The organism is Prevotella sp. oral taxon 376, assembly GCF_003043945.1.
Lineage (GTDB): Bacteria > Bacteroidota > Bacteroidia > Bacteroidales > Bacteroidaceae > Prevotella.
On sequence record NZ_PYXG01000001.1, the window covers coordinates 1,410,172 to 1,467,842 of the forward strand.

The following is a 57,671-nucleotide window of genomic DNA, read 5'->3' on the forward strand; positions in this document are numbered from 1 at the left end:
TCCGGCATGGGCTACTGCGGTGCCGCTACCATAGAACGGCTTCACGAGGCAAAGTTTACGCGCATCACCAATGCGGGCATCTTGGAGAGCCATCCACACGACATTTCCATTACGAGCGAGGCGCCGAACTACAGCCGCCCAGAATAAACAGAATCGAAGAAGAAATGAAGTCAAACCTGTTGCTTACAGCCTTACTCTTGTGGAGCGGCATGGCTTTTGCCCAGCATGATCCGACGATTATGACCATCAACGGGAAACCGGTGAGTCGGTCGGAATTTGAGTATTCTTATAACAAGAACAATACCGAGGGGGTGATCGACAAGAAGAGCGTTGAGGAATATGTAGACCTGTTCGTCAACTATAAGCTCAAGGTCGAGGCAGCCCTTGATGCCAAGCTCGATACGGCGCAGTCGTTCCAGAAGGAATTTGCCATTTATCGCGACCAGCAGGTACGCCCGTCGGTCATTACGGATGCCGATGTAGAGGGCATGGCCCGCAACATCTATAACGAGACTCGGCAGCGTGTGGACGGCGGGGGCGGACTTGTCAGGCCGGCTCACATTCTCGTGCAGATGAGGCAGAAAGCTTCCCAGACGGAGATGGCCGCGGCAAAGCAACGGATTGACTCTGTATACGACGCGCTCCAGAAGGGAGCCGACTTCGCGGAACTGGCAAGAAAAGTCTCTGACGACAAAGGCTCTGCCGTGAACGGCGGGGAATTGCCATGGCTGGAACGAGGCCAGACTTTGAAAGAGTTTGAAGACCAAGCCTATGCCCTGAAGAAAGGTGAAATGAGCAGGCCTTTTGAGTCTCCGGCCGGTTGGCATATCCTCTTGCTGAAAGATAAGCGTAATTTCTTTCCTTACGACTCGGTGCGTGCGGATATCGTGAAGTTTATCGATCAGCGGGGGCTTCGCGAGGCCATCATTGACAAGAGGCTCGACTCTCTGGCAAAGACCGCGAGGCCTGAGACGACCCCTGCCGACATACTTGCCCAAAGGCAGGCGGAGCTGGAAGCGGGCGATCCTGCCGTGAAATATTTGATTCAGGAATATCACGACGGCCTGTTGCTCTATGAAATCAGCAATCGTACCGTCTGGGACAAGGCCTCGAAAGACGAGGACGGGCTAAAGGCTTATTTCGCCAAGAACAAGGAAAGGTATAAGTGGACCGAGCCCCGCTTCAAGGGCATAGCCTATCATGTGAAGGACAAGAAAGATGTCAAGAATGTCAAGAACGCTGTCAAGGGACTTCCTTTCGGACAATGGACGGAGAAGCTCCGCGAGACTTTCAACAATGACAGTATCTTGCGTATCCGTGTAGAAAAAGGCATCTTCAAGAAAGGAGACAACTCACTGGTCGACAATAGGGTGTTCAAGACCGGCGCAGAGGTAAAGTCCCTCAAGGATTTCCCGATTGATGCCATTTTCGGCAAGAAACTCAAGACACCACAGGAAGTAGACGATGTCCGCTCGCAGGTTCTTGCGGATTATCAGGAGTCGCTGGAGAGAAAATGGGTTGAGGAATTGCGCCGGAAGTATCCGGTAGAGATAGATCAGAAAGTATTGAAAACGGTAAATAAACATTAGGAAGATGAAAAAAGGATATCATATATTTACGGGTTTCCTGGCCCTGCTCTTGCTTATAGGGAGTCAGGCCAAGGCGTTTCGGGCCAAGGCAATGCCCAACTCAGCCGACACGACGAAGGTGGCTCAGGCGACAGAGGTTCCCGAGTCTTCAATCGTCGACGAGGTGATATGGGTCGTGGGAGATGAACCGATTCTGAAGTCTGATGTCGAGGCACTGCGTTTGCAGTCTGAGGCCGAGGGCGTGAAGTGGGAAGGCAATCCAGACTATGCCATTCCCGAGCGGATTGCCGTTCAGAAGTTGTATCTCCATCAGGCTGCCATCGATTCGGTCGAGGTATCTGAGTCTGATGTGGCGGCAACCATTGACCAGCAGATAAACAACTGGATTTCAATAGCAGGATCGAGGGAGAAGCTGGAAGAATATCGTGGACAGACCATCTCGCAGATGCGCCAGCAAATGCACGATGAGTTTAAGAATCAGCAGATCTCCCAGAAGATGCGTCAGGAACTGGTAAAGGACATCTCCGTTACGCCCAGTGATGTGCGTAAGTATTTCGACAAGCTTCCCGCAGACAGCCTCCCCTTCGTGCCAACGGAGGTAGAAGTGGAGATTATCACCCGGCAGCCAAAGATTTCACAGGAGGAGATCAATCGCGTGAAGGATGAACTTCGGGGATATACAGACCGGGTGATGAATGGCAGCGCTTCGTTCGCTACCTTGGCCCGCCTTTATTCAGAGGATCCTGGCTCCGCACGGCAGGGTGGCGAGATGGACTATGTGGGGCGTGGCATGCTTGACCCTGCATTTGCCAATGTGGCATTCAATCTTACAGACCCTAAGAAAATCTCCAAGATCGTGGAGACGGAGTTTGGCTTCCATATCATTCAGCTGATAGACAAGCGGGGCGATCGTATCAAGGTCCGCCACATCCTTCGCAAACCTCATGTCTCGGACGAGGCCATAGCAGAGACAAAGCTCCGTCTGGATAGTATTGCCGGCGATATTCGTGCCAAGAAGTTCTCTTTCGAAGAAGCTGCCACCTATGTCTCTGACGACAAAGAGACGCGGAATAACCATGGATTGATGGCGTTTACCGATCAGGAAAACGGTGCCCGTACTTCTCGTTTCGAGATGAAAAATCTGCCCCCTGAGGTTGCCCGCCAAGTGGAAAAAATGCAGGTGGGCGATATTTCGGAGCCGTTCCAGATGGTGAACGATAAGGGGAAGACCGTCGTTGCCATTGTGAAACTGAAGAATAGGGTAGAAGGCCATAGGGCAACAATCACCGAGGATTTCCAGGTGATGAAGAATGTGGTGCTCAATAAGGAACGCGAAAAGGTGCTCCATGACTGGGTCGTAGAGAAAATTAAGCATACCTATGTATGGATGAGTCCTCGATATAGGAATGGAGAGTATCAATATGAAGGCTGGGTTAAATGACGCCAATAAAAGTGATAACCAAACATATCAGCGGGCATAGGATTACTTTCATAGCGATTCTATGCCTTTTTGGCCTGTATGTACAGTCAAGCCAACCTGCCAAGAATACGCGCAAGAAGAGTGATGAGCGGATATACTTGGTTCACTCAGATGAGTTGAAGTACGACCATTTTGGCAATAATCCCGATGCGCAGGTCGTAAAGGGGAATGTCCACTTCACTCATCAGGGCGCACAGCTTTGGTGCGACAGTGCCTATTTCTTTCAGGAAGCAAATTCGGTAAAAGCTTTCGGACATGTCCGTTTCAAGCAGGGCGATACGCTTTCGCTGAATTGCCGATATGCGGAATATGACGGCCTGGGGCAGATGATGCGTGCCCGCTATGATGTAGTGCTAAAGCACAGGAAACAGACGCTTACCACGGACAGCCTGGACTATGACCGCCTGTATAACTATGCCTATTTCTTTGAAGGTGGAAAGCTTGTCGACGGGAAAGACCAGCTGGTGGCCGACTGGGGAGAATACTATCTGGATTCCCGTCAGGCGGTATTCAAGTTTAATGTGAGGATGCGTAGTGAGGATCGCCTGATAAAGACAGACACTCTGTATTATGACACTCGCAAGTCGCTGGCCCATATCGTTGGACCGAATTCCGAGATTACTTCCAAGGAAAGCATCGTGAACACTTCAGATGCCTATTACGACACGCGGACGGGGCAGGCACAACTGTACGGTCGATCCAAAATGGTGGATAAGCAGAAAGAGATAACGGGCGACAGCCTTTTTTATGTCAAGGAGGGGGAGAGTCATGGTTATGGAAATGTCGTATATATAGACCATGAGAATAAGAATTCCCTGGTCTGTGATGAACTTCATTATAACGAGAAGACCGGAAAGGGGTTTGCGACCAAGCGGGCTGTATTAAAGGATTTCTCACAAGGCCCTGACACTTTGTTCGCACATGCGGATTCCATCAAGCTATACACTTTCAATATCAATACGGATTCGGTTTACCGGTTGGTACATTGTTATAATAAGGTACGCGCATACAAGACGGATGTTCAGGCAGTATGCGATTCCTTGGTAGTCAGTTCGTTGGACTCCTGTATGACGATGTATCGCGATCCGATTGTGTGGAATGGGAGTCGGCAATTGCTGGGAGAGGTGATTAAAGTATATATGAATGACTCCACGATCCGAAAGGCCGAAATCATAGGTCAGGCGCTCTCCGTAGAGCAGATGGCGGACAGCATGTATTATAACCAGGTGTCCTCGAAACAGATGAATGCATACTTCATAGATGGAAAGATACGCGAGGCGGAATCTTTTGGGAATGTGCGGTCGATATATTATCCAACTGATGACAAGGATAGCTCGCTCATTGGGTTGAACTATCTTGAAACCGATACGATGCGGATGTATATGACTCCCGAGCGGAAGCTGGATCGTATCTGGACTAATAAGTTTACATCGGTTTTATATCCGATGACGCAGATTCCCCCAACGCGCGATAAACTGGATGTTTTTGGGTGGTTTGATGAAATTCGTCCGAAGGATAAGCACGACATCTTTAACTGGAGAGGAAAGAAAGAGGGTGAGACTCTTAAGACCATCAAACGCCATGAGGCTCCTTTACAGAATTTGAAAAAGTCATGAGATATTTTAACAGCAGACGGCCACAGGGTTTCCATCATGGATTTATATATTCTGACGGAAAGGAAAAAGCGGAAGACTTAAGGGATAAGTTTTCCGAGTCTTTACTGAAAGGCAGGGAGAAGCGCAGGGTGTTTTCATCCCGCTGGGTGAATATCGTCTTCCCCCTGATACTTGTTTTGTTGCTGATTTTCGTCTGTTATATTATGATTTAGGGAGGAAAGATGAGCGATATCATTCAATTGTTGCCAGATTCGGTGGCCAATCAGATTGCTGCAGGAGAGGTCATTCAGCGTCCCGCGAGTGTTATCAAGGAGTTGGTTGAGAATTCCGTTGATGCAGGCGCGGAGCATATAGATATCCTTGTAGTGGATGCCGGCCGAACATCTATTCAGGTGATTGATGACGGAAAAGGCATGTCGGAAACTGATGCGCGATTGTCTTTCGAGCGTCATGCCACTTCCAAGATTCGTAAGGCAGATGATCTGTTTGCCCTTCACACCATGGGATTCCGCGGAGAGGCTCTGGCATCGATAGCAGCCGTTGCCCAGGTTGAATTGAAGACGCGGCAGGACGGGGAGGAGCTAGGGACGCATCTTTCGATCTCCGGTTCGAAATTTGTTGGTCAAGAGCCTTGCTCTTGTCCTGTAGGAAGTAATTTTAAAGTAGAGAACTTGTTCTTCAATGTTCCCGCCCGCAGGAAATTCTTGAAGTCAAACTCGACGGAGCTTAACAATATCCTTGCGGCTTTTGAGCGCATCGTGTTGGTCTATCCGGAAGTTGCCTTTACCTTTCACGGTAACGGGGTGGAGATGTATAATCTGAAGGCATGCGGCTTGCGACAGCGTATCGTTGATGTTTTCGGGAAAAAGCTCAATCAAGAGCTGATTCCTGTAGATGTCGATACCACGATTTGCAAGATAACGGGCTTTATCGGTAAGCCGGAGTCTTCTCGCAGGAAAGGGGCGCATCAATATTTTTTCGTGAACGGCAGGTATATGAAGCACCCTTATTTCCACAAGGCCGTCATGTCGGCCTTTGAGCGCCTTGTGCCTATGGGGGAGCAGGTGTCCTATTTCCTCTATTTCGAGATTGCTCCGGGCGATATAGATGTAAATATCCATCCTACGAAGACGGAAATCAAGTTCGAGAACGAGCAGGCAATCTGGCAAATCCTTTCTGCGGCCGTGAAAGAGTCGATAGGCATATTCAATGATGTGCCTTCGATAGACTTTGATGTGCAGGGAAAACCGGACATTCCGGTGTTTCATACGGATACGGACTCTGTGCCTTCTGCTCCAAAGGTACGGGTGAATCCGCAGTATAATCCATTTAACGAGAAGTCTGCGACCCAACGGAAAGCGCCCGCGAACTGGGAAGAACTTTATCAGGGGCTAAAACAGCCCCATTCCGATGAGGCCGAGATTTTCGAATCAGAGGCCGAGACTGTTTCCGGGCGGAAGATCATAGAGGAGAAATCGCCCACGCATTATCAGTATAAAGGCAAGTATATCATGACAGCGGTGAAGTCGGGCCTCATGATCATCGATCAGCATCGGGCACATGTAAGAATTCTTTATGAGAAATACCTTGCCCAGCAGAGGAATCATAAGGGACAACCGCAGAAGCTTCTTTTCCCGGAAATGCTTTATCTGAGCACCTCCGGCGTCGTTCAATTAGAGAAAATGAAAGCCGAGCTGGAGGATTTGGGGTTTGAAATCATTGATGTGGGCAGAAATACATTTGCCGTCAATAGTGCTCCTGCAGGCCTTGATGGGCTGGACTATGTAACTCTCATCAATGAAATGTTATCGGATTCAGTGGAAAGGGGCACTTCCTCAAAAGAAGAGATGAACCGCTCCTTGGCCCTGAGCCTGGCCAGAAATGCCGCTATTCCTCAAGGAGAAGTTCTGAACAACGAAGAGATGGAGAGTGTTGTCAATAGTCTGTTTGCCTGTGAGAATGTGAATTATACTCCTGATGGTAAAAGCATATTCTGTATTTTGAGACAACAAGATATAGAACATTTGCTGGGATAAGGCATGATGCAGTACGGAAAAGGCTAAAAAATGTCTTTTTTGTTCATCTTTTTTTAAAAATACGGAGATTTTCTCAAGAAAAAATGATTATATTTAAAAAATATTACTATCTTTGTGCCCAAATAGAGGTGTAAGTATATATAGTAAAATTATTTTTTGATTGTTAAATATAAATAGTTATGAGAAAATTATTGATTGTATTAGCATTTGCTAGTGTGTCTATGTGCTCTTTCGCACAGGATGCAGATCCTACACTCAAATATAGTGTAGCAACTAATTCTTTCTGGAGCAACTGGTTCATCCAGGTGGGTGGTCAGTGGAATGCTTGGTATTCAGGTCAGGAGCATGGTCAGAACCTTGCAGCCAGCCCGCTTAAGAGCTTCCGTTCTAACCCAGGTGCTGCAGTAGCGATTGGTAAGTGGTTCACTCCGGGTCTTGGACTTCGCACGAAGCTCCAGGGTATCTGGGGTAAGCGTGTGTGGACTAATGCTCAAGGCCCAGAAAGTACAAGCAATCGTTATTGGTTCCTGAATGAGCACATCCTGTTTAACTTGAGCAATATGCTTTGTGGCTACAACCCCAATCGTGTTTGGAATTTCATTCCATTCGCCGGTGGTGGCATTGGCCGTTCCATGACTGCTAACTATTACAGCATGGATCTCTCTGCAGGTATCTTGAACACATTCCGCCTCGGCAAGCATGTAGGCCTCCATCTCGAGTTGGGTTGGATTCGCGCCGAGGGCGATATTGACGGCTACGATCAGGTTGTTGGCGACCGTGGATGGGTTTCTCACGACAACAATCTCTATGCAGAACTTGGTTTAACCTTCAACCTTGGCAAGGCTACTTGGGACAAGACTCCTGATGTAGACGCTATCAAGGCCCTTTCTCAGTCTCAGATTGACGCTCTCAACGCTCAGCTCAACGATGCTAACGCGGAGAACGCACGCCTGAAGGAGATGCTTGCTAACCAGAAGCCAGCTGAGACCGTGAAGGAATTCGTTACAACTCCAGTATCTGTATTCTTCAACCTCAACAAGACAAACATCGCTTCCCAGAAGGATCTCGTAAATGTAGAGGCTGTCGCAAAGTATGCTAAGGAGAACAATTCTAAGCTGATGGTCAACGGTTATGCCGACAGCGCAACCGGTAAGCCTGCCCACAACCAGTGGTTGTCTGAGCAGCGTGCCGCTACTGTTGCCGACGAGCTCGTTAAGATGGGTGTAAGCCGCGACAACATTACTACTAAGGGTAATGGCGGTGTAGACGAACTGTCTCCTATCTCATTCAACCGTCGTGCTACCGTAACTGTTGCTGAGTAATCTATTCAATCGACACGACAAGATACAAGGGGGTGTTCCTGCGGGAGCATCCCTTTTCGTTTTTGGAGACCGGGCATGGAAATGATGACACTTCCCGTTCGCATGAGCAGTAGGATGTCAGGGGCAGGCCTGCCGCACCCGGTCGTGCCAAGGACCGCTTTTACCTCTGTGGTTTGTAGCCGTTCGGAATCATTCAATCGCATTACTGATTTTTTGCAGACCGCAGAGGAAGGTCTTACAAACAGCGTGTAATGCGATTACAAACAGTGTGTAATGCGATTACAAACGGCGTGTAATGCCCTTACACGCAGCAAGTAACCTCTCTGTCAGCCGTTAGCCGAAAAGCCTCTGCTTGCCTCGGCAGGCATGGCATGGCGCCTTCTTTGGCATGTATTCCTGTCGGAATCCCACTGCAAAGACACCTTTAGCTTCGACATTTCCAAGAAAAAGTGCTGCATTCCCTCTGTCCGTGCGGCATTTCAAGGCCTCCCGTAAATTGGCAGAATGAGTAAAAAAGACAGCTCGGGAACCGCCCAGAGAAGTTTTTTTCTTTAAATATAGAAAAAACTTTGGAAAATATTTGGCAGTTCGGAAATAATGCCTTATCTTTGCACTCGCTTTTCAGATGAAGCCAAGGGCGTTTAGCTCAGCTGGTTTAGAGCATCTGCCTTACAAGCAGAGGGTCTGCGGTTCGAATCCGTAAACGCCCACACAAGAGTCCTGCAAATCAAAACGATTGCAGGGCTTTCTTGTTTTTAACAAATCTTTTCCCTGTTATTTGCAGGTATATCGATTTAAATTCGTACTTTTGCAAGCGGATAAATTCAAGTAAGAATGGAGTTGGACAGGTTGACCGCCATTTCTCCGATTGATGGCAGATATAGGAGTAAGGCAGAGCCTTTGGCAGATTATTTTTCGGAATATGCCCTTATTAGGTATCGGGTGCGGGTAGAGATAGAATACTTTATCAGCTTATGTGAGCTGCCACTGCCGCAGTTGGCCTCGTTGGATACCGCCTGTTTCGACCGTCTCCGGGCCCTCTATCGGGATTTCACGGAGCAGGATGCCTGTCGTGTCAAGGAAATAGAGGCGACGACGAATCATGATGTGAAGGCCGTGGAATATTTCATCAAGGAGCAATTCGACGCCATCGGCCATCTGGAAGCCTATAAGGAGTTTATCCACTTCGGCCTTACCTCGCAAGATATCAACAACACCAGTGTCCCGCTCTCCATCAAGGAAGCCCTGGAACAAGTGTTCTATCCTTTAGTGGAAGAGCTCATCGGTCAGCTGCGGGAGTATGCGGAAGCATGGGCGGATGTGCCCATGCTCGCCAAGACCCATGGCCAGCCGGCATCTCCGACGCGGTTGGGCAAGGAGGTGATGGTCTTTGTCTATCGTCTTACGGAACAGCTTGACAGCCTGAAGGCCTGTAGGATGAGCGCGAAATTCGGCGGTGCTACGGGCAACTTCAATGCCCACCATGTGGCCTATCCGTCCGTCGACTGGCGGGCTTTCGGCGACCGGTTTGTGGGTGAGAAGCTTGGTTTGCGGCGCGAGCAATATACCACGCAGATCAGCAATTACGACCATCTCGGCGCGGTGTTTGATGCCATTCGCCGTATCAACACCATTATTATAGACCTCGACCGCGATTTTTGGATGTATATATCCATGGAGTATTTCAAGCAGAAAATCAACCCCGGGGAGGTGGGATCGAGTGCAATGCCCCACAAGGTGAACCCTATTGACTATGAGAATAGCGAGGGGAATCTGGGCATGGCGAATGCCATCTTGCAGTTTCTGGCACGGAAACTGCCCGTAAGCCGCCTGCAGCGCGACCTGACAGACTCAACGGTCCTGCGCAACATAGGCGTTCCCATCGGGCACAGCATCATTGCCATTCAGAGCACGCTGAAAGGACTTCGCAAGCTGATCCTCAATGAAGATAAGCTCCGTGAGGACCTTGACAGCGCCTGGGCGGTGGTGGCAGAGGCCATTCAGACCATCCTCCGCCGTGAGGGCTATCCCCATCCGTATGAGGCTTTGAAGGCACTTACGCGAACCAACGGGAAGATGAGCGAGGAAACCATACGCGAATTCATACGAAATCTGGATGTAAGCGAGCATGTGAAAGCCGAATTGATGGCCATCGCGCCCAGCAACTATACGGGAATTTAATAAAAACAATCTAAATATTCAGTATTAAGTAACAGTAGTATTAATCAAGCCGTGAGGCTACAAAAGAAAAAAGAAATGGAAGATTTGGAAAACAAGACACAGGAGTCTTCTGTAGAACAGAATGACAACAGCCGTGAAGGCTATCAGCCATCTGCAGAAAGTAATCAGGAAGAGTATCGCGGCACGCCAAGGCCACAGCGTCCCCGTATCCACACTCAGCGTGCATATAGCTCTGACCGTGGCAATTCGGTCAACAACGAAGATGGCGGTTTCCGTCCTGAAGGCTTTGGGGCCGGTCTCCAGAACTCGGCTTCGCAGCGTCCCCGCGGGAGCTATCATTCCCGTCCGCAGCAAGGCGGCTATCGTCCTCGTTATTATAATAATGATGGCGAGGGTGGTTATCAGTCTCGTCCGCAAGGCGGCTACCGTCCCCGCTATAACAACAATGGTGAGGGTGGAGGCTATCAGCCCCGTCCGCAGCAAGGCGGCTATCGTCCTCGCTATAACAATGACGGCGAGGGCGGCTATCAGCCCCGTCCTCAGCAAGGCGGCTATCGTCCTCGCTATAACAACAATGGCGAGGGTGGTGGCTATCAGCCCCGTCCGCAGCAAGGCGGCTATCGTCCTCGCTATAACAATGATGGCGAGGGTGGCTATCAGCCTCGTCAGCAAGGCGGGGGTTATCCTTCTCGTGGCGGTTACCAGCCTCGTGGTGGTTATCAGCCTCGTCCACAAGGCGGCTATCAGCCACGCGGCGGTTACCAGCAGGGTGGTTATCAGCCCCGGGGCTACCGTCCGCATACGGCCGACTATGACCCGAATGCGAAGTACAGCATGAAGAAGCGCATCGAGTACAAGGAGGAGCATATTGACCCCAATGAGCCGATTCGCCTGAACAAGTATCTCGCCAATGCCGGCGTCTGCTCTCGCCGTGAGGCCGATGAGTTCATCCAGGCTGGTGCTGTAACCGTGAACGGTGAGGTCGTAAAGGAATTGGGAACGAAGGTCCTGCGTTCAGACGAGGTTAAGTTCCACGATCAACCGGTCTCTTTAGAGAAGAAAGTCTATGTCCTCCTGAACAAGCCGAAGGACTATGTTACTACGAGCGACGATCCCCAGCAGCGTAAGACCGTGATGGATCTCGTGAAGAGCGCTTGTCCGGAGCGTATTTATCCCGTTGGCCGGCTCGACCGCAATACGACGGGTGTGTTGCTGCTCACCAACGACGGCGACCTTGCCAGCAAGCTCACTCACCCCAAATTCTTGAAGAAGAAGGTCTATCATGTCTTCCTTGACAAGAATGTTACCGCTCATGACATCCAGCAGATTGCGGAAGGCGTGGAGCTGGAAGACGGTGAGGTGCATGCGGACGCTATAGAGTATGCCGATGAGAGCGACAAGAGTCAGGTAGGCGTAGAGATTCACAGTGGCAAGAACCGTATCGTCCGCCGTATCTTCGAGCATCTTGGCTATCGGGTAGTCCGGCTCGACCGTGTACAGTTTGCCGGTCTTACGAAGAAGAACCTTCGTCGTGGCGACTGGCGTTTCCTCACGGAGAAAGAGGTTGATATGCTCCGCATGGGTGCTTTCGAGTAATTTCATAAATCATTAGCGAAAATGAAAAGAACTAAAGTTGTTGATGCTCTTCGTAGCACCGACTTTGGAAAAGATATAACGGTAAAAGGATGGGTTCGTACTCATCGCAGTAGTAAGGTCGTAGACTTCATTGCTCTCAATGATGGTTCTACCATCAAGAACATACAGATCGTGGCAGATCCGGCGAAGTTTGATGCCGAAATACTGAAGAGTATCACCACCGGGGCATGTATCAGTGTCATGGGTGTGCTCGTTGAAAGCCAGGGCGGAGAACAGGCTGTCGAGGTGCAATGCAAGGATATCGAGGTCTACGGCCTTTGTCCCGGCGACTACCCGATGCAAAAAAAAGGGCAGAGCTTTGAGTACATGCGCCAGTATGCACACTTGCGTCTGCGCACCAATACCTTTGGTGCCGTGATGCGGATACGCCATAACATGGCCATCGCCATTCACAAGTACTTCCACGAGCATGGGTTTTATTACTTCCACACACCCCTTATCACAGCCAGTGATGCTGAGGGTGCGGGCGAGATGTTTCAAGTAACGACGCTCGATCTTGACCGTGTCGCGAAGACCGGGGAAGTGGTTTACGACCGCGATTTCTTTGGAAAAAGGACGAGCTTGACGGTTAGCGGACAGCTTGAAGGCGAGCTGGGTGCTACGGCCCTGGGTGCTATCTATACCTTCGGACCCACCTTCCGTGCCGAGAACAGCAATACTCCCCGCCATCTTGCGGAGTTCTGGATGATTGAGCCAGAGGTCGCCTTCATTGATAAGGACGATCTGATGGATCTTGAGGAAGACTTCATCAAGTATTGCGTACGCTGGGCTTTGGACAACTGTAAGGACGATCTGGAGTTCTTGAACAAGATGATTGACAAGACGCTCCTTCAGACTCTTGAGTCTGTCGTCAGCAAGGACTTCGTCCGCCTGCCCTATACCGAGGGAATCAACATCCTTCAGGAGGCTGCGAGAAACGGGCGTCAGTTTGAGTTTCCGCTTACGGGATGGGGCATGGACCTCAGTAGTGAGCACGAGCGTTTCCTCGTGGAGGAGCACTTCAAGCGGCCGGTTATCATGACCGACTATCCCCGTGAGATCAAGGCTTTCTATATGAAGAAGAATCCCGACGGGCGAACCATGCAGGGAACGGATGTCCTCTTTCCACGCATCGGCGAGATTATCGGAGGCTCTGTGCGTGAGGAGAATGGTGAGAAGCTGATTGCGGAAATCCGTGCCCGTGGCATGGAGGAGTCTACCTACAGCTGGTATCTCGATACCCGCAAGTACGGAAGCTGTCCTCACGGCGGTTTCGGTCTGGGCTTCGAGCGCCTGATCCTCTTCATCACGGGCATGCAGAACATCCGTGATGTGATCCCATTCCCGCGCACGCCGAAGAATGCGGAGTTCTGAAAAATCGTTTATTGACAATACTTTGTTGATGTGTCCGACCACTAAAGATTTATTCTGTGTTGTGGAATTATGTGGTTGGACACATTAGCTTTCTTCCTTCTATAGTAAATCTCTCTAAGAATGGTAACGCGATGAAGATTTCGCAAACAGAGAATCTCTCGTCCTGAAAAAGGTTTAAGTCATAGTTTGAGATGGTCAGGGGATAGTTTAATCTTTATTAATTCTATCGTTTTTAATGAAAATTGCTTGCTTTTAACCAAGAAAAAATCTATATTTGCGAGGAAGATAAGTTTAACCTAATTATTAGAACAACAGTGAAAGCTGATGTAAAAACTTTGGCCGCATTAAGCGGAATGGTGTTGGCAGCAGTTGTAGCTGTAAACACAAGTAATGCAATGAGAAGCTCCAAGAGTAATTCTATTTTAAAGGACATGGCAAACCAAACAACCGTTAGGGCAGATAGTATGGGCTGTGTCGGTGATGGCTTTTGTGGATATTCTACAAGTGGAACGGCCTTAAGTGGTAAATGGAGAGAATGGTAATACTCTAATGCGCAGTATTTTCGATTATGGATAGGCTTGTCATATTGTTGATTCTTTGCTTTACGGGCATTGCGGGAAATGCGCAAGACGACATCAAATCCATTCAGATAGTAGACTCGCAAGGAAAACCTGTGAAGGGAATCGTTGTCTCGGTAAATGCGTGTGGCAAGGATTTCAAGCTGAAAACGAAAGAAGACGGAACCGTAAAGCTCAATAGCGCAAACTGTGCAAGCATCAATATTCATGTCGGAAATAAGTTCTACGAGGATGTTGACACGCTCATAGACTCTGCAGGGGGCGATGTCAAGATTGCCCTGAAAGATAAGGTCATAGGCCTGGAAGATGTGGAAGTCAAAGCTTTCAGGCCTATGCTAAAAGGCGATGCAGAGAAAACTATCTACTCGATAGATACCCGTGGGTTGCTGAAAAACGCCAAGGCCAACGAGGCTTTGCGCTTCCTTCCCGGGGTGGTAGCCGAAAATGATACATACAAGATACTGGGGAAGGCGAACAATGCACGACTGAAAATCGACGGGGTTGCGGCATCTGCTGAAGATTTGAAGATGCTTAAGGCCACGGACATCAAGCAGGTCGAGGTACACAACATCAGTTCTGATGACACGGCAGGGTCTTCGGGCGAAATAAACATCATTCGCAGAAGGCACGAACGGCCGCGAATCTACGGGACGGCACAGGTATGGACCAACCTGCTTCATCCTTTTTTCGGAAACTTCGACTCCTTTATGTTTCAGAACAAGAAGTGGGATCTGGGTGCAAGGATGAACTATGTTACCAACAAGCAGCGTATGGAGAACGGAGTGGAGAGGCAATATCCAGCCACCCACAGAATCGAGTCGCTGTATGAAGACCGTCGTTTTGATGTTACGCAGTTTTCCCCGGCTCTGAAGGTGGGCTATTATCCGAATTCCAATGCTTCCATTACGGCCAAGCTCTCACACGATAAGTATTCCAGCGACATCACCCATGATACTCGGGGTTTTGAAGGTGAACGGACTAACACGAGCGCAAAAGAGAACATCGAGCACTACCTCGCGTTGCTGAATGGGTTTCTCAAGATTGGGGAAAAGAATATCCTGTTGTTGAAAGGAAATTATCATAAATATAGATATACGACCCGATATATTACGGGATACGATGACTTTTACCGGTCAGCCATGGACGAATTCACCGCCGAACTGGTCTCTGAAAACAACAAGATAGGCTGGCTTTGGGACGACAATGTGCGCATCGGACTGAAAAGCGTGTGGCGTAAGAATGATTCATATGCCGCAGAAGAAACCAACTATAGCATTCAGCAGCTGCACGCCTCCCTGTCTCACGACTTCAGCAAGAAGCTTTCCATGCTCTTGATACTCAAGGGTGAAACCGACAATCTGAACCATAAGCGCTCCTATGAGTTCCTTCCGTCGGTAAGGCTGAACTATAATATGGGAAAAGCCGGCAGCATTTCGGCAAATTACCAGCGTAATGTCGTCCGCCCAAGTATCGACTACATGAACTCCGACACCTTGCGGGTAAGTGAGTTCCAGCTATGGGTAGGCAACCCGAATCTTGCCTCACAGCACAATGATGCCTTCGAACTGTCTTACCGCAAGCAGATAAAGTCGGCCTATCTTACGATTGCCGCAAGCTATAATCGCCAGAAGGGTATCATCAATCCGGCATATTTTGATCCTCAAGACTACAATACTTACACCTATGAGAACATCGGAAGCAAGGACGAGGCTTCATTCTCTGCCAACTGGACACAGCGTCTGTGCAAGGGAAGGCTTAATCTCTCTTTTACCTTGGCGGGGCTGTATACAAATTACGATGTGGCAAGGAACTTTACCGATGCTGTGCTGATGGTTCCTGAAAAAGGATTCGGATGGTCGACAAACCTAAGCTTCAGCTACCTCACTACCCTGCAGTGGCAATACTCTCTCTTGTGTTCCTATCGTCCGCAGACCTATTCCTTCAATACCATAAACTATCAGAGGCCGCTCTTGACGGGGAGCGTCACGAAGGCGTTCTTTGATGACAAGCTCGAGGTCGGCGTAAACTTCCATAACCCATTGCTCTTTTTGAACCGCACCCATGGCACCAGCAAGTTCCGTGAGATGCGGCTGCGTTCTTGGCGGAGAATGTATATGAATGGCATAGAACTAAGTCTCACTTGGAATTTCGGAAAACGATTCCGTGGGCGCAGAGGTGCTGAAGATGTAGGCAACAATGACATCGAGTTGAGGAAATAATGTATTATCCCTGCCGATAATTGTCTTCTCAACGGGTTGTCTTGAATCTAAATGACAAGCCGGGCCTTCTATTTAGAATTCTTTTCGCGTTTGTCTATGATCCTCGCATTCGGATATTTCGAGGGATAGAAGCTGAAGTTGACATCCGAATAATTGGCTGGCGTAACATTCCAAAGCCAGATATTGGCCCATATAAGGCCGAGCTTTACGCGCAGACGGGTCGGCTTGTTGGTTGCTTTGTCTATCCATATCTCCGCATGCTTTATCTTTGCGTCCTTGTCCAGAGCCCTTACCGTGATCTTCCAGTCATCCCCGTCGCTGACCATGGAGTATAGGCAGTTGTCCTTGACCTTATTGATTTGCTCCGTCAGCGACGCGTTTTCATCCTCGTCCTTATGCCTGTTGCGCTTTGGGTTTGATATCTTCACCACTTGGGTCTGCCTGTTCATCGTCCAATAGGTGTTGCCGTCAAACCAGTCGATGGTTCGCTTGCTCCTCCGCTGGAATTTGTTTCCCTTGAAGATGACATATCCCTGCCAGTGGAATAATGCCACATCAATCTTGTAGTTCAGGCTTGCGCCACCTGGGTTCTGAAGCATGTCGAGTGCCTTGATCAGTACGGCGGGAGGCTGTTGTTCCTTGTTCCGTGCGCTTACGGTAACCGCCAATGCGGCGAACAGCCAAATCAGTAAACTCTTAAATCTCATTCTGCCAGTTTGATTCCTTCTTCTCCTAATATAATAATAAGGTGTCGCTTGTAAAGGTCGCCGATGGCCTTCTTGTATGTTTTCTTGCTTACCTGGAAGCGGCGTTTGATTTCCTCAGCGTCGCTCTTGTCGCCCAAATCACACTTTCCCCCATGCTCATGGAGATAGTCGAGAAGCGTTTCAGAGAAGTCGAGGGTCTGTCTGCGTCCGGTAGCCTGCAGCGACAGATCGATCTTTCCGTCCGGTCTGACGCTGCTGATATAGCCTTTCATGCGGTCGCCCGTATGCACAGGCTTGAAGATCTGGTTCTCGTATATCAGCCCGGGATAGCTGTTGTCTATAATTGCCTTGAATCCCAGCTCCGTCTTCTGCCATATGAGCAGGGAGACTTCGTCTCCCGTGGCATAGGGAGGATAGTCCTCCGACAGGTATTTCTCTATTTTTGCCGAGGCAACGATGCGGTAGCTCTCCTCGTCGATGTATATGTAGACGATGTAGGAGCTTCCTATCTCCATGCGCCTCTTTTGCTCATGGAAGGGGCAGAATACATCTTTCATCAGCCCCCAGTTCAGGAAAGCTCCGTATTCATTCACCCATACGCATTCCAGACAGGCGAAGTCGCCCACCCTGGCAAGGGGCTTCTCGGTTGTGGCAACCGGTCTTTCGTCTTGGTCAAGATAGACGAATACCTCGATTTCGTCCCCTATCCGGTAGTTTTCCGGCACATATCGCCTGGGCAGAAGAATCTCCCCCTCGCTGCCGCCGTCGAGATAAAGTCCGAAGTCTACTGCTTTTACAATCTCAAGCGTGTTATAGTCGCCTAATTTGATTCTATTCATGGGTCTCTTGTTTTGGGGTTTCCGTGGCCTCTTCGGGTATCACGATTAGCCCGTCTTTCAGGTGAATGGTATTGTCGGTGATGGCAGCAAGCTCTTCGTCATGCGTTACGATGACGAAGGTCTGTCCGAATCTGTCTCTCAAATCGAAGAACAGTTGGTGCAGTTCTGCCTTGTTTTTTGAGTCCAGTGAGCCGCTTGGCTCGTCTGCCAGGACTACCGCGGGGTTGTTGACCAAAGCTCTTGCCACTGCCACGCGCTGCTTTTCGCCTCCCGAGAGCTCGTTAGGCTTGTGCGTGGCACGGTCGGTCAGCCCCATAAACTCGAGCAGTTCCATAGCCCGGCTTTTGGCTTCTGAGCGCGAATGTCCGGCAATGAAGGCCGGAATCATGATGTTTTCGAGTGCGGTAAACTCAGGAAGTAGCTGGTGAAACTGAAACACGAATCCGATGTGCCGGTTGCGGAAGTCGCTCAATTTGTTAGCGGAGAGTTTCCCCACATCAACTCCGTCTACAAGGATCTGTCCGTTGTCGGGCTTGTCGAGCGTACCGATAATCTGCAGGAGTGTGGTCTTTCCCGCTCCCGATGGTCCCACGATGCTCACGATCTTGCCTTTGTCGATATGCAGGTCGATGCCTTTTAGCACCTGCAGTGAGCCGAAGCTCTTGGTGATACCTTTTATCTCTATCATATCTTTTTTCGTTTATGGGTGTATTTTCTTGTGCAGCCATCCGTTGAGCATGTCATAGGCACTGAGTTCCTCGGTATGCTGCGGTTGGGCAAATGTCATCTCGTCCATGGTGCTGCCAAACTGGTCGGGGAAGATAATCATCAGGTTCTTGCCGCTAAAATACTTGGTGATTTCTTCCGGGAGGCGTTCCAGGGCGTTCTTGAAGGATACCGTTCCTTTCCGGGCTGTTACCACGACGAAGAGATGGTCGTCGGCGATGGCCTTGGCCAACTGTGGCATCGAGTTCCAGTGTTCCATCTCCTGATAGCCCGCGCGGATGTCGGCATGCCGGTTCTGGATGTATTCCTTGATGAGCGCGAGCGTGTCGTCTCGCCCATTGAAGGTGATGCGGCATTCCAGGCTCTCGGCTATTCGCGAGAGCCGTTCCAGCCAGCGATAGAACCCCGGCTCGTATTGAGCCCTTGAGGGAACGGCTACCTGGATTCTGCGGAGCGTATTGAGGGGCTGCATCAGACGGGCCATGATGATCTGTTGGTTCAGTCCGTTGAACAGGCTCTGGTGGAATTGTCCCCAGAATTTGGTGCTCACATTGAAGTGCATGTGCAGCCCAATGACCACCTCGGAGGCCTGAAACTCCTTGAAGGCATGCTTGATTCCGTTGGCGATGTTTGCCGCTACGCGCACCTGCGTATTCATGGGAATGTCGGTGGCAGCGGCATATTTGGTAACTTTATCCAGCAGTTCGCGCCCCCGTTCCTGGTTCGCCTTCATGTTTTCGTCGTCGTAGACCACATTCAGCCCTATGAGAGCACGGTTCAGCTTGGGGTTTCTCATCAGGATGGCAAGGTTTACGAGCTGTTCCGCATATTCCGGATACTTCACCGGCACAAGCATTCTCTCGTCGTCTTTTTCGGGTAATTCGTCGCTTGCCACTTCCTTGTCGCGGAGGATGATGCGCTGGGCGGCATACTCCGTAACGAGCGAGGAGATGATGCAGGTGAACAGAATCATGATGACGATGCCGTTCAGCATCACATCATCCACGACCGGTTGCCCGTCGGCATTTTTCAGTCGCAGCCCCACCATTACCATGGCGATGGCGCCCGCGGCATGAGCCGAGGTGAGGCCAAACATCATGTGCCCCGACGAGAGGGGCATTTTCAGCAGGAGAGAGGCCACATAGGCTGCCAGAGCTTTGCCCAGCGTGCCGAATAGCACGAAGCAGAATACGACCCAGATGATGCCCCCGCCCTGGAAGAGCAGCCGCACATTGATGAGCATGCCCACGCCGATCAGGAAGTAGGGAATGAAGATGGCGTTGCCGATAAACTCGATGCGGTTCATCAGGGGAGACAGGTGGGGAATGTATCGGTTCAGTATCAGGCCTGCGAGAAATGCGCCGAAGATGCCCTCAAGGCCAATGGCCTCCGATAGCGAGGCACTCATGAACAGCATCACGAGGACGAAGATGAACTGCATGACGGCATCGCTGTACCGGCGCAGGAACCATCGCGCGAGCCTTGGGATGAAAAAGATGAGGACGACACAGAAGGCCACGAATTTCACCGCAAACCAGATCCAGAAGCCCCAGCTGCTGTTGCCCTGATTGGAGGCCACGATGATGGCCAGCATCACGAGTGCCAGAAAGAGCGCTATCATGGTGGAGCCTACGCTCACGATGACGCTGGGCTTTCGCTGCAGGCCATATTTCCCCACGATGGGGTAGGCCACGAGCGTGTTGGAAGCCATGATGCACCCCAGCAGGAGCGAGGCCGTAACGGAGTATCCGAGCATGTCCTTCCCCGTGAAATAGGTGATGGCAAAGGGGATCAGCGAGGTGAGCAGGCCGAAGGTGAGCATTCTGTATTTGTTCTTCTTCAGTCCCTCCATGTCCATCTCCAGGGCGGCCAGGAACATGATGTAGTAGAGGCCCACCTTGCCGAAGAGCTCGAACGAGGCGTCCCGTTCCAGTATATTCAGCCCGTATTGGCTGATGAGCACGCCGGCAATTACCATTCCGATGATGTGCGGAATGCGCAGTTTGCCCATGATGATAGGGGCAAAGAGGATGATCAGCAGCACCACGAGGAATCCCAGGGTGGGATCGGTGATGGGGAAGTATTGCGGCAGGCTGGACATGGACGAGTACTTTGTATTTGCCTGCAAAATTAGCAAAAAAAATGCCAAAGAAGGTATATTTCGACCGAAAAATTGTACTTTTGCAAGCATAAGAATCGTTTATTGTTTTTTAAAAGGATATGAAAGTTGCAATCGTTGGTGCCAGTGGTGCCGTTGGTCAGGAATTCCTGCGCATTCTCGCGGAGCGCGAATTTCCCATGGATGACTTGGTTTTGTTCGGCTCAGAGCGCAGTGCGGGCCGCAGATACACCTATCTCGGCAAGGAGTATGAGGTGAAGCTTTTGCGGCACAACGACGATTTCAAGGATATCGGCATAGCTTTCACCTCTGCCGGCGCGGGCACTTCTCAGGAGTTTGCCGAGACCATTACCCGGCATGGAACCGTGATGATCGACAACTCGAGTGCCTTCCGCATGGACGGGGATGTGCCTCTCGTGGTGCCCGAAGTGAATGCCGCGGACGCCCTTGTGCGCCCCCGAGGCATCATCGCCAATCCTAACTGCACCACGATTATGATGGTCGTCGTGCTGAATCCCATCGAGCAGTTGAGCCATATACGCCGGGTGCATGTAGCGTCTTATCAGAGTGCCAGTGGCGCGGGTGCCGCCGCGATGAAGGAACTGGAGCAGCAGTATCGCGAGCTTGTGGAGACGGGCGAGGTAAAGACTGTCGAGAAGTTTCCCCATCAGTTGGCCTACAATGTGATTCCGCAGATAGACAGGATGACGCCGAACGACTATACGAAGGAGGAGATGAAGATGTTTAGCGAGACGCGCAAGATCATGCACTCGGAGGTGCGCGTCAGCGCCACCTGTGTGCGCGTGTCTTCCCTGCGCTCCCACTCGGAGGCCGTATGGCTTGAGACCGAGCGGCCGCTCACCGTCGAGCAGGTGCGCGAGGCCTTGAAGGCAGCCCCGGGCATCCGGTTGGAGGATGATCCGCAGGACTATGTCTATCCCATGCCGCTCGAATCGGCCGGCAAGGACGATGTCTATGTGGGGCGTGTGCGCAAGGATCTGGCCGACGACAACGGCCTCACCCTTTGGCTCACGGGCGACCAGATTCGCAAGGGGGCGGCCTTGAATGCCGTCCAGATAGCCGAGTATCTTATCGAGTCGGGAAGCGTGAAGTAGTCTCTCGCCTCCCTTTAAGCCGTCGGTGATATAGTAAAACAGCCTATTTTAGTGACTGAAACAGCCTGTTTTACTCACTAAAACAGCCTGTTTTACTTTTGTGGGGACTATCTTCTCGCCACCCATGCGAGCGGCGCCGGCTATATCGGATACCTCGACAAGGCTTTCGCGGGCAGCCGGAAAGCCTCCGTGCCCTGACTTTCCATTCCAAAAGGCCTCTTATATTGTGGCCAGATACCTCGTCCTTTCTGCTGCCATCTTCGTCAGTGGATGGCTGATGAGTTTCTTGATAAAAAAACAAACAGTTTGCGGGAAAGAAAGTTCAGATTTCATATTTTTTACTTATCTTTGTGGCAAGATATAACTAAAAGCTTAATAATATGAAGAAAAAGTTTTTGCTCGTGATTATTTCCACCGTCATTTCGCTGGGAGGGCATTCGGCTGTCAATGAGAATCAGACGGCTGATTACAATGTAGTTCCGTTGCCTCGGGAGATTAGTTTCTCGAAGGGCGGAGAGTTCGTCATTACGGAGAATACCCGGATCGCTTATCCCGAGGGCAATGAATTGCTGAAGAAGGATGCTCAGTTCCTGCGCGACTACATCGCCGACCTTACCTCGTTGCGGCTTTCGGTAACAACGGAAAAGCTGAAGAGTGGCATTATCCTGAAGCTCAACCCTAAGGTTCAGAACAAGGAGGGATATGTGCTCACGGTGAACAAGAAAGGCGTGAGCATCGAGGGAAGTACTGCCGCCGGCGTTTTCTATGGCGTGCAGACGCTTCGCAAGTCGATTCCCGTGGGCAAGGAGATAGCTGCGGTTACCCTTCCGGCTGTTGTCATCAAGGATGAGCCGCGCTTCGACTATCGTGGGATGATGCTCGACTGCGCCCGCCATTTCTTCCCCGTGAAGTCCGTGAAGCAGTTCATTGACCTCATCGCTATGCACAACATGAATGTCTTCCACTGGCACCTCACCGAAGACCAGGGCTGGCGAATCGAGATAAAGAAATATCCGGAGCTCACGGAGAAAGGTTCCGTGCGCACGAGTACGGTGCTCGGGCATAACGCGAAGGTGTATGACGGAACTCCTTACGGTGGTTACTATACGCAGGCGGAAGCGCGCGAAATCGTCAAGTATGCTGCCGACCGCTACATTACCGTTATTCCGGAGATCGACATGCCCGGGCACATGGTTGCCGCGCTGACAGCCATTCCCGATATGGGATGCACGGGCGGTCCTTACGAGGTGTGCCGCCATTGGGGGGTCATGGACGATGTGCTCTGCCTGGGGAATGAGAAGACCTATGAGTTCTGCAAGGATGTACTCTCGGAAATCATGGATATCTTCCCGTCGAAATATATCCATCTGGGCGGCGACGAGACTCCCCAGACCCGTTGGAAGGAGTGCCCTAAGTGTAAGAAACTCATGGAAAGGGAAGGCCTGAGCGCCGGGAAGCTGCAGGGGTACTTTACCAATCGCATCGAGAAGTTTGTCAACAGCAAGGGGCGCAGCATCATCGGATGGGATGAGATTCTGGATGGAGACATCAACCAGAGCGCCACGATCATGAGCTGGCGCGATACGGAGCCTGGCGCTAAGGCAGCCAAGTTGGGCCACGATGTCATCATGTCGCCGACCACCTATTGCTATTTTGACTATTATCAGACGCATAACGACAAGGAGCGGTGGAACGAGCCGCTGCTGATCGGTGGCAATCTGCCGATAGAGAAGACCTATTCCCTGGAGCCGGTTCCCGCGGGCGCTACCCCTGAAGTTGCCGCCCATATCATCGGGGTACAGGGAAACCTCTGGACGGAGTATATCGCTTATCCGTCGCTGGTTGAATATCAGGTGCTCCCAAGAATGGGAGCGTTGAGTGAGGTGCAGTGGACGAACGGGAAGAGAGACTTCGAGGCATGGAAGAAAAGGCAGTCGCGCATGCTCGACCTCTACGACCTCTACGGCTTTACCTATGCCACCCACCTGTGGCCGCAACGAATTCCCGTGGCGAATCAAGACAAGAAATAAAACGGAAAGCGCAATCTCTATGAGGTTGCGCTTTTGCTTTAGTGCTTGCGGGAGCCGGTTATTTCACGACATCGTTTCCCCTGTGTCGCAGTTTCTCGAAGATATCCGACCAGATGTTGCTTTCCTTCTCCTTTTTGTGTTGGGGGCCGGACTGCGGCTTAGAGGCGTTAGGCTGGGACTTGGCAGCGGGTGCCTGACGGGTGCCGGGCGACTTCTTCACGACCTTTTTGGGAGATGGATTTTTCGTGCCTGTGGCCTCCTGCAGATCCGCCTTCGTCCAGTTGTCAACGAGGCTATAGCCGGCTTCGGTGATCTCAAAGTCCATTTCGGGCAGATGAAGGGTCTCTTCCGGTCGGTAAGGAATGCCCCGGACCTCTTTATATAATTCTACCTTTACGGTTGCAACGCCCTGTGCTAAAATGCCCAGCTGCTTGGCCGCTCCCCAGGAGAGGTCTATGATTCTCCCTCGGACAAATGGTCCGCGGTCGGTAACCCTGACGATGACTTCTTTTCCGTTGCTTGGATTGGTAACCTTGAGCAAGGTCCCGAAGGGATAGGTGCGGTGCGCGCAGGTGAGGCTGTCGTGGTGAAGCCTTTCTCCGCTTGCCGTACGGGCACCTGTCGCACGGCGGGAATAATAAGTGGCCTTACCCCTCTGCGTTTGTGCGGGCAGTGGGGTAAAGCCTAAAATCGTGATCCATGTAATTAAAACGCTTCTTCGATATGTCATATATAATGGGTCCGCCCCCATGTCTTCCTAAAGAAGACACGGGGAAAGGACTTGGATTATACGACGCCCTGGTCGAGCATGGCCTTGGCTACTTTCATGAAACCGGCGATGTTTGCTCCCTTGACATAGTTCACATAGCCGTCGGCTTCCGTGCCATACTTGGTGCACTGCTCGTGGATGGAGCTCATGATGTAGTGGAGCTTCTCGTCCACTTCCTCCTTGCTCCAGTGCAGGCGGATTGAGTTCTGCGTCATCTCCAGGCCTGAGGTTGCGACGCCGCCGGCATTGACAGCCTTGCCCGGGGCGAATAGTTGCTTGGCTTCCACGAACTTGTCAACAGCCTCGGCCGTACAGCCCATATTGCTGACTTCGGCCACACATAAAGGCTTGTAGGCGAGAATCATGTCGGCATCCTCGCCGTTCAGCTCGTTCTGGGTGGCACAGGTCAGATAGACATCTGCCTTGACCTCCCAGGGCCTCTTGCCGGCAACGAACTTGGACCCCGCAAATTTCTCTGCATATGGAGCACAGATGTCATTGCCGCTTGAACGAAGCTCGAGCATGTATTCGTTCTTCTCCCCACAGATGCCTTCCGGATCATAGATGTAACCGTCAGGACCACTGATCGTGATGACCTTCGCTCCCAGTTGGTTGGCCTTCTTGACGGCTCCCCATGCAACATTGCCGAAGCCCGAAACGACCACAGTCTTGCCCTTGAGGTCGAGCCCGTGGCTCTCCATCATGTGGTGAACGAAGTAGAGAGCGCCGAAGCCGGTTGCCTCCGGACGGAGAATAGAGCCTCCCCATTCCATGCCTTTACCCGTGAGCACGCCCTCGTAGCGATGAGTGAGCTTCTTGTATTCTCCAAAGAGGTAGCCTATTTCGCGGCCTCCGACGCCGATATCACCGGCAGGGACATCCTCGTCCGGTCCTATATATCGATAGAGCTCATCCATGAATGCCTGGCAGAAACGCATGATCTCGCCGTCGCTCTTTCCGCGGGGGGCAAAGTCGGAACCGCCCTTGGCGCCACCCATCGGCAGCGTGGTGAGTGCATTCTTGAAAGTCTGCTCAAAGCCGAGGAACTTCATGATACTTAGATTGACTGACGGATGGAAGCGCAGACCTCCCTTATAAGGGCCGATTGCGCCGTTGAACTGTACGCGATAACCGATGTTTACCTGTACATTTCCCTGATCGTCGACCCAAGGAACACGGAACATGTGGACACGCTCGGGCTCTACGATGCGCTCAACGATCTTTGCCTTCTCGAACTCGGGATGCTGATCATAGACATCTTTGATAGAGATTAAAACTTCTTTCACTGCCTGAAGAAACTCAGACTCACCTGGATGCTTGCGCTCCAGCTCCTGCATAATTTTGCTAACTTCCATAGTAATATCTTATTAACAATATTAGTTATTGGTTTCAATATGTCATTTAAGACAAGGCAAATATAAGTTTTTCCGGTGTAACTACCAAATAAAAACAGATTATTTTTTGCTTTTTGCTTGCATCTTGTAAAAAATAGGCTTTGCCAAACACATTTCTTATGTAGGCTTCTTGATTGCAAATTAAGAAAAAAAGTTTGGATTCTGCAACAAAAGAGGATGGAAATCTCACATTCGGAGGCTTTTTATCATGAATTTAATGTATCTTTGCAATAAATTGGAGAATATGGGAAGTCAGTTGCCACGGCAGTGGAGTAAATTCTATTTGAAGGATGTAAACTTCGTAAATCTGATGATGCGGCGCATTTATAATGTGCTCATAGTCGCCAATCCCTATGATGAATTCATGCTCGAAGACGACGGACGCATAGAGGAGAAGATATATAATGAATACATGGAATTGGGTCTTCGCTATCCGCCTACTTTCACCCAGGTGAGCACGATACCGGAAGCCGAGCAGATTCTTGCCACTACGAATATCGACCTTGTTATCTGCATGCCGGGCAATGCGGACAATGACGCCTTCGCGGTGGCCCGTTCCATCAAAGATAAATTTCCCGGAATCCACTGCATTGTGCTGACTCCGTTCTCCCACGGAATCACGAAGCGCATCGAGAATGAGGACATGAGCATCTTCGACTATGTGTTCTGTTGGCTGGGAAACACCAATCTTATCCTGTCCATCATCAAACTGATGGAGGACAAGATGAACCTCGAGCACGATATCGAAGAGGCCGGCGTACAGATGATTTTGCTGGTGGAAGACAGCATCAGGTTCTATAGCAGCATTCTCCCCAACCTCTACAGCTATATCTTGTTGCAAAGCCAGCACTTCTCGACGGAGGCTCTGAATCCCCATGCGGCCACCCTCCGTATGCGGGGAAGACCAAAGGTTGTACTGGCCAGGACCTACGAGGAGGCCTGGAATATCTATCAGAGATATTCTGGAAATGTGCTTGGAGTCATCAGCGATGTTCGTTTCCCTATCCAGGGAAAGAAGGACTCCGAGGCGGGATTGAAGCTCCTGCAGGCCATCCGGAAGCATAATGAGTATGTACCTCTTATCATAGAGAGTTCCGAATCAGCCAATCGTGAGAAGGCCGAGACACAGGGTTTCCACTTTGTGGATAAGAATTCCAAGAAGATCAGTCTTGACTTGCGCCATCTCTTGGAGGAGCATATGGGGTTCGGCGACTTCATTTTCCGCGACCCCAAGACAAAGGAGGAAATCATGCGGGTGCATAATCTGAAGGAGTTACAAGACAATATCTTCTCCATTCCTAATGATTCCATGCTCTATCATATCTCCCGCAATCACATGTCGCGCTGGCTTTCTGCCCGCGCAATCTTTCCCGTGAGTGCCTTTCTGAAGGATGTTACCTGGCACAAACTGCAGGATGTGAACCTGCATCGGCAGATTATTTACGACGCCATCGTACAATATCGGCAGATGAAAAACTTGGGTGTGGTAGCTGTTTTCGACCGAACGAAGTTCGATAAGTTCAGTCATTTTGCCCGGATTGGCGAGGGATCGATGGGTGGCAAGGGGCGTGGACTTGCCTATCTGGACAACATCATCAAGCGCCATCCAGACTTCAACCGGTTTAAAGGGGCGTCAGTGCAGATCCCGCGGACCGTTGTCTTGTGTACAGATGTCTTCGACCAGTTTATGGAGAACAACAATCTCTATCCAATAGCCTTGAGCGACGCAAGCAATGAGGACATTCTACAGGCCTTCCTGAAGGCTCAGTTGCCCGATGATTTCAAAGAAGACTTCTACGCGTTCATTGAGGCTACGCAGAGTCCTATTGCCATCCGTTCTTCCTCGCTGCTTGAGGATGCCCATTATCAGCCTTTTGCCGGCATCTATGCCACCTATATGATTCCCTATCTGGAAGACCGTGAGGAGATGCTCCACATGATGGCCTGCGCCATCAAGAGTGTGTATGCCTCCGTGTATTACAAAGATTCCAAGGTCTATATGGCGGCGACAAGCAATGTCATCGATCAGGAGAAAATGGCCGTGATTCTGCAGGAAGTCGTCGGAAAGCGTTATGGTAATTGCTTCTATCCCAACATCAGTGGCGTGCTCCGTTCGCTCAACTATTATCCGATAGGCGACGAAAAGGCCGAAGACGGCATTGCCTCGCTGGCCTTGGGGCTGGGCAAATATATCGTGGATGGCGGTCAGACCCTCCGCGTTTCTCCCTATCATCCCCATCAAGTGCTCCAGACCAGCGAAATGGAAACGGCCCTTCGGGAGACCCAGACGCAGTTTTATGCCCTTGACATGGGGTGTGTCGGCGAGGATTTCAAGGTTGATGAGGGCTTCAATATTCTCAAGCTGAAAGTCAGGGATGCGGAGAAAGACCACTCGCTGAACTATATCGCATCAACTTATGACCCTTACGACCAGGTCATTCGGCCGGGGCTTTATGAGGGGGGAAGGAAAATTATCAGTTTCGCGGGCGTTCTGCAGCAAGGCGTGTTCCCGCTGCCGGAAATCATGCAGACGGCGATGAAGTATGGCTTGGAGGAAATGAGGCGCCCCGTGGAGATAGAGTTTGCGTGTAACCTGAATGCTGACAGGACGGGGGAGTTCTATCTTTTGCAGATTCGCCCCATCGTCGACAGCAAGCAGATGCTGGAAGAAGATGTAGCGAAGATTCCCGACGAGGAATGCCTGATCCGTTCGCATCACTCTCTGGGACATGGAGTCTCGGAAGACATTGTGGATGTGGTTTATGTGAAGGCTGACGACGGGTTCTCCGCGGCGAACAATCCTGCCATCGCATTGGATATCGAGCGCGTTAACCAGAAGTTCCTTGGTATGGGCAAGAACTATCTGCTTGCGGGCCCGGGCAGGTGGGGTTCCAGCGATTATTGGCTCGGGATACCCGTAAGGTGGCCGAATATCAGTGCCGCGCGCGTCATCGTCGAGGTGGCTTTGAAGAACTATCGCGTGGACCCGAGCCAGGGAACCCACTTCTTTCAGAACCTCACCAGTTTCGGGGTGGGCTACTTCACGGTAGACACGAATGCCGGCAACGGACTCTTCCGCAAGGATATCCTCGATGCGATGCCTGCCGTTGAGGAGACTCGTTATGTGCGTTCTGTGCGCTTTGAGAAACCTCTCAAGATCTTGATGGACGGCAAAAAGCAAGAAGGAGTCGTCTTGATTTAAATCAAGAAATCGGCCAGAATGAGGGGAAAAACCGCAAAACACGATGCTTCTGTATAAATAATGTATATCTTTGCATCGTGTTTTTCATGGTATTAGATTTAAGGTTAACAAAGATTGGGACTCAGCGGAGTCCTTTTTTTATGCTTTTTTGTGAAATCTGATATGAGGAAATCCGAATAAATGGCTTACCTTTGTGGCTCAATGTGAAGTCCTCGGAGCCTCTTTCCGGCCATGCGGCATGGGAGGAGAGGCTGCGGATGGGATTATCCCGAAACGAGATTGACGATATGGCAGACAATGTTTATTATACGGCACAGGCAGGGCGTCTGGCTCTTGAGATTGCGTCTTTGCGTCGCAGGAGTAGAGGGTTGTTGACGGGTGAGCTGCTTCTGTTCCTTGCGTTTATCGCGTTCCTCGCGCTTTATACCATCGTGGATCTTGGCGAATTGCCCCTTGTCTTGTCGCTTTTGTCGCTTCTCCTTTATTTCCTCGTCCGCTATATGGATGTTCGCAACAATTCCGACATCATCTCCTTGACCGATCTGCGTCAGGTCTATCTGGATGAGTTGGAGGCAGGGCAGGGACACTTCGGGTGTTTCGACGCGGGAGAAAGGTATGTCGACAGCCGTCATCCGTTCACCTACGACCTGGATATATTCGGCAAGGACGCGCTCTTCAACCGTATGAGCCGCTGTGTTACCACCAGCGGAAGCGATCGGCTGGCAGACTATTTGTCGTTTGCCCGCATACGCTATCAGGCAGAAGCCATAGAGACTCTCAGCAAAGAAGAAGCGTGGAGGGCACGGTTCATCTCTTTGGGCCAGCAAGGACGAATCGACACGGGCGCAATCCTGGAGTCGGTGCGCGGCATGCAGGGAGTAGGCATACCACCCGTTTTAGGTTCTAAGCCTGTTTTTCTGTCGGCATGGATTCTCCTCCTTGCCTTTTGGGGAGTGATGGCCTTGTCGGTTTTCGGCGTTGTCGAGGCGGGTGTTCCGTTCCTATGGGGGTCGGTGCAGTTCCTGCTTGTTTTCTTTCTTTCGTCTAAATACCTGAAGAGTGTCAGTTCGTCTGCCGATGTCCTGAAGCGTTCCGTCTCGCGGCTGTTGCTCCTGATGCGCCATACCAGGACCCTTGCCGGGGTTCCTGCCGGCTGCCGGCCGCTGTTCCGGCAGTTGGATGAGGCCCTGGATTCGTTTTCCGGGCTCGACAAGATCGTTAGAATGCTCGACCGCAGAGGCAATGTGCTGGGGCTCTTCTTGCTGGACGCCCTGTTCCTGAGTGATATTTTCCTCGTCCGAAAGTGCGTCAGGTGGCAGCGTGCGTATGTAGGGCATATGGGAGAATGGGTAGACGCCATGAGCGAGATGGACGCTCTGGTGTCTATGGCCACTTTCCGCTACAACCATCCGCGCACTTCCTATGCCGAGGTGCTGGATTCCGACGAGTTGGTCTATGAGGCTCACGGACTCCGCCACCCGTTCTTGGGCGAGAGGGCAGTCAGTAACGATTTCACGATAAGCGACAACCATTATTACATGATCACGGGAGCCAACATGGCGGGAAAGAGCACTTTCCTGCGTGCCGTCGGCGTCAACTATGTGCTGGCACGGAATGGAATGCCGGTGTTTGCCGACGCTCTCAAGGTGTCGCGCTATCGCCTTTTCAGCAGCATGCGCACCACCGACGATCTTGCGCACGGCATCAGTTATTTCAATGCCGAGCTGTTGCGGCTCAGGCAGCTGATAGAAAGCCTTCCGCCAACGGGAGCCACGCTCGTGATACTCGATGAAATCCTCAGGGGAACCAACTCTCTGGACAAGCTCAACGGGTCGCGTCTCTTTCTGGAACATATCTCCCGCAGGCATGTTTCCGGCATCATTGCCACGCACGACCTGGAACTGTCGAAGATGGAAAGCGCGCGCTTCCATAACTACTGCTTCGAGATCGGGCTCGACGAGTCGGTTACCTATTCTTATAAGATTGCTCCCGGAGTGGCCCGGAACCAGAATGCCACCTACCTGTTGCGGCAGATGCTCGAAGAGAGTGCCCTCCCGTAGGTTGCCGGAAGGGGCCTTGCGTTTTCTTCCTGGCAGTCGGGAGGTTGACAATCTCGCCGATTTTGTCTGACGATTTCGCCGATTTCGTCCCACGATTTCGCCGATTTTGTCCGCCGGGTGATAGCTTCCGGTTTTGCAAGGCGATACTTTTCATCAGCTTGCAGGCTGCCCCTGTTTGTATGGAATGCCATCAATGGTCAGGGAGTTTAATTTTTTTTGTCAGAAATGTTGCCGCCTATTCTTTTTTTAACTATATTTGCAATGGTCAAGGCAAGTATAGATTTTGAGCGCAATAAAAGTTTTGCGAGTGCGTTATATACTTGACATGCTGGGCACGAAACCATGCCGGGAAAGCAGAAATTATGTTACTTTAATATAGGAAAAAATGAAAAAGTATTTAGCTGAAATGGTCGGCACGATGGTGCTGGTATTGATGGGATGCGGCGCAGCCGTATCTCTGAGGTGTAACAATGCGGATCCCGAGACTGTGATCGGCACAGCCCTCGCCTTCGGTCTGGCAGTAGTGGCTATGGCCTATACGATTGGCGGCATCAGCGGATGCCACATCAACCCCGCCATCACGCTGGGCGTTGCGCTGAGCGGCCGCATGAGCTGGAAAGAAGCCGGCAACTACATGGTCTTCCAAGTTATAGGTGGTATCATCGGCGCAGCCGTTCTCTATCTCATCACTTCCAGTGCTGGGCTTGTCGGTACGGGTGCTAACGACCTGCAGGCCATCAACGACGCTCAGACCATCAGCGTTCTCGGCGGCCTCTTGGCGGAGATTTTCTTCACCTGCGTATTCGTTCTCGTAGTGCTTGGAGCTACTGCCAAGACCAACGGCGCAACCAATAATTTCGCCGGTCTGGCCATTGGCCTGTCATTGGTGCTCGTCCACCTTTGCTGCATTCGCTACACGGGAACATCCGTTAACCCGGCTCGCTCCATCGGTCCGGCTCTCTTTCAGGGGGGTACGGCGCTCTCTCATCTCTGGATATTCATCGTAGGCCCGTTGGTAGGTGGTGCCCTCGCTGCTTATATCTGGAAGCTTGTTGATCCGGCCAAGGCAGTGAAATAAATGGAAACAAACAGTTTTTGTGGGGGCATTGCGACAAGTGTCCCCATGTTCTTTTTAGCTCTTACGGATGCAGAAAAAACCGAATAGACTTACGGAAAGGCGTTTCCTGCTGCCTTTCCTGCTGATTACGGCACTCTTTTTCCTTTGGGGATTTGCCCGTGCCATCCTCGATGTGCTCAATAAGCATCTGCAGAATGAGATGGAAATTTCCATCACTCAGTCGTCGTTGATTCAGGTAACCACTTTCCTGGGGTATTTCCTGATGGCGATACCGGCCGGACTTTTCATTAACAGGAAGGGTTATAGGCGAGGTGTGGTGTTGGGACTGCTGTTGTTTGCGGTTGGTTCCCTGCTGTTTATCCCCGGTGCGTGGATGGGTAGTTTCCGGGTTTTTCTCTTTGCGCTGTTCGTGATCGGCTGCGGCCTCGTATTCCTTGAGACGGCGGCCAACCCGTATGTTACGGAACTGGGACCGAAGTCCACCGCCACGAGTCGCCTCAATCTTTCGCAGTCGTTCAACGGGCTTGGATGCCTGTTTGCCACCTTCGTGGTGGGGCAATTCTTCTTCCGGGGCGACGGCGAGGCCGGCAATGTGGCGCTGCCATATACCGTTCTGGGCGTGATAGTCCTTCTGATCGCCCTTGTTTTCTCACGGATGGAACTACCGGAAATCGTGCACGACGAGGGCGAGGCCCCTGCTGGGGGGCTTCGGAATCTCTCGGAACTCTTTCGTCGGCCGCTCTTCGTCTTCGGGCTGGCCGCCCTGCTGTCTTATGAGGTGGCCGAAATTTCCGTCAACAGCTATTTTATCAACTTCGTAACAGGGATGGGTTGGATGGACGACAATCTTGCTTCCGTCGTCCTCACATGTGCCTTGGCCTTCTTTATGATAGGAAGGTTTTTCGGCAGTTGGATCATGAAGACGATCCGGCCGGAGCGAATGCTCCTCCTGTGTGCCACGGGTACGGTGATCTGCACATGCCTCGTGCTTTCCGATTTGGGGCGAGTTTCCATGATGGCGCTGATTGCCGTCTATCTCTTCGAGGCCATCATGTTCCCCACCATCTTCTCTCTTGCCCTCAAGGGACTTGGAAACCTCACCAAGAGCGCGGCTTCCCTGCTGATGATGACGCCGGTGGGGGGATGTGGATTCCTCCTGATGGGGTGGATGGCCGATAGTGGCAGTCTGCTGCTTCCTTTCCTGGTTCCGCTGCTGGGGTTTCTCGTCGTGATGGCTTATGCCGTGAGAATGACAAGAGAAAGATAGTGGGGGGCAGGATTGCAAACTATATTTTGCAAAAATGAAGATATTTCGTGATATTCAAGGAATATAAAACTTTTTAACTTGTTTGCAACATTATTAAACCCGTATGGGCTTTGAAAAACGAAATAAAAGTCGTAATTTTGCATCAGGTAAGAAAAGATAGTTTCAATAATAAATTATTTATAGAATTATGGCAGTTAGTTACAAAGAATTAGGTCTCGTAAATACACGCGAGATGTTCAAAAGAGCCGTAGACGGTGGTTATGCCATCCCGGCATTCAATTTCAATAACCTGGAGCAGCTCCAGGCCATCATTACAGCTTCTTCTCAATTGAAGTCGCCGGTCATTCTTCAGGTTTCAAAGGGCGCGCGTAACTATGCAAACGCTACGCTTCTCCGTTATCTGGCTGAAGGCGCTGTGGAATATGCGAAGGAATTGGGATGCCATCATCCCGAGATCGTCCTCCATCTTGACCATGGAGACAGCTTCGAGCTCTGTAAGAGTTGCGTAGACATGGGCTTCTCTTCTGTTATGATCGACGGTTCTTCTCTTCCTTACGAGGAGAATATTGCCCTGACCAAGCAGGTGGTAGAGTATGCCCACCAGCACGATGTAACCGTTGAGGCCGAACTCGGCGTGCTTGCCGGTGTTGAGGACGAGGTCGTCGCTGAGGAGTCTCACTATACGAAGCCGGAGGAAGTGATTGATTTCGCTACCCGTACGGGCTGCGATTCGCTCGCTATCTCTATCGGTACCTCTCACGGCGCATACAAGTTTACCCCGGAGCAGTGCACCCGTGATCCGAAGACGGGGCGCCTGGTTCCTCCTCCATTGGCATTCGATGTGCTCCACGAGATCGAGAAGAAACTTCCCGGATTCCCCATTGTGCTCCACGGTTCCTCGTCCGTTCCACAGGAGTATGTGGACATCATTAACAAGTACGGCGGCAACCTGCCTAACGCGGTGGGCATTCCGGAAGAGCAGCTTCGTGAGGCTTCCAAGAGTGCTGTCTGCAAGATTAACATCGACTCAGACTCTCGCCTGGCTTACACGGCGGGTGTTCGTGAGACTTTGGCTGAGCATCCGGACTACTTCGACCCACGCCAGTATGGCAAGGTGGCTCGTAACTACATGATCGACCTCTACAAGCACAAGATTACCGATGTGCTCGGGAGCGACAATAAGTTGGCTAACCTGGACTAATCAGACCATCACGGTTAAGCAAACCACAAATTGAATTGAGGAAAGGCGGAATCTGTCGCGAGACGGAATTCCGCCTTTCTTGTTGCCTGTTTTCGGATTGCCGCATGTCGGGAGGTCAGGGGGAGCTGTCGGTAAAAAGGCTTGCCTGATTGTTACCACTTATTGGTAATCGGGTTGTGAAATCCCATTGCCGGCTTAGAAGGTCATGGAGGGACGGACTTCCGGTCAATGCGCCCGCGCCGTCTTTTTGTTTTCCGGAGAGAGGCTCGTCCTCAGGTCGTCGCGATAAGTTCATGCCCCGCATGCTTTTCCATGAGCATGCGGGGCATGAAACTTTGTCCTGACAGGTGTTGGTGCTTATTTCAGCATCTCGCTTTCTATTTTCTCAATGCTACCCGTAAGCGGGTTCAGGAGCAAGCGGGTCGTCGTCTTCTTTCCAAAGAGTTCGCTGCTCAGACTTTCGGTCTTGCCGAACTGTCCGGCCCAGAGCTCATAGGTCTTCAACGGCTGCTCATATTTATAGAGCGTAACCTTGATCTTGTCGGGAATGTTCACATTCAGTCCGAAGTCGTCCTTGCTCTTCTTCTCATCGCCTGCGGCAGGAGCGTTCTCGGGTATGTTCTGCTCGTCGGTGATACTGATATAATAGGGAGAGCCGCCCAGATCGTCGGGATCGGTGATGCCGGTCCATTTCGAGAATCGGAAGAAGAGCTGTCTCTCCACGCTTTGGGTGGGAATGAAGGTGAGGATTGTTTCCGTCGTGTCCTTGTGTGTGGTGCCCTCGAATGTCTGCAGGAGGGCTGCCTCCTGTGTGTCGAGGTTGTCCATCATGATCTTGAGCTGTGTTCCGTCCTTGGGCATGAAGTCTGCCTGTCCTCGGGAAAGCTGCGCGCGGCTGTCGCGAATCTCGTAGATGTCCTGCGCGCAGAGTTCTGCCATCTTGGCCGTACTTCCCGCCGTGAGGATGTCCTCGTTCATGTAGTTGCGCGGATTGGGCAACGGCTTCTGGGGAACGGGCCTGAAGGCTTCCGGTTCCACGATGCTTTTCCCCTTTGCGTTGATGGCCAGCAGGATGCCGCTGGGGTCTCTGTCAATCTCCGTGATGCTGAGTTTCTTGTCAAGTGTCAAGGTATATTGCTTGGCAGAATCCGGCATGGCCGTGGGGGTCATGCGGATGGCCGCGATGCGATAGGTGGTGGAAGGCTCCAGCCGCACATCCATTTTCTTGAGGTATTTGCCGGAGTAAGCGGCGAACTGGCCGGGCGTGTAGGTGGTCTTTTCTATTAGGAACGAGAACCTCAGGACGGTCTTCGGAAGGTAATAGGTGGTGCCTGCTACAGGCTGCTGCGCCTGTATGTTTAAGAGGAAGCATAGTCCCGTAAGGGTGAGGAATATCTTTTTCATTTTCTGTCTTATTGTTTAGTCGTTCAGTCGCTTGAAGGCTTGTGGCAGATAGTCGATAAGGTCGCTTGCAATGAGGCTTTCCTTTCCCGTCTCCTTGATTGCCAGGTCGCCGGCCATACCGTGCAGGTACATGCCCAGCTGGCACGCCTCCTTCTGTTTATGGCCACGGGCGAGCAGCCCGCAGATGATGCCCGTGAGCACATCTCCGCTCCCCGCCGTTGCCATGCCGGAGTTGCCCGTCGGGTTGAAGATGATTTTTCCATCGGGCAGGCATAAGGCCGAGAAGTGTCCCTTCAAGATGATGTATCCCTGGAGGTGCTCTGCCAGGTCGCGGGCTTTCATCAGCCGTTCGTAGCATCCGTTGCTGGTGTTGCCGGAGAGGCGGTCTAACTCCTTGGGATGCGGCGTCAATATGATGCCCTTGGGCAACTGCTGCATCCACGCACGATGGTTGGAGAGGATATTCAGCGCGTCGGCATCGGCAACGATCGGGCATTGCGTGCGTCGCAGCTGGGCAATCATGGCGATGGCGGTGTTTTCGTGATGACCGAGTCCGGGCCCTATGGCAAGGGCGTCGAAGTCGTCGGTATCTACAGGTTCGGAGAAGTAAGTCTCCTCTCGGTCCATCTGCATCACCGCCTCCGGAACGGTGATCTGCATGATGCCGTAGTTTTTCTTGGGCGTGTGCACTGTCGCCTTGCCCGCCCCGGAGCGCAGGCAGGCGCGCGTGGCCAGCACCGAGGCTCCCGACATGCCATAGCTGCCGGCAATGATGAGAGCACTGCCCATTGTTCCCTTGTGGGCAAAGTCGTCGCGGGGCATTAGCATTGGGCGGATATCGTCTTCCTCCTGAATGTAATAAGGGGCATCGGTTTTTTTTGTAAAATCTTCCGAAAGTCGGATATCAAGCACTTTTACCTTGCCGATGTAGGCCTGGTTGTCAGCCAGGAGCATGGCCAGCTTCTTCTGTTGGAGCGTCAGGGTGAGGTCGGCCCGGATGATGTTTGCTCGGATGTTGTAGGTGTTGTCCTCGGTCATCAGCCCTGACGGGAGGTCGATGCTTACGACTTTTGAGGGACTCTGGTTGATGTATTTTACCAGAGAGGCAAACCCACCGGCCAGCGGCTTGTTCAGTCCAGAGCCGGAAAGGCCGTCGACAACGAGTGTGCTCGCATCGAGTTTCGGAGGGTCGAAGTCTACCTTGATTTCCTTGAAGACGCTGATCTTCTTGTTGTCTATAAGTCTTTGCCGATTGATTTCACAGTCTTCGGAGAGGCGATCGTGGATATTGAAGAGATAGACGCAGACTTTGTATCCCTGTTCCGCCATCTGGCGTGCAACGGCAAGGGCGTCGCCGCCATTGTTTCCCGGACCGGCAAAAACGATGACAGGTGTCTGTCTGGTCCATTCAGAGCAGATGGCAAAGGTGATGGCTTTTGCCGCACGCTCCATTAAGTCAATCCCCCGGATCGGCTCATGCTCCATCGTATATTTGTCCTGCTCGCGTATTTGAGCACCTGTGAAAATCTTCATGTCTCTGCAAAAATACGAAATTAATACTAAACAATCATGCATGTTTGGCATATTTTTTGTAATTTTGCAACAAATATATTTAAAATTGCCTTATGAGCATTGTTAAAATTAAGGACAAAACCTTTAAGACTTTTATCCCTGAAAGTGAGATTCAGCAGCGCGTCAAGGCCGTTGCGGAGAAACTGAACAGGGATATGGATGGAAAGAACCCTTTGTTCCTTGCCGTGCTGAACGGCTCTTTTGTGTTTGCAGCCGACCTGATGCGCTACATCACGATTCCCTCCGAAATCTCGTTTGTGAAGCTCGCCTCCTATCAGGGAACGGCTTCTACGGGAGAGGTAAAGGAGGTTTTCGGTGTTACCGAGGAGCTTCATGGCCGTCATGTGGTGATTGTAGAGGATATTGTGGATACCGGTCTGACCATGAAACGCATGTTGGAGACTCTGGGCACGCGTGAGCCGGCCTCGCTGCACATATGCTCGCTGCTCGTCAAGCCCGACAAGCTTCAGGTGTCGTTGGATATAGAGTATGCCGCCATGGAGATTCCCAACGACTTCATCGTGGGCTATGGGCTCGACTATGATCAGCAGGGGCGCAATTTAAGAGATATTTACAGAATCATAGAATAAGATGATGAAGAATATAGTTATTTTCGGTGCGCCGGGATCAGGCAAAGGCACGCAGAGCGATAAGATGATTGCTCAATATGGTTTCGGGCATATCTCCACGGGGGATGTGCTGCGCGGTGAGATTAAGAACGGGACGGAACTTGGCAAGACGGCCAAGGGATATATCGACCAGGGACAGCTCATTCCCGATGAGTTGATGATTGACATCCTTGCCAGCGTCTACGACGGTTTCGGCAAGGAGCACGAGGGCGTCATCTTCGACGGCTTTCCCCGCACGATTCCCCAGGCCGAGGCATTGAAGAAGATGCTGGCGAAGCGTGGGCACAAGGTGGCAGCCATGATTGAGCTTGATGTCCCCGAGGAAGAGCTGATGAAGCGTCTGGTGCTCCGTGGGCAGCAGAGTGGCCGAACCGACGACAACGAGGAGACCATCAAGAAGCGTCTGAATGTCTACCATAGCCAGACCTCCCCTCTCATAAAGTGGTATGGGAAGGAAGGCATCCATTATCATATAGATGGCTTTGGGGAACTCGACCGCATCTTCGGCGACATCCGCCATGTAATCGATCACCTGTAAGAATCCTGATGGAATGGCAGAATCCAATTTCGTAGATTATGTGAAAATCTACTGCCGATCCGGCAAGGGAGGCAGAGGTTCGATGCATCTGCGCCATATAAAGTATCAGCCGAACGGCGGACCTGACGGTGGCGACGGTGGTCATGGGGGAAGTGTCATCCTTCGTGGAAATCACAACTATTGGACTTTGCTCCATCTGAAATACCAGCGCCATGTGTATGCGGAGCACGGAGGAAACGGTGCCCGCGACAAGCGCCACGGCACCGACGGCAAAGACCAGTATATCGATGTGCCGTGCGGTACGGTGGTGTATAATGCCGAGACCGGCAAATATCTCTGTGATGTTACCTATGACGGGCAGGAAGTGGTGCTCTTGAAAGGAGGCCGAGGCGGCCTGGGTAACTTCCAATTCCGTACGGCAACCAACCAGGCGCCCCGTTATGCGCAGCCCGGAGAGCCCATGGAGGAAATGACCGTCATACTGGAACTGAAGCTTCTGGCCGATGTGGGTCTCGTGGGATTCCCCAATGCGGGGAAGTCGACGCTGCTTTCGACGCTGTCGAGCGCACGCCCCAGGATAGCCAACTATCCCTTTACGACGCTCGAGCCATCGCTGGGTATTGTCGCGTATCACGACCGCCAGTCGTTTGTCATGGCCGATATTCCGGGCATTATCGAAGGAGCGAGCGAGGGAAAGGGGCTTGGTCTCCGCTTCCTGCGGCATATAGAGCGCAACTCGCTGCTACTCTTCATGGTGCCAGGTGATACGGACGATATCAAGAGAGAATATGAAATCCTGCTCAACGAGCTGGAGAAATTCAATCCGGAAATGCTCGACAAGCACCGTGTGCTTGCCGTTACGAAGTGCGACTTGCTGGATGACGAACTGGTAGAGATGCTTCGGGAGACGCTTCCGACAGATTTGCCCGTCGTCTTCATCTCGTCGGTAACCGGAAAAGGATTGAGTCTACTCAAGGATATTCTTTGGAAAGAGCTGAACAGCGAGAGTAATAAATTGTGGGAAATCACGGCTGAAGACACGCTCGTGCACCGCGACAAGGACATGGGAAGCTTTGTGGCGGAGCTGCGTGATGAGGGTGAAGACGGGACGATAGAGTTCATCGACGAGGATGAGATAGAAGATCTTGACGATTTCGAGTACGAGGAGGACGGGGCAGATGCTTAGGCCCCGGCTGACTTATTATAATATAGGTGGAGGTGTAGTAGCGTTTTCCACGACCCGGCATGGCGGCGTGAGTAAGGACAGCTATGGCGAATTCAACATCAATCCCTATTGTGGCGATACCCCAGAGGCTGTCAGCGAGAACAGGGAAGCCCTTGCGAACGAGCTTGGAATCCAGCCAGATCACATTGTCTTGCCACATCAGACCCATGGGACGGGTATCTATGGAATTGTGCCCGACTTCTTTCTCCTGAGTACGGAACAGAGACGGGCATCGCTCGATGGGGTCGACGGTATGCTGACCGATATGCGGGGAGTCTGCATCGGGGTGTCGACAGCCGATTGCATTCCTGTCTTGCTTTATGACGAGGAACATCATGCCGTTGGTGCGGTGCATTCAGGATGGCGGGGAACTGTAAAGGGCATCGTGGCGAAAGCCGTCCGGGAGATGGGCAGGCAATTTCATACCGATGTTCACAAACTCAGGGCCGTGGTCGGTCCGGGCATCTCGCTCGAGAACTTCGAGGTGGGAGATGAGGTATATGACGAATTTGCCAGTACGGGGTTTGACATGTCTCATATGGCCAGAAAATATGAAAAATGGCATATCAACCTGCCGGAGTGTTGCCGTATTCAGTTGATAGATACGGGAGTGAGCCCACAGAATATCCAGATGGCAAATGTGTGCACCTACTCTCAAGTTGATGATTATTTCTCTGCCCGCCGGTTAGGTATTGCGTCGGGGAGAATTTTTACTGCGATTATGATTAGATAGGGCGCAAACCCGGAACCTGAAATGAAGAAAAGAAAGAAAATAAGAAATCTCCTGGTCTGCGGCGTGGTCGTCGTGATGATGTCGTCGTTTGCGCCGGTAAAGGATACCTTCACGCCGGCGGAGCAACAGCAGATCAGTATTGAAACGCCGGGGCTTTTCATCCGTTCCAATGCTTTCAGCGTCGATTTCGGCAGTCTTAAAAACAGTGAATACAGTTTCCCGCTTCCCGTGGGAAAGGCTGAACTTGCGGACGGGAACGCCAATCTGAAGATTACCACGAAGAAAGGAGATGTCGTAAAGGCGATGTTCGACGGAGTTGTCCGCCTTTCCCGTAAGGACGGAAAGTTGGGCAATGTCATCGTGATCCGCCATTCCAACGGCTTGGAAACGGTCTATGGAGATAATGGTGAGAATCTTGTAAAGGTAGGGCAGAGTGTCAAGGCAGGGCAGTCTGTTGCCCTTGTGGGAGGTCGGGAAGGACGAGCCTACTGCACATTTGCCATTATGGTGAATGGTGGCCGCATCAATCCAGAGACCCTGATAGAGCTTGCCAGCCATCGGCTTCGTAAGCAGGAAGTGGTCTTTCGAAGGTCGGGAAACCGCATAGCTGTCGCTGTTTCCAGGAAGGAGAAAATCGAGGAGAAGGGATATACGGCATCGAATCCCAATGCGACGAACCGTCTCGACCTCCGGAAACTGAAGGAGCAAGAATGGGCTTATCCGTTGCCGGGATGCAAGGTGATCAGCGATTACGGCCGTCGTGGCCGCTGCATGCATACAGGTGTAGACCTGAAGACAAAACCCAATGATAAGATTTATGCCGCTTTTGACGGTGAGGTAACCATGTCCAGACCGTATTACGGGTATGGAAATTATATCATTATCAAGCATCCTAACGGGCTGGAGACTCACTATAGTCATCAGTCGCGCAACTATGTGAAGAAGGGTCAGAAGGTAAAGGCGGGTGAAGTCGTCGGCCTGACGGGTCGCACGGGGCGTGCCACAACGCCTCATCTGCATTTTGAGACCGTGTTCAAGGGGAAGCGTTTCAATCCTGCACAGCTCTTTAACCATGCGACGAAGCAGCTCCGTTCCCACACCTTAGTTATTAAAGGAGGAATTGTCAAGGCGGAGAAGTAGGCTTTTAAGAAAGGAATCAGATAAGGGAAATAAAATAAGTAGCGGCAATCTTCAACAAAGGTAGCCGCTATTTTTGTGGCAAGCAGTCATTAAGGAATAGCGTCTCCACCGCCTATTACCGCATATAGGGCAGTAAGTGCGAACGCACTCCTTATTTCCCCTTGTGCCGGTTGGCACGCTGTTCCCGATATTTGGCTTTCTGCCGTGCGGATCCGGAGCCGTGTGCACCCGTGATATACTTCTTTTTCTTGGCCTTGGTCTTTACCTTTTTGTCCTTGGAGCCTCCTTTCGGTGCCCCCTTGAAGACGATGCCACTTTCGATAATGTCGTCTATTTCGTTCATGTTCAATAGTATGAAGTCTTGTTAATGATCATCTCCATGGGAGATTTCGCGTCCTCCTGTGAGAGTTGGCAAAGGACCTTGGAACGGCCTGTATCCATAGTCTGAAGCATTTTCCTTCGTCTGAATGGTTTCAGGGAATGTTGTTGCAAAGATATAACGGAATCTTGAGAAACACGAAGAATTTGCGAACGAAACACGGAATTTAGTCAAATTGAAATGGAGAGGTCTGGCTTAGGTCTGGCCATAGCTCGTCAGAATGAGATGCTGAAAGCCCCTCCCAGGGTGAAGGACAACATTTCTTTCTTCATGACGGTCGTATTCGGATGGATATAGTCGACAGCTTTGACAGGCCGGCCTTCGACGGTCAGCCTATGCGCGGCTTTGTTCCTGAATTCCGTGGGATAGTATGCGATGTAGTAATGTTTACGGGTAAAGTCGTCGTCGAAGAATATTCGCCAGGCCATGAGTGAGTGATAGGCGAAGGCAAGTGAAAGTCCCATGTCAAGGTTTGTTGAATTATAGGCATCCACACAAAGGTAGTCCCACTTGCTGGAATAGGCATTCCCGTCGTCAGCGGAAGTCCCTTTCAGCTCGTGGGTGAGAAATTCTCGCCCATCGTCCGTATCATAGCCCATGTCGATGTCGCGCTGATGTCCCTTAGCCTCGGCATTGTTTACATTTTGAGCATCTGTTTCCGCCTACATTAGTGATGGAAGAGTCTTACATGGGTGAACGCCATGGCGATGCCGTATTTGTCGCAGGTGTCGATGACATGGTCGTCGCGGATGGAGCCGCCGGCCTGTGCGATGTATTTCACGCCACTCTTATGGGCGCGCTCGATATTGTCGCCGAACGGGAAGAAGGCATCGCTGCCGAGGGCCACATCCGTGTTTTGGGCTATCCAAGTTTTCTTCTCCTCCGTGGTCAGAGGTTCCGGCTTCTCGGTGAAGAATTGCTGCCATGTGCCCTCCCGCAATATATCCTCGCTCTCATCGCCGATATAGAGGTCGATGGTGTTGTCTCGGTCGGCACGGCGGATGCCCGGCTTGAAAGGCAGGGCCATGACCTTCGGGTTCTGGCGCAGCCACCATATGTCGGCCTTGTTGCCGGCAAGGCGGGTGCAATGGATGCGGCTCTGCTGTCCGGCTCCTATGCCGATGGCCTGTCCATCCTTTACATAGCACACGGAGTTACTCTGTGTATACTTCAGCGTGATAAGGCTGATGATGAGGTCGCGCTTAGCTTCCGGGGTAAAGGTCTTGTTTTGCGTGGGAACATCTTCAAACAAGGCATCGTCGTCGAGACAGACTTCATTGCGCCCTTGTTCAAAGGTTATGCCGAACACCTGCTTGCGCTCGATGGGGGCGGGCTTGTATTCCGGGTCGATTTTGATGACATTATAGGTTCCTTTGCGCTTCTCCTTCAAGATCTCAAGGGCTTCGGGGGTAAAGTCCGGGGCTATCACGCCGTCGCTCACTTCCCGCTTGATGAGCAGGGCAGTGGCTTTGTCGCAGGTGTCAGAGAGTGCCACGAAATCGCCATACGAACACATGCGGTCGGCTCCACGGGCACGGGCATAGGCATTGGCTATGGGCGTAAGCTCGAAGTCTATGTCGTCTACGAAGTAGATTTTCCTAAGTGTGTCGCTCAAGGGAAGTCCTATCGCGGCTCCTGCCGGGCTCACATGTTTGAACGAGGCGGCTGCGGGAAAGCCCGTGGCAGCCTTCAGCTCTTTCACAAGTTGCCATGAGTTGAGGGCGTCGAGGAAGTTGATATATCCGGGGCGACCGCAGAGAATCTGAATGGGAAGTTCACCCTCTTCCATGAAAATCCGTGAGGGTTTCTGATTCGGGTTACATCCGTACTTAAGGGAAAACTCTTTCATGTGGGTTGAAGATTATCTTTTAATGTCTGCAAAGATACTAAAAAGAATGGAAAAAGATATGCGTAAAAATGCTTTAATTGTATTTTGAAAGGTTAGAATGCGGGAGAACATAGTTAAATATCTATAAACGGTTGCTGATGAAAGATATTCTGGCTACCTTTGCGCACGATATTAGCTACTCGCCCATGTCGCCATTTCGGATAAGGTGGGGGAACTCATGTGGAGAGTTGAACAAGAAAATAGGTTGTAATCTATAGCATTTCATATTTTTTGGTGTATGGGCGGTTCCCCGTCCTTGATTGGCAATTGATAGTTACTTTCGATGTAATTGATAATTAATGATATAATTTATAATAATAAAATTTGGATAGACAAATGAGAAAAATCTACATGTTAGGAGTGCTTTGCTTGATGGCGATAACCGTCAAGGCCGCTCCTACTGTTGCCAAAGAGGGCAATGTGCTGGTAATTACGGTAAATGCGCCGGGCGACCTTGCCTCGTCGAATTTCAGCGACGAGCAACGGGCGGCCACCAGGGTGAAGCTGGTTACGGCGGCAGGAGTGAGCCTCGCCACTTCTGATGTCAAGGATTTCCTGGGGCAGGACTGGTCGACGCCCCAGTTCAGCATGATGACCGACTTGGATATGAGTGATGTGAATCTTGCCAATAGCGCGGACATCATCCACCTCAGAAACTCCCAAAACCTGAACAACGGCGGCACTCTGGGCACGCTCACGCTGCCCAGGTCTCTGGAGTCGTTCCCTCAAGGCACGCTGGACGATCACACGAAATGGACCAAAATCGTATTTCCGAATGTCGGGGAAGGAACAGAGGCGAAGACGGTGATCGCCAACGGCGCTTTTTCCGGCATCAAGTCGATCAGAGAAGTAGTGATAGGCACGAGTGTGAAGCGCATCGGACAGAACGCTTTCGACCAATGCTCCAACCTCGAGTCTCTAGATTTCCTCTATGGGGTAACGCGCATCGACGGCTCTGCCTTCAATGGATGCACCGGCCTCAAGGATGTTGTGCTTCCGGAAACTCTTGTCGATATTGGCGTAGAAGCCTTCGGAGCCTGCTCCAATCTAACCTCCATACGCTTGCCCAATTCGCTGAAGACGATTCAGAGAGAGGCTTTTGCCAACTGTACTGGGCTCACGAAGATCGTAATTCCGCCGAGCGTGGAGCAGATAGAGCAGTTGGCCTTTGATAACTGTACGGGCCTTACAGATGTGTATGTGTTAGGTAAAAACACCAAATGTGCCAACCAGGCCTTTGCTCCCACCAACATGACCTACGGCTATTCGTATGCGGGGGCAGGCAATGGAGAGACTGTTTCCATCGACAAATTCAGCACCCAGACGGGAAAATATCTCTTCCTGCATTACCCGAAAGAGGCCTATGAGACCTATGTGAACAAGTATATCCGCCTTATCGGGACTCCTGAATATAGTCAGCAGACGGAATATCCTGACTATAACAATAAGTGGGTCAAGGACGAGAAAGGCAACAAACTGCCCGTGATGGCCGACAACTATTTCGACGGCAAGGGCGGCGAGTATGCCGGTTGGTGGAACTTCATGCTCGGGAAACCCATCACTCATATATATGAGGACGACCGGCTGGTGGATGGGAAGTGGTATTCTGTCTGCTATCCTTTCGACCTGAGCGCCGTAGAAATAGGCATGGCTTTCGGCAATACCACGGAAGTATGCGAGTTTTCAGGGGCAAGAATCGTGCAGGACGGCGAGGGCAACGACTGCCTGACATTGAGCTTCAGCGAGCCGGTAACCTCGATGAAGGCCCATCATCCATACATGATTCATCCCGGACTGCACAAGGCGAAGAGCATTATGATCATAGGAGTGCAGTTTGAAGAGACCACGAATCCCGACCAGTTTAAGGATGAGCTGGAAGGGGAGGCCGTAACCAAGGTAGACGAGAAAGGCGTAAGCTATACCTTCATCGGCAACTATGCGAAGGATGTGTATGTGCCGCGCTCTGGTTACTATTACTATTCAGGCACGGATCCCCGCTGGAGCAACGGCTTTTATAAAGCTAATCGTGATAATGCAAAGTTCACCCCTACTTCGGCTGTCATCAGGGTTAGTCGTGATAACGGCATCACCCATGCCAAGGGAGTATTCTATGACGAGCCCAACGGGACCACCACGGGTATCGAGTCGGGTTTTGCGGGAGTGTTGCCATCTTCCGGAAGGAGCGCGGGCAATGTCTACAGTGTCTTCGGCCAGTTGGTGCGCAAGGAGTCTGCGGGACTTGACGGGTTGCCACAAGGCATCTATATCGTGAATGGCAGGAAAATAGTAATTCGTTAATTAAGGAAAGGAAAAAGATGGAAAAGAAATATATTGCCCCCGAAAGCTTCGTTGTTTTTGTGGAGAGCGGCGAGGATCTGATGGCCGCCTCGGGCCAGAAAGAGGGATATCATATCGGTGGCCCGGACTCACAATGGCCAAAACAGGGAGACATAAAGGAAGACGACGGCAGCGGGCCGGGTGTTTCCGGTGCCAAGAGTCATTCCTTCTTTTTTGATGAGGATTGACCTCTCGCATTTCTGACTTCCTAAAAAAATATGTGGAGAAGCGATGCGACCAACGAATATTTTTCGTATTTTTGCGGTAGATTTTCAAGGTTCATCGTTTATGAGACATGAGTTTATGAGGTTCGTGGATGAGTTGGAGCATGAGTTTGGTAAGCATCTTGATGCCCGCAAGCTATGGTGTTGGGTGAGAAATCACAAGCATCTGTCAAGCGAAACGCTCGACCGGCTGGCCTTGCTGACGGGTTTCCAGACATGGAACGACCTCCAGGAAGCCCTCCGTGGGGAGGGAGATGCCTCGCTGAATTATGAAGATGAGAAGTCTAAGAAGGCTTAGCCGTTAAACTTCCGCGCTTCAGCGAACATGAAAGAAAAAGCCTCATTAGAGTCGGATGATTCTCAAATGAGGCTTTTTATTTTGTCCTTGTCTTTATTCTTTGGGCATCCAGGTGCAGATTTGCTTTCCCTTCCATCCGTCTACCGACGAATAGTCCACCATGTGGATGTTGCCTGTGGTCGTAGGTACGAGGAATTCCATGCGTGTGCCGGGCTTCTGCGGCTTGACGGGCGTGAGCTTCACTTCGCCGTTGGCATCGGCCTTTATCCTGATGGGCTTATTGTAGTCGGGGTCTATGTTCTCGTCGCGGGCAAGCACTATGGGGCCGTAGGTTACGGCTTCACAGTTCCATCCTGCGGGATTGCTGCCGTGAGGAGCTTCCACGAGCCTTGCCTTCATGTCGAGGACAAGCTCTATCCGGTCGCCTTTTTCCCATTTGCGGTTGATGGCGAGATATTTCCCCGCCACGGCATTCTCTACAGGACGGCCGTTGACACTCACTTTCGTGTCTTTGCTCCATGCGGGAATATGGAGCCGGAAGGTGAATCTCTCGCCCTTCAGTTTTGTGAGTTTTATCGACACCTTATTACAATATGGGAATTCGGAGGTGATGAGAAACTTCACTTCCCTGCCTTTTGCGGTCTTGGCCGTGATGCCGGCGGCGTTGTAGAGGTTTATCACGGGTCCCTCTTTTCCTTGCATGACCGCCACGAAGGGAATATAGGCCAGCCCCATCGGGCCGCTCAAGTTGCAGCAGGTAACAGACAGTCCGTCGATGTTCGTGCCCCATCCCGAGTCGGTAACCTTGCGCCCATTGAGCAGGTTCACATAGCTGAATCCGTCGCCTCCCGGCTTCATGGCTCCGAGGAGTCCGTTGTAGATGTATTTCTCGATATACTCCACGGCCGACGGGTCGCCCGTGATGCGCAATATCTGGCTGCAGAGCTTCATCCAGGTAACGCCCGCGCAGGTCTCCATCATCCGCTTGATGTTGGGATTGGTCTGCTCCAGGGCGGTGTCGTCCCATGCCTCACCCTTCCATTTCGGATAGTAGGGCTGGTCGGCTCCACCGTTTCCGATGAGGGTGATCTCCCGCTTCTTGATGTTCTCGAAGAGGTTCATGAAGGCCGTGCGGATGCGCTCGTCGCCCGTACAGCGATAGTATTCCACGGCTCCCTCAAAGAGAGAAAGCATCTCGTAGGCCTTGGGATAACCGGCTCCCATCTTGCGCGGCAACACATTGTCGCAGGCTTCCTGAAACAGGTCGGCGCCCTTGCATCCACCCTCCTTGACCAGATAAGTGCAGAAGTCGAGGTATTTCTTGTCGCCCGTGAGCTGATACATGCGCATCATCGGTTCCATGACGGTGAACGACTCGATGCCGTTGTGGCTCCAGCCCTGCGTGGTCATGCGGGTCTTTGGCGCATAGCCTATCTGGTCGACAATGCTGTTGGCCTCGTCGATCATGAGCTTCAGGACGCGTGGATCCTGCTTCACATGGGCATAATACTGGCTTAGACCGAGCAAGACATACTTTCGTTCCCACATGTCTCCTCCCTTGCCGTAGGGCTGCTTGTCGGGGGGGACGGTGGCAATGGTACCGTTGCTGCGCACCACTCCGAACACTTCTTCGACCGTCTGTTCGAGAATGGCTTTCAGATCGGCGTCGTGTGTGTATCCATAAAGCATCGAACCGCTGCGCACGGCCTTAGCCCACATCTCGCCGAGAGCGAAGATCGGCGCGCCTTTTACATAGAACTCCATGAGTTTCCTGTAAGGCACCACGCCCTTGTTCCAGTGTTCTATGCTGTTCAGAATGTCGTTCTGGAAATAGTTGGTGAGCTGGACTTGTCCGTCGGGGAGTGGCTCGAACACATCGTTCACCTTGATAACCTGCCCGCTTGCGGTGGTGGCACAAACCGTCATGGCCGTCAGGAAGAGGCCTTTGAATAGATGTCTCATGATAATGTAGTTTTCCACAAAGATACTCAAAAGTAGCTGCCCGTGCAAGCATTCCCGATCTTTTTGCCCCCTGAAAGTGGCATTTGTTGCGCAAATTTATCGTCTCCGGCGGGATTGGACATGGCTTTCGGAAAGTGTTTCAGTAACTGAAACTCGGAGTTTCAGCTGTTGAAACAAAGACAAGAAGTTGCTTTTGTGCTTATGGAAGCTGGCTTCTGCGTCTACAAGAGGCGGTTTCCATGTCTGCGGAACGGAGCTTCCGTCGTTTCCGCCGGCGATAGGGAAACTAAAGAGAGGTGCCTCCTGCCGGGGACACCTCTCTCTATTTCTTTCCGAAAAAAGCAGGAAACTACTCTGCTGAAATGGTTCTCTTCTCCTTGATGCGGGCAGCCTTACCGGTGAGCTTGCGCAGATAGTAGAGCTTCGCACGACGAACCTTACCGCGCTTGTTAACCTCAATGCTGTCTATGTTGGGCGACTCCATAGGGAAGATACGCTCTACGCCTACGGTTCCGGACATCTTGCGGACGGTGAAACGCTTCTTCTCGCCGTGGCCGCATATCTTGATTACTACGCCACGATAGAGCTGGATACGCTCCTTGGTACCCTCGACGATTTTGTAAGCGACAGTTACGGTGTCTCCGGCTTTGAACTCCGGGACCTGCTTGCCGGTTGCAAATGCTTCTTCAGCAACTTTAATTAAATCCATTGTATGTTTAAATTAAATTTGTTTGTCGTTCCAACTCAACATGGCGTAATGACTCTTCCATCAACCAGCGGTTAAGCCGAAAAGCGGTGCAAAGTTACTATTTTTTTGTCTTCCGGCCAAATGTTTTAGGGGAAAAGTGAAGATTTACCGCGACGCACCTTTTGTGAATTGCCAAATTATGACTATCTTTGCAGCAAGAAACATTTTCTGATATGAAGAAAAATACCATTCTAACGGCAATGCTCGGGATGCTTCTCGCATGCTCGTCGTGCCGTTCCCATTATGTACTGAAAGGCGTCGAGCGCTCCAGAATACTCATCGACCAGCGCTACGACGCAAGTCCCGACGCCGCAGCTGTCGCCTTTCTCGCTCCCTATAGGCATACGGTGGACTCGATCATGAGCCCCGTGGTGGGAGAAATCGACCATTATATGGCGGTCGGTCAGCCGGAGAGCGACCTTTCGAACCTGCTCGCCGATATTCTGGTCTGGGGCTCGAAGAGGTTTAACGAGATACCCGATTTCGCCGTGTATAACATGGGAGGCATGCGCGCGGCCTTCGTCAAGGGAAAGATTACCTATGGAGATGTGCTTGAGGTGGCTCCGTTTGAGAACAAACTCTGCCTGCTCACGCTGAGTGGCGAGAAGGTGATGGAGTTGTTCGGGCAGATAGCCATGCGGGGTGGCGAGGGCGTGAGCCACGGTGTGCAGCTAGTCATCACGAAGGACGGAAAGCTCAGGCGTGCTCGCCTGAACGGAAAGGAGATAGACCCGCAGGCGTCTTACCGTGTCGCCACGCTCGACTATGTGGCCCAGGGAAATGACCACATGGAAGCCTTCAAGGCCAAGACCGACTTGGTGTCGCCGCAGGGCGCAGAGAACAATGTGCGCTTCATCATCATGGACTACTTCCGTGAGATGCAGAGACAGGGAAAGGTCGTCAACGCGAAGAAGGAAGGTCGAATCGTAGTAGAATGAAAACGGAGGGAAAAATGATGAAAAAACTGAATATGATAGCGCTCTTCTGCCTCTGCTCGATGGCTGTGATGGCGCAAAAGACGATAATCATACTGCATACCAACGATACCCACAGCTGCATCCTGCCGCTGAACCCGCACCTTGCCGACACCATGCTGGCAGGGCGGGGAGGCTATCTGCGCCGCATTGCCATGCTCAAGGAAGAGCGGCGGAAAAATCCCGACTTGCTGCTCTTCGACAGCGGCGACTTCTCGCAGGGATCGCCGTACTATACCCTTTACAAGGGCGATGTGGAGGTGGAATTGATGAATCGGATGGGCTATGTGGCCGCTACCGTGGGCAACCATGAGTTTGATTTCGGCATCGAGAACATGGCACGCATCTTCAAGAAAGCCAAATTCCCGATTCTCTGCACCAACTACGACTTCACGGGGACGGCGATGGAAGGCCTCGTGAAGCCCTATATCATCGTGAGACGGAAGGGTGTGAAGATTGGCGTTTTTGCACTCGACCCGAAGATGGACGGGCTTGTGGACGCTACGAAGTGCAAGGGCGTGAAGTATCTGGACCCGACGAGGACGGCGCTGGAGACGGCTACCATGCTGAAGGAAAAGAAGAAATGCGATCTTGTCATCTGCATTACTCATCTCGGCGTGGGGCAGCCCGAGGATGGCGATGAGCAGGTGGTGGCAGGCTCGAGGAATATCGACCTGGTGCTGGGAGGGCATTCCCACACTTATCTGAAGGAATTGCTCTATGTGAAGAACATGGACGGGAAGCCCGTGCCCATTGACCAGAACGGCAAGCATGGCATCTTTATCGGAAAGATAGAGCTGCAGGTGGCGAAGAAATAGGCCGTTGTCAGCGGCACGAACCGATGTCCCTTGCCGGGCGGAGCGTGATCAAGCACGCCCCTACGCCTTTCGGATTGAAATCAGGGAACTACGGATTTGACCTTTCGATGCAGCCTCTTTGGTTGTCGATCTTCGCCGATCTCATCGGCCTGCGGACATTCCCGCGCAGGCGGGAAAGATGCCCGGAGGCTCAGTGCGTGGGCTTGAGATACTGCAAGTCGCCATACCAATAGCTGGCGGTGGTGCCTCCGTCGATGAGGATGTCTGTCCCGGAAATGAATCGGCCGCGGCTGCTCATCAGGAACTCGGCCAAGTCGCCCACTTCGTCGGGCGTTCCCGCACGACCGGCAGGGCTTGCCTGAATCATCTTCAGATAACCATCCTTGCGGGGGCCGTGGAGCTCGTCGTTGGCCAAAGGCGTGATGATGATGCCCGGAGAGATAGAGTTGACCGTGGCCCCGCGCCTTCCCCAGCGCGCCGCCTCATAGGCCACTTTGAGCACATTGCAGCGTTTGCTGTACTGATAGGCTTTCAGGGTGTCGGAGATGGCTTGTATGAAGTCGAGTTTCAGCAGGTCTTCGGGAGCAGAGGTGGCCAGCGCATGGTTCTGCTCGGGCGACAGGGCAGGGAGGCGGTGTCCACTCTGGGAGGAGATGACGACGCCCGATCCACCGTCGGCCATCACTTTGCCGAACTCTTCGAGGAGTACACTCGTGCCATACATGTCGACACGCAGAATCTCATCCACCGGCGCCTAGGAGGGCGACACGCCGGCCGCGTTGACCATATTCTTCACCTTGCCCCAGCTCAGGGCTTCCTCCACGACGGCGAGAATGTCGTCCTTGGAACCGAGATCGGCCTCGACGATGGAGCACTCGAACCCCGCGTCCTCAAGCATCTTGCCCGCTCTCTTGGCGTTCTCGGCACTATAGTCGGCCAATACCAGATGCTTTCCCGCTCCTACACGACGGATGATGGCCTGGCCGATAGAACCCGTTCCGAAGAGCACCGCTACTTCTTTTTTCATCTTTTGTCCTTCTTATTTTGTGTAACCCTGTTTGTCAAGCCACTCGTCCACCTTGCTCAAGTCGCTCTGTGCCTCGTGTCCGTAGATGGAGAAGGCGTTCACGACCTTTGCGCTCGGATAGCTCTTCTTCAGGTCCTCGACGGTGTTGGCCAGTCCGCTGCCTTCGTGCGTGGTGAACGGGATAATGGTCTTGCCGTTGAGATCGTAGCTCTTGAAAAATGTGAACATCACCCGTGGGTAGGTGCCCCACCAGATCGGGCCACCAATGAAGACGGTATCGTACTGCTCGATGTTCTCCACACTACCTTTGAAGGCTGGCAGCTCGCCTTGTCGGGTCTCCTCCCTTGCGAGCTTGATAAGGGCACTATAGGGCATGTCGTAGCTCTTTTCGGCTACGATTTCGAAGGTGTCGGCCCCTGTAACCCTTGCAATCTCATCGGCTACGAGCTTGGTGTTGCCGACCTTGATGTTTCCAACGCTGTAGTTTTCTCCTGCATGCGAGAAGTAGACTACTAAGATTTTGCCTTTTTTCATATTGCTTTCTGCTTGATTTTCCGTTGTCCCCGTTTTAGTGTTGCCATTGCATGCCGTTGCCATAAGGAGACTTGATACGGCGAGGGCGGCGCTTCTTAAAAAACTTCTCATGTTGTCTTGTCTTGTTTTTAATGGGTTTTCATGGTGCGGAATTACACCAAATCCCATGATTTCCTCATACCTGAATCGTAGAAAAAAATATCAGGATTACTTTTTACAGGCTATTACAAATCATTCCGGCAGCTTTCCGGGGGCTACCGGAGCGGGGCTTCCAGGCTGGCAGTGCATTAGAAACTCCAGTTCAGTCCGCCCATGAAGGTGGCTCTCGGCATGGGGAATCCTGATACGGTCTCATATTTCTGGGCCAGCAGGTTTCCGCCCTTGGCGAAGAGGTGGAGGCCTTTTGCCACACGATACTGTGCCGTGAGGTTGAGCAGCCAGAAGTTTTCTTTATGCTCGTTGGCACCCGTGGCGGTGTAAAGACCTGCTATATACTGCAGTCCTCCGTTGGCCGAAAATCGGTTCCGGCGATAGTTGGCTCCCACGAAGAGCTTATGTTCGGGGGCGGAAAGCTGCGGGTTGCTCATGTGCAGGAAACTGTAGTTTCCGTTTACGCTCCAATACGGATAGATTTGGAGCTCGGCTTCCAGTTCCAGTCCGGTATTCTCGGTGGCTCCGGTGTTTATATTCAGCGGTCTGCCGTCTACCATCTGCGTCTGAATCATGTTGTCGGCTTTCAGGTAGAAGAGGTTTATGCCATAGCTGAGCTGTCCCTCCGGCAGTCGCTGCTTATAGGAAACCTCGTAGTTTACCATGCGTTCGGGCTCGAGGTTCGCGTTTGCCGGACGGAACATGTAAAGCTCGCGCAGGGTGGCGTTGCGGAATCCCTTGCCGACCATGGCGCGCAGGGTGGCGTCTTTGGGCAGCCGGAAAGTGAGCCCTCCCTGGGGGACCCATTCGTTGCCGGCTACGGAATGGTGGTCGAGGCGTAGTCCCGCATTGAGCGTGAGCCATGCCGCAAGGTCTTGGCGGAAGTCCACATAGCCCGCTATCTCATTCACGCTGCGGTGCGTGATGTCGGTGCGCCTGCCATCGCTCATGGCCTTGTTCCAGGCTTCGCCTCCGAAATGCTGGAAGTCGAGGCCTGCGGTTGTCGTATTGTTTTTGAACAATGAAGCGCTCTGATAAAGTGAGAATCCGCCCATCTTGTCATTGTGCAGATAGTAGGCGGTACGCGGACAGCCTCCTTCGTGGTATCCGTCGTTGATATGGTGGTGTCCCCAGTTATAGTATATACGCGCCGCGCCTGAGGTGTTCTCGTAGTGGTTGGTGAGCGAGATGGCTGAGGCGCCCCGGATAATCATCATGTCGTTGTCAATATAGGGATTACTCGTTTCGCCCGGATTGGACGATTCAAAATAGGTGAGATTTATGTCTCCACTCAGCGTCCAGCGATGAGTGAAATCATAACCAAGTTTGAGGAATCCGCTTGTTTGCTCGAATTCGGAGTTCAGACGGTGCCCGTCGGTACGGCCGTAGTTGATTCCGGCAATGCTCGAAAACTTACCGCTGCGGAGGCGGTTGGTAACATTCGCATCGAAAGTTCCATAAGAGCCTCCCTGAATGTTGACATTGGTGTTCGCGCCGTCTTCGTTCATCTGTCGGGTAACGACATTCACGACGCCGCCCATGGCGTTAGAGCCATAGATAGTGGAGGCTGGTCCGCGCAGTACTTCCACGCGCTCGGCGAGCATGGTCTGACAGGCATCTGCCACCGGATGACCATAGAGACCGGCATACTGGGGCAGTCCGTCGATGAGCACGAGAAGGTTGGCCATGCCTCCGATGCCGCGCACCTTGATGCCTCCGGCCGACCCGGTGCTCACGCCGTAGCCGAGTATTCCGCGCGAGGTGGTGAAGAGCCCGGGCACCTGTTGTGTGAGAGAGGGGAGAACATTGTCGTAATAGTTCTCGGTGAGCTTCTGCCGATTGATGACGGAAATGGTCATCGGGAGGTGTCGGATGTTGGTCTGATAGCGGCTACCCGTTACGACGACATCGTCGAGCTTGAAGGTGGTGGTGTCGATTCGGCCGTCGGCCATGGCGGCAACGGAGGTTGCCAGGAGAATTACGCCAAGTAGTTCTTTTAGCCTCATTTACCCTCCTCCGCGAATTTCTTTATTTCTTCGGAAGTCGGGTGATTGAGAAGTTTGGAGCCCTGGATGTTGAGCTCGGGATATGCTGACTTCAGTTCTTTCTCGGCCTTCTTCACATTGCTGCCACCGCTGGTGGCGAAAAGAAAAATCTTCTTGCCCTTCAGATAGTTCTGCTCGATGAAAGTATTGATGATGGTCGGTGCGGTATACCACCAGATGGGAAATCCGATGTATACGGTGCCATAGCTGTCGAGATGCTCGACCTTGCCCTTGATGGCCGGCCGGAAGTCTCTGTCGTTCATCTCGACGCTGGATCGGCTCTGTTTGTCAGTCCAGTCGAGATCGGCATCTGTATAGGGCTGTTCTGGCTGAATCTCGTAGAGGTCGGCTCCAGCTGCTGTTGCCAGGGTCTTGGCTACTTCTGCCGTGGTTCCCGTGGCAGAGAAGTAGGCGACTAAAGTTTTTGCTTCCATATTATTCTCCTTTGTTTTGTTGCTTTGTGAGCAGGCGCTCAAGCTGATGGCGAACGATGCAGCGAGTGCCAAGATAAAATGCTTCATACTTTTTCATATCTAATTTTACGAATACAAAGATCGGAATAAATTCTGGATCTACGGTTACCAGAATCTCGGTAATCTTAAATCTTTTTACCGCTTTTCATGAAGACCGGTCTTGTAAAAGGTTGTTAGAAAGGAAGTAAAAGGCCGTTAAAAGGCGGGCAAAAGACCGTTAGAAGCTTGCCTGTTAGCGGCCTTTTACAAGGCTTCTAACGGTTAAAAGCAAAAAATCCCGAACTTCATTAGAAAGTTCGGGATGATATTCTGTATCCTGTGGATTTACCTTATTCGTTGCCTGCGGCTTCCGGGGTCTCCTCTGCCGGTGCAAGAGCGGCCTTCGCGTTCTTGTCGTCAGGAGAAAGAATGATCAGTTTCTCGTAGTAAGGCTTTGCTGCCTCGAGATTCTTCTTGACTTCCCAGTAATAGTAGCCGATGAGCTGGTATGCCTGAATGAGATAATGGGTCTCGTCGGCGTCGCGGTCGGCCTTGTTGGCATAGAGGTCGATGGTCTTCTGATAATAAGATGCGCCGAGATCGTCGAAGCCGGCATCCGAGGAATTGTTGCCTGCCTGATTGTAGATCCATCCTGCGATAGAGGGGAATTTGGAGACGACGGTCTCGTAAATCTTGTTGGCCTGCGCGATATTGGCTTGTGCATTATCGCCTTTCTTGGCCTTGTCTACATAGATGCTTGCCAGCTTGACATAATCAGATGGAGTGGCATTTTCGTTTTTGTCCATATACATCTGGTTGTATTCGAGGGCTTTATCCTCATTGCCGGCAGCCTGATAGGCCTCGGAGATATATTGCAACGGCTTGATATCCTTGTGGTCGAGTTCCAGTGCTTTGTTATATTGCTCGATGGCCTTGTCGTACTGTCCGATACCCTTGAGGGCCTGTCCGTAGTTATTATAGTCAAAGGAAGTCTTCTTGCAAGTGTCGTTCAAGATTTTCTGTGCGTTAGCAAGAGCATCCTGATAATTGCCAAGCTCGTTGTTGGCACGCATTGCCTGGCGCTGGAATCCCATCTCCTTGGGAAACTTGTTGGCCGAGAAATTGGCGATTTCCAGTGATTTTTTCTGGTTGCCGGCATAGTAAGCGGCCGTGGCAAACTCCGAGAGACGATATTTCTCAAGCTTGTTGATGTCGCACTTGTCGAAGTATTCGATGGCTTTATTCATATTGCCGGTGATGTAGAAATTGTGTGCGGCCTCTGCCTCTACGGGAAAATCAGGAATCTGCTTCTTGAGTTCTCTCCAGGCATTCTCTGCCTCTACAGGGTTAGCCTTCCGGTTTACGCTGGCAAACTTTATATAACCTTCGGCATTTTTCGGATCCATGCGCATGGCCTGCTCGTACCACATGGAAGCATCGCCGCCATTATCCTGAACGGCAGCGATATCACCCTTGAGGATGTAAGCGGCTCCCATGGCCTTGTTTTTAGCAAGCACGAGGTCGGCAAACTCGTTGGCCTTGTCATAAGTCTTGGCATTGAAGAATTCGTAACCCAGTGCAATCAAGGCTTCAGGGTCTTTCTTGAATGTCTTGGCATACTTTTTAACGAGATCCTTTGCCGCAAGAGAATTGCCAGGACTTGCCTTCAACTCTTTCGCAATAGGCTGCAACAGGGTCTTGTAATTAACATCTTGTGCAAATGTAGAAGCTGATGCCAACAGCAACGCTCCTACGCATAAATATTTGATAGTTTTCATAATCGCATGTTTTTAAAGTCGTTTAACAATCAGTTTATTAACTCTTCTTCCCCATCAGACGCAAAGAATCGGGCCCTGTCTTAAATTTAGGATGGATCTTTCTTTTCCGAAATGGGCAGTCTCTTTCCTGTTTTTAATTTCGTTTCACATTTACCGTCTTAATGGAAATATCACCTCGGTATGGGAGTAGACCCGACTTGAAGATGATGAGTTGTCCGACCGGACTTGAAATATAATTGGCAAAACTCCATGGGAGTGCCTTCTGAGGATCTACTACTA

General features: G+C 51.5%; 46 protein-coding genes, 1 tRNA gene and 1 pseudogene (2 of these 48 only partly in view). 29 read left to right on the forward strand and 19 right to left on the reverse strand.

The genetic code is table 11. The features are described from left to right. From guaB to C7120_RS06155, 12 genes are all read left to right on the forward strand, one after another. A protein-coding gene (guaB, locus tag C7120_RS06095) for an IMP dehydrogenase (RefSeq protein WP_107620781.1) crosses the window boundary here: on the forward strand, positions 1-147 show its end. It extends 1,338 nt beyond the left edge of the window; 147 of the gene's 1,485 nt are visible here — the last part of the coding sequence; its start codon lies off the left edge, out of view; it ends in the stop codon at positions 145-147. Between the two features lie 17 nt (positions 148-164). After that, positions 165-1,589 (forward strand): peptidylprolyl isomerase, encoded by a 1,425-nt coding sequence (locus C7120_RS06100; protein WP_107620782.1) that lies wholly within the window; start codon positions 165-167, stop codon positions 1,587-1,589. Positions 1,590-1,593: 4 nt separating this feature from the next. After that, on the forward strand, positions 1,594-3,030 hold the full coding sequence (locus C7120_RS06105) for a peptidylprolyl isomerase (protein WP_107620783.1): 1,437 nt from the start codon (positions 1,594-1,596) through the stop codon (positions 3,028-3,030). Further along, the gene (locus tag C7120_RS06110) at positions 3,027-4,685 is read left to right on the forward strand and encodes an OstA-like protein (RefSeq protein WP_107620784.1); all 1,659 of its coding nucleotides are present in this window, start codon (positions 3,027-3,029) and stop codon (positions 4,683-4,685) included. Before C7120_RS06105 ends, C7120_RS06110 begins: the two co-directional genes overlap by 4 nt. Positions 4,686-4,906: 221 nt before the next feature. After that, complete coding sequence (gene mutL, locus C7120_RS06120; RefSeq protein ID WP_107620786.1) at positions 4,907-6,721, forward strand: DNA mismatch repair endonuclease MutL; 1,815 nt, start codon at positions 4,907-4,909, stop codon at positions 6,719-6,721. A 179-nt stretch (positions 6,722-6,900) separates the two neighbouring features. Further along, positions 6,901-8,043, forward strand: coding sequence for an OmpA family protein (locus tag C7120_RS06125; RefSeq protein ID WP_107620787.1), 1,143 nt, complete (start codon positions 6,901-6,903; stop codon positions 8,041-8,043). A gap of 635 nt (positions 8,044-8,678) precedes the next feature. Then, positions 8,679-8,753, forward strand: a tRNA-Val gene (locus C7120_RS06130). 124 nt (positions 8,754-8,877) lie between these two features. Continuing rightward, positions 8,878-10,224 carry an adenylosuccinate lyase gene (purB, locus tag C7120_RS06135; protein ID WP_107620788.1) on the forward strand — a complete coding sequence of 449 codons (1,347 nt, stop codon included), beginning with the start codon at positions 8,878-8,880 and terminating at the stop codon, positions 10,222-10,224. Between the two features lie 75 nt (positions 10,225-10,299). Further along, a complete protein-coding gene (locus C7120_RS06140) occupies positions 10,300-11,820 on the forward strand; it encodes a pseudouridine synthase (RefSeq protein ID WP_107620789.1) in 1,521 nt (506 codons plus the stop codon). 21 nt (positions 11,821-11,841) lie between these two features. Next, entirely contained in the window at positions 11,842-13,233 is a 1,392-nt protein-coding gene (gene asnS / locus C7120_RS06145) for an asparagine--tRNA ligase (protein WP_107620790.1), read from the forward strand. 242 nt (positions 13,234-13,475) lie between these two features. Beyond that, a complete protein-coding gene (locus C7120_RS06150) occupies positions 13,476-13,775 on the forward strand; it encodes a hypothetical protein (RefSeq protein WP_107620791.1) in 300 nt (99 codons plus the stop codon). A gap of 26 nt (positions 13,776-13,801) precedes the next feature. Further along, positions 13,802-16,030, forward strand: a complete 2,229-nt coding sequence (locus tag C7120_RS06155) for a TonB-dependent receptor domain-containing protein (RefSeq protein WP_107620792.1) — start codon at positions 13,802-13,804, stop codon at positions 16,028-16,030. Between the two features lie 68 nt (positions 16,031-16,098). On the opposite strand, the gene C7120_RS06160 is transcribed toward C7120_RS06155, so the two are convergent. From C7120_RS06160 to C7120_RS06175, 4 genes are read right to left on the reverse strand one after another with little or no spacing between them, the layout of a single operon-like run. Then, entirely contained in the window at positions 16,099-16,737 is a 639-nt protein-coding gene (locus C7120_RS06160) for a LolA-like putative outer membrane lipoprotein chaperone (RefSeq protein WP_107620793.1), read from the reverse strand. Continuing rightward, positions 16,734-17,576: a S1 RNA-binding domain-containing protein gene (locus C7120_RS06165; protein ID WP_107620794.1), complete on the reverse strand. Its 843-nt coding sequence runs from the start codon at positions 17,574-17,576 to the stop codon at positions 16,734-16,736. Before C7120_RS06165 ends, C7120_RS06160 begins: the two co-directional genes overlap by 4 nt. Further along, the gene (locus C7120_RS06170; protein ID WP_107620795.1) at positions 17,569-18,264 is read right to left on the reverse strand and encodes an ABC transporter ATP-binding protein; all 696 of its coding nucleotides are present in this window, start codon (positions 18,262-18,264) and stop codon (positions 17,569-17,571) included. Before C7120_RS06170 ends, C7120_RS06165 begins: the two co-directional genes overlap by 8 nt. Positions 18,265-18,276: 12 nt before the next feature. Then, complete coding sequence (locus C7120_RS06175) at positions 18,277-20,403, reverse strand: cation:proton antiporter (protein WP_107620796.1); 2,127 nt, start codon at positions 20,401-20,403, stop codon at positions 18,277-18,279. Positions 20,404-20,522: 119 nt separating this feature from the next. On the opposite strand from C7120_RS06175, the gene C7120_RS06180 reads away from it, so the two are divergent. Both C7120_RS06180 and C7120_RS06190 read left to right on the forward strand, forming a co-directional pair. After that, positions 20,523-21,536, forward strand: a complete 1,014-nt coding sequence (locus tag C7120_RS06180) for an aspartate-semialdehyde dehydrogenase (RefSeq protein WP_107620797.1) — start codon at positions 20,523-20,525, stop codon at positions 21,534-21,536. A gap of 380 nt (positions 21,537-21,916) precedes the next feature. After that, the gene (locus C7120_RS06190) at positions 21,917-23,566 is read left to right on the forward strand and encodes a beta-N-acetylhexosaminidase (protein ID WP_107620799.1); all 1,650 of its coding nucleotides are present in this window, start codon (positions 21,917-21,919) and stop codon (positions 23,564-23,566) included. Between the two features lie 58 nt (positions 23,567-23,624). On the opposite strand, the gene C7120_RS06195 is transcribed toward C7120_RS06190, so the two are convergent. Both C7120_RS06195 and gdhA read right to left on the reverse strand, forming a co-directional pair. Beyond that, complete coding sequence (locus tag C7120_RS06195) at positions 23,625-24,296, reverse strand: septal ring lytic transglycosylase RlpA family protein (protein ID WP_107621411.1); 672 nt, start codon at positions 24,294-24,296, stop codon at positions 23,625-23,627. A 56-nt stretch (positions 24,297-24,352) separates the two neighbouring features. After that, complete coding sequence (gene gdhA, locus C7120_RS06200; protein ID WP_107620800.1) at positions 24,353-25,690, reverse strand: NADP-specific glutamate dehydrogenase; 1,338 nt, start codon at positions 25,688-25,690, stop codon at positions 24,353-24,355. A gap of 283 nt (positions 25,691-25,973) precedes the next feature. Here gdhA and C7120_RS06205 point away from each other — a divergent pair, with 283 nt between their 5' ends. The 5 genes from C7120_RS06205 to C7120_RS06225 all read left to right on the forward strand — a co-directional run bounded on the left by C7120_RS06205 (position 25,974) and on the right by C7120_RS06225 (position 34,537). Next, the gene (locus C7120_RS06205) at positions 25,974-28,931 is read left to right on the forward strand and encodes a PEP/pyruvate-binding domain-containing protein (protein ID WP_107620801.1); all 2,958 of its coding nucleotides are present in this window, start codon (positions 25,974-25,976) and stop codon (positions 28,929-28,931) included. Positions 28,932-29,218: 287 nt separating this feature from the next. Then, the gene (locus C7120_RS06210; RefSeq protein WP_107621412.1) at positions 29,219-30,991 is read left to right on the forward strand and encodes a DNA mismatch repair protein MutS; all 1,773 of its coding nucleotides are present in this window, start codon (positions 29,219-29,221) and stop codon (positions 30,989-30,991) included. A gap of 385 nt (positions 30,992-31,376) precedes the next feature. Further along, positions 31,377-32,069, forward strand: coding sequence for an MIP family channel protein (locus C7120_RS06215; protein WP_107620802.1), 693 nt, complete (start codon positions 31,377-31,379; stop codon positions 32,067-32,069). A gap of 67 nt (positions 32,070-32,136) precedes the next feature. Then, positions 32,137-33,336, forward strand: a complete 1,200-nt coding sequence (locus C7120_RS06220) for a sugar MFS transporter (RefSeq protein WP_107620803.1) — start codon at positions 32,137-32,139, stop codon at positions 33,334-33,336. Between the two features lie 187 nt (positions 33,337-33,523). Then, positions 33,524-34,537 carry a class II fructose-bisphosphate aldolase gene (locus C7120_RS06225; RefSeq protein ID WP_107620804.1) on the forward strand — a complete coding sequence of 338 codons (1,014 nt, stop codon included), beginning with the start codon at positions 33,524-33,526 and terminating at the stop codon, positions 34,535-34,537. Positions 34,538-34,894: 357 nt separating this feature from the next. Here C7120_RS06225 and C7120_RS06230 read toward each other — a convergent pair whose 3' ends face one another. Both C7120_RS06230 and C7120_RS06235 read right to left on the reverse strand, forming a co-directional pair. Then, entirely contained in the window at positions 34,895-35,941 is a 1,047-nt protein-coding gene (locus C7120_RS06230) for a DUF4831 family protein (protein WP_107620805.1), read from the reverse strand. Positions 35,942-35,956: 15 nt separating this feature from the next. Continuing rightward, positions 35,957-37,474 carry an NAD(P)H-hydrate dehydratase gene (locus C7120_RS06235; protein WP_107620806.1) on the reverse strand — a complete coding sequence of 506 codons (1,518 nt, stop codon included), beginning with the start codon at positions 37,472-37,474 and terminating at the stop codon, positions 35,957-35,959. Between the two features lie 92 nt (positions 37,475-37,566). On the opposite strand from C7120_RS06235, the gene hpt reads away from it, so the two are divergent. From hpt to C7120_RS06260, 5 genes are read left to right on the forward strand one after another with little or no spacing between them, the layout of a single operon-like run. Beyond that, positions 37,567-38,103 (forward strand): hypoxanthine phosphoribosyltransferase, encoded by a 537-nt coding sequence (hpt, locus tag C7120_RS06240; RefSeq protein ID WP_107620807.1) that lies wholly within the window; start codon positions 37,567-37,569, stop codon positions 38,101-38,103. A 4-nt stretch (positions 38,104-38,107) separates the two neighbouring features. After that, complete coding sequence (locus tag C7120_RS06245) at positions 38,108-38,680, forward strand: adenylate kinase (protein WP_107621413.1); 573 nt, start codon at positions 38,108-38,110, stop codon at positions 38,678-38,680. A gap of 13 nt (positions 38,681-38,693) precedes the next feature. Further along, positions 38,694-39,866, forward strand: a complete 1,173-nt coding sequence (obgE, locus tag C7120_RS06250; protein WP_107620808.1) for a GTPase ObgE — start codon at positions 38,694-38,696, stop codon at positions 39,864-39,866. Next, positions 39,859-40,638, forward strand: coding sequence for a peptidoglycan editing factor PgeF (gene pgeF, locus C7120_RS06255; protein ID WP_107620809.1), 780 nt, complete (start codon positions 39,859-39,861; stop codon positions 40,636-40,638). Before obgE ends, pgeF begins: the two co-directional genes overlap by 8 nt. Before the next feature lie 21 nt (positions 40,639-40,659). Further along, positions 40,660-41,778 carry a M23 family metallopeptidase gene (locus tag C7120_RS06260; protein WP_107620810.1) on the forward strand — a complete coding sequence of 373 codons (1,119 nt, stop codon included), beginning with the start codon at positions 40,660-40,662 and terminating at the stop codon, positions 41,776-41,778. Between the two features lie 151 nt (positions 41,779-41,929). Here the strand turns inward: C7120_RS06260 and C7120_RS06265 are convergent, their stop codons facing one another. The 3 genes from C7120_RS06265 to C7120_RS06275 form a co-directional block, all read right to left on the reverse strand. Then, complete coding sequence (locus C7120_RS06265) at positions 41,930-42,121, reverse strand: hypothetical protein (protein WP_107620811.1); 192 nt, start codon at positions 42,119-42,121, stop codon at positions 41,930-41,932. A gap of 251 nt (positions 42,122-42,372) precedes the next feature. Then, positions 42,373-42,756, reverse strand: a complete 384-nt coding sequence (locus C7120_RS06270; protein WP_107620812.1) for a hypothetical protein — start codon at positions 42,754-42,756, stop codon at positions 42,373-42,375. 68 nt (positions 42,757-42,824) lie between these two features. After that, the gene (locus C7120_RS06275) at positions 42,825-44,006 is read right to left on the reverse strand and encodes a phosphoribosylaminoimidazolecarboxamide formyltransferase (RefSeq protein ID WP_107620813.1); all 1,182 of its coding nucleotides are present in this window, start codon (positions 44,004-44,006) and stop codon (positions 42,825-42,827) included. A 375-nt stretch (positions 44,007-44,381) separates the two neighbouring features. On the opposite strand from C7120_RS06275, the gene C7120_RS06280 reads away from it, so the two are divergent. From C7120_RS06280 to C7120_RS06290, 3 genes are all read left to right on the forward strand, one after another. After that, positions 44,382-46,343 carry a leucine-rich repeat domain-containing protein gene (locus C7120_RS06280; protein WP_107620814.1) on the forward strand — a complete coding sequence of 654 codons (1,962 nt, stop codon included), beginning with the start codon at positions 44,382-44,384 and terminating at the stop codon, positions 46,341-46,343. A 17-nt stretch (positions 46,344-46,360) separates the two neighbouring features. Continuing rightward, positions 46,361-46,570, forward strand: a complete 210-nt coding sequence (locus tag C7120_RS06285) for a cytochrome C (RefSeq protein ID WP_107620815.1) — start codon at positions 46,361-46,363, stop codon at positions 46,568-46,570. A 100-nt stretch (positions 46,571-46,670) separates the two neighbouring features. Further along, the gene (locus C7120_RS06290) at positions 46,671-46,904 is read left to right on the forward strand and encodes a hypothetical protein (protein ID WP_107620816.1); all 234 of its coding nucleotides are present in this window, start codon (positions 46,671-46,673) and stop codon (positions 46,902-46,904) included. A 93-nt stretch (positions 46,905-46,997) separates the two neighbouring features. Here C7120_RS06290 and C7120_RS06295 read toward each other — a convergent pair whose 3' ends face one another. Then, a complete protein-coding gene (locus C7120_RS06295; protein WP_107620817.1) occupies positions 46,998-48,866 on the reverse strand; it encodes a beta-L-arabinofuranosidase domain-containing protein in 1,869 nt (622 codons plus the stop codon). 349 nt (positions 48,867-49,215) lie between these two features. Beyond that, entirely contained in the window at positions 49,216-49,575 is a 360-nt protein-coding gene (rplS, locus tag C7120_RS06300; protein WP_107620818.1) for a 50S ribosomal protein L19, read from the reverse strand. A 212-nt stretch (positions 49,576-49,787) separates the two neighbouring features. Here rplS and C7120_RS06305 point away from each other — a divergent pair, with 212 nt between their 5' ends. Both C7120_RS06305 and C7120_RS06310 read left to right on the forward strand, forming a co-directional pair. Next, positions 49,788-50,552, forward strand: a complete 765-nt coding sequence (locus tag C7120_RS06305; RefSeq protein ID WP_107620819.1) for a 5'-nucleotidase C-terminal domain-containing protein — start codon at positions 49,788-49,790, stop codon at positions 50,550-50,552. Positions 50,553-50,569: 17 nt separating this feature from the next. Continuing rightward, positions 50,570-51,406, forward strand: a complete 837-nt coding sequence (locus tag C7120_RS06310; RefSeq protein WP_107621414.1) for a bifunctional UDP-sugar hydrolase/5'-nucleotidase — start codon at positions 50,570-50,572, stop codon at positions 51,404-51,406. Between the two features lie 190 nt (positions 51,407-51,596). Here C7120_RS06310 and C7120_RS06315 read toward each other — a convergent pair. From C7120_RS06315 to C7120_RS06340, 6 genes and pseudogenes are all read right to left on the reverse strand, one after another. Beyond that, positions 51,597-52,433 (reverse strand): annotated as a pseudogene (locus C7120_RS06315) (SDR family oxidoreductase). A gap of 12 nt (positions 52,434-52,445) precedes the next feature. Beyond that, positions 52,446-52,967, reverse strand: a complete 522-nt coding sequence (locus C7120_RS06320; protein WP_233247034.1) for a flavodoxin — start codon at positions 52,965-52,967, stop codon at positions 52,446-52,448. Positions 52,968-53,254: 287 nt separating this feature from the next. Continuing rightward, on the reverse strand, positions 53,255-55,123 hold the full coding sequence (locus C7120_RS06325; protein ID WP_107620820.1) for a TonB-dependent siderophore receptor: 1,869 nt from the start codon (positions 55,121-55,123) through the stop codon (positions 53,255-53,257). Continuing rightward, the gene (locus C7120_RS06330; RefSeq protein ID WP_107620821.1) at positions 55,120-55,683 is read right to left on the reverse strand and encodes a flavodoxin; all 564 of its coding nucleotides are present in this window, start codon (positions 55,681-55,683) and stop codon (positions 55,120-55,122) included. Before C7120_RS06330 ends, C7120_RS06325 begins: the two co-directional genes overlap by 4 nt. Positions 55,684-55,964: 281 nt before the next feature. Continuing rightward, positions 55,965-57,392 (reverse strand): tetratricopeptide repeat protein, encoded by a 1,428-nt coding sequence (locus tag C7120_RS06335; protein WP_107620822.1) that lies wholly within the window; start codon positions 57,390-57,392, stop codon positions 55,965-55,967. 133 nt (positions 57,393-57,525) lie between these two features. Then, positions 57,526-57,671, reverse strand: the 3' end of a protein-coding gene (locus tag C7120_RS06340) for a PstS family phosphate ABC transporter substrate-binding protein (RefSeq protein WP_107620823.1). Its footprint extends 811 nt past the window's final position; only the last 146 of its 957 coding nucleotides appear in the window; its start codon lies beyond the right edge, outside the window; its stop codon occupies positions 57,526-57,528.

Coding starts and splice junctions, on each gene's coding strand:
- C7120_RS06230 (WP_107620805.1), bottom strand. CDS start 35,941: ATGAAAAAGATATTCCTCACCCTTACGGGACTATGCTTCCTCTTAAAC.
- C7120_RS06265 (WP_107620811.1), bottom strand. CDS start 42,121: ATGAACGAAATAGACGACATTATCGAAAGTGGCATCGTCTTCAAGGGG.
- C7120_RS06155 (WP_107620792.1), top strand. CDS start 13,802: ATGGATAGGCTTGTCATATTGTTGATTCTTTGCTTTACGGGCATTGCG.
- hpt (WP_107620807.1), top strand. CDS start 37,567: ATGAGCATTGTTAAAATTAAGGACAAAACCTTTAAGACTTTTATCCCT.
- C7120_RS06140 (WP_107620789.1), top strand. CDS start 10,300: ATGGAAGATTTGGAAAACAAGACACAGGAGTCTTCTGTAGAACAGAAT.
- C7120_RS06235 (WP_107620806.1), bottom strand. CDS start 37,474: ATGAAGATTTTCACAGGTGCTCAAATACGCGAGCAGGACAAATATACG.
- C7120_RS06295 (WP_107620817.1), bottom strand. CDS start 48,866: ATGAGACATCTATTCAAAGGCCTCTTCCTGACGGCCATGACGGTTTGT.
- C7120_RS06190 (WP_107620799.1), top strand. CDS start 21,917: ATGAAGAAAAAGTTTTTGCTCGTGATTATTTCCACCGTCATTTCGCTG.
- C7120_RS06205 (WP_107620801.1), top strand. CDS start 25,974: ATGGGAAGTCAGTTGCCACGGCAGTGGAGTAAATTCTATTTGAAGGAT.
- C7120_RS06170 (WP_107620795.1), bottom strand. CDS start 18,264: ATGATAGAGATAAAAGGTATCACCAAGAGCTTCGGCTCACTGCAGGTG.
- asnS (WP_107620790.1), top strand. CDS start 11,842: ATGAAAAGAACTAAAGTTGTTGATGCTCTTCGTAGCACCGACTTTGGA.
- C7120_RS06305 (WP_107620819.1), top strand. CDS start 49,788: ATGAAGAAAAATACCATTCTAACGGCAATGCTCGGGATGCTTCTCGCA.
- gdhA (WP_107620800.1), bottom strand. CDS start 25,690: ATGGAAGTTAGCAAAATTATGCAGGAGCTGGAGCGCAAGCATCCAGGT.
- C7120_RS06320 (WP_233247034.1), bottom strand. CDS start 52,967: ATGAAAAAAGGCAAAATCTTAGTAGTCTACTTCTCGCATGCAGGAGAA.
- purB (WP_107620788.1), top strand. CDS start 8,878: ATGGAGTTGGACAGGTTGACCGCCATTTCTCCGATTGATGGCAGATAT.
- C7120_RS06195 (WP_107621411.1), bottom strand. CDS start 24,296: ATGACATATCGAAGAAGCGTTTTAATTACATGGATCACGATTTTAGGC.
- rplS (WP_107620818.1), bottom strand. CDS start 49,575: ATGGATTTAATTAAAGTTGCTGAAGAAGCATTTGCAACCGGCAAGCAG.
- C7120_RS06125 (WP_107620787.1), top strand. CDS start 6,901: ATGAGAAAATTATTGATTGTATTAGCATTTGCTAGTGTGTCTATGTGC.
- C7120_RS06285 (WP_107620815.1), top strand. CDS start 46,361: ATGGAAAAGAAATATATTGCCCCCGAAAGCTTCGTTGTTTTTGTGGAG.
- C7120_RS06110 (WP_107620784.1), top strand. CDS start 3,027: ATGACGCCAATAAAAGTGATAACCAAACATATCAGCGGGCATAGGATT.
- pgeF (WP_107620809.1), top strand. CDS start 39,859: ATGCTTAGGCCCCGGCTGACTTATTATAATATAGGTGGAGGTGTAGTA.
- obgE (WP_107620808.1), top strand. CDS start 38,694: ATGGCAGAATCCAATTTCGTAGATTATGTGAAAATCTACTGCCGATCC.
- C7120_RS06335 (WP_107620822.1), bottom strand. CDS start 57,392: ATGAAAACTATCAAATATTTATGCGTAGGAGCGTTGCTGTTGGCATCA.
- C7120_RS06105 (WP_107620783.1), top strand. CDS start 1,594: ATGAAAAAAGGATATCATATATTTACGGGTTTCCTGGCCCTGCTCTTG.
- C7120_RS06270 (WP_107620812.1), bottom strand. CDS start 42,756: ATGGGCTATGATACGGACGATGGGCGAGAATTTCTCACCCACGAGCTG.
- C7120_RS06215 (WP_107620802.1), top strand. CDS start 31,377: ATGAAAAAGTATTTAGCTGAAATGGTCGGCACGATGGTGCTGGTATTG.
- C7120_RS06330 (WP_107620821.1), bottom strand. CDS start 55,683: ATGAAGCATTTTATCTTGGCACTCGCTGCATCGTTCGCCATCAGCTTG.
- C7120_RS06245 (WP_107621413.1), top strand. CDS start 38,108: ATGAAGAATATAGTTATTTTCGGTGCGCCGGGATCAGGCAAAGGCACG.
- C7120_RS06325 (WP_107620820.1), bottom strand. CDS start 55,123: ATGAGGCTAAAAGAACTACTTGGCGTAATTCTCCTGGCAACCTCCGTT.
- C7120_RS06210 (WP_107621412.1), top strand. CDS start 29,219: ATGGCAGACAATGTTTATTATACGGCACAGGCAGGGCGTCTGGCTCTT.
- C7120_RS06100 (WP_107620782.1), top strand. CDS start 165: ATGAAGTCAAACCTGTTGCTTACAGCCTTACTCTTGTGGAGCGGCATG.
- C7120_RS06175 (WP_107620796.1), bottom strand. CDS start 20,403: ATGTCCAGCCTGCCGCAATACTTCCCCATCACCGATCCCACCCTGGGA.
- C7120_RS06310 (WP_107621414.1), top strand. CDS start 50,570: ATGAAAAAACTGAATATGATAGCGCTCTTCTGCCTCTGCTCGATGGCT.
- C7120_RS06180 (WP_107620797.1), top strand. CDS start 20,523: ATGAAAGTTGCAATCGTTGGTGCCAGTGGTGCCGTTGGTCAGGAATTC.
- C7120_RS06290 (WP_107620816.1), top strand. CDS start 46,671: ATGAGACATGAGTTTATGAGGTTCGTGGATGAGTTGGAGCATGAGTTT.
- C7120_RS06220 (WP_107620803.1), top strand. CDS start 32,137: ATGCAGAAAAAACCGAATAGACTTACGGAAAGGCGTTTCCTGCTGCCT.
- C7120_RS06275 (WP_107620813.1), bottom strand. CDS start 44,006: ATGAAAGAGTTTTCCCTTAAGTACGGATGTAACCCGAATCAGAAACCC.
- C7120_RS06160 (WP_107620793.1), bottom strand. CDS start 16,737: ATGAGATTTAAGAGTTTACTGATTTGGCTGTTCGCCGCATTGGCGGTT.
- C7120_RS06225 (WP_107620804.1), top strand. CDS start 33,524: ATGGCAGTTAGTTACAAAGAATTAGGTCTCGTAAATACACGCGAGATG.
- C7120_RS06165 (WP_107620794.1), bottom strand. CDS start 17,576: ATGAATAGAATCAAATTAGGCGACTATAACACGCTTGAGATTGTAAAA.
- mutL (WP_107620786.1), top strand. CDS start 4,907: ATGAGCGATATCATTCAATTGTTGCCAGATTCGGTGGCCAATCAGATT.
- C7120_RS06260 (WP_107620810.1), top strand. CDS start 40,660: ATGAAGAAAAGAAAGAAAATAAGAAATCTCCTGGTCTGCGGCGTGGTC.
- C7120_RS06280 (WP_107620814.1), top strand. CDS start 44,382: ATGAGAAAAATCTACATGTTAGGAGTGCTTTGCTTGATGGCGATAACC.